The organism is Acinetobacter sp. SwsAc4 (genome assembly GCF_013391535.1).
In the GTDB taxonomy this organism is placed as follows: Bacteria; Pseudomonadota; Gammaproteobacteria; order Pseudomonadales; family Moraxellaceae; genus Acinetobacter.
The window spans coordinates 1-51,330 of the sequence record NZ_JACAXC010000022.1 but is presented as its reverse complement, the minus strand read 5'-3'; the positions used below and the strand labels follow the sequence as shown (position 1 = coordinate 51,330).

The 51,330-nt window shown below is 39.0% G+C and carries 47 protein-coding genes and 5 pseudogenes; 34 read left to right on the top strand and 18 right to left on the bottom strand.

Annotated elements, in window-relative coordinates; genetic code table 11:
- The first annotated feature begins 542 nt into the window (after nucleotides 1–542).
- From HYG88_RS11065 to HYG88_RS11050, 4 genes are all read left to right on the top strand, one after another.
- Complete coding sequence (locus HYG88_RS11065; RefSeq protein WP_005162602.1) at nucleotides 543–2,270, top strand: acetolactate synthase 3 large subunit; 1,728 nt, start codon at nucleotides 543–545, stop codon at nucleotides 2,268–2,270.
- The gene (gene ilvN / locus HYG88_RS11060; protein WP_005162601.1) at nucleotides 2,267–2,758 is read left to right on the top strand and encodes an acetolactate synthase small subunit; all 492 of its coding nucleotides are present in this window, start codon (nucleotides 2,267–2,269) and stop codon (nucleotides 2,756–2,758) included. Before HYG88_RS11065 ends, ilvN begins: the two co-directional genes overlap by 4 nt.
- 104 nt (nucleotides 2,759–2,862) lie before the next feature.
- Entirely contained in the window at nucleotides 2,863–3,879 is a 1,017-nt protein-coding gene (ilvC, locus tag HYG88_RS11055; protein WP_005162600.1) for a ketol-acid reductoisomerase, read from the top strand.
- Nucleotides 3,880–4,563: 684 nt separating this feature from the next.
- A complete protein-coding gene (locus HYG88_RS11050; protein WP_005162599.1) occupies nucleotides 4,564–6,624 on the top strand; it encodes a bifunctional diguanylate cyclase/phosphodiesterase in 2,061 nt (686 codons plus the stop codon).
- Between the two features lie 109 nt (nucleotides 6,625–6,733).
- Here HYG88_RS11050 and HYG88_RS11045 read toward each other — a convergent pair whose 3' ends face one another.
- Nucleotides 6,734–7,882: an alpha/beta fold hydrolase gene (locus tag HYG88_RS11045; protein WP_005162598.1), complete on the bottom strand. Its 1,149-nt coding sequence runs from the start codon at nucleotides 7,880–7,882 to the stop codon at nucleotides 6,734–6,736.
- Nucleotides 7,883–8,143: 261 nt separating this feature from the next.
- Between HYG88_RS11045 and arsC the strand changes: the two genes are divergently transcribed.
- The 5 genes from arsC to arsH are packed head-to-tail and all read left to right on the top strand — an operon-like array spanning nucleotide 8,144 to nucleotide 11,164.
- Nucleotides 8,144–8,578, top strand: coding sequence for an arsenate reductase (glutaredoxin) (gene arsC, locus HYG88_RS11040; RefSeq protein ID WP_034602872.1), 435 nt, complete (start codon nucleotides 8,144–8,146; stop codon nucleotides 8,576–8,578).
- Nucleotides 8,579–8,605: 27 nt separating this feature from the next.
- Complete coding sequence (locus tag HYG88_RS11035; protein WP_005162593.1) at nucleotides 8,606–8,926, top strand: metalloregulator ArsR/SmtB family transcription factor; 321 nt, start codon at nucleotides 8,606–8,608, stop codon at nucleotides 8,924–8,926.
- A gap of 6 nt (nucleotides 8,927–8,932) precedes the next feature.
- The gene (locus HYG88_RS11030) at nucleotides 8,933–9,406 is read left to right on the top strand and encodes an arsenate reductase ArsC (RefSeq protein WP_005162582.1); all 474 of its coding nucleotides are present in this window, start codon (nucleotides 8,933–8,935) and stop codon (nucleotides 9,404–9,406) included.
- Nucleotides 9,407–9,413: 7 nt separating this feature from the next.
- Nucleotides 9,414–10,454 carry an ACR3 family arsenite efflux transporter gene (arsB, locus tag HYG88_RS11025; protein WP_005162578.1) on the top strand — a complete coding sequence of 347 codons (1,041 nt, stop codon included), beginning with the start codon at nucleotides 9,414–9,416 and terminating at the stop codon, nucleotides 10,452–10,454.
- A 5-nt stretch (nucleotides 10,455–10,459) separates the two neighbouring features.
- Nucleotides 10,460–11,164 (top strand): arsenical resistance protein ArsH, encoded by a 705-nt coding sequence (gene arsH, locus HYG88_RS11020; protein WP_005162572.1) that lies wholly within the window; start codon nucleotides 10,460–10,462, stop codon nucleotides 11,162–11,164.
- 94 nt (nucleotides 11,165–11,258) lie between these two features.
- Here arsH and HYG88_RS11015 read toward each other — a convergent pair whose 3' ends face one another.
- Together HYG88_RS11015 and HYG88_RS11010 are read right to left on the bottom strand one after the other, a co-directional pair.
- The gene (locus HYG88_RS11015) at nucleotides 11,259–13,598 is read right to left on the bottom strand and encodes a TonB-dependent siderophore receptor (RefSeq protein ID WP_005162569.1); all 2,340 of its coding nucleotides are present in this window, start codon (nucleotides 13,596–13,598) and stop codon (nucleotides 11,259–11,261) included.
- A 143-nt stretch (nucleotides 13,599–13,741) separates the two neighbouring features.
- Nucleotides 13,742–14,086, bottom strand: a pseudogene (locus HYG88_RS11010) (transposase); the annotation flags it as partial.
- A 192-nt stretch (nucleotides 14,087–14,278) separates the two neighbouring features.
- Between HYG88_RS11010 and HYG88_RS11005 the strand changes: the two are divergent.
- From HYG88_RS11005 to HYG88_RS10975, 7 genes are all read left to right on the top strand, one after another.
- Nucleotides 14,279–15,871: a peptide chain release factor 3 gene (locus HYG88_RS11005; RefSeq protein ID WP_005162566.1), complete on the top strand. Its 1,593-nt coding sequence runs from the start codon at nucleotides 14,279–14,281 to the stop codon at nucleotides 15,869–15,871.
- A 67-nt stretch (nucleotides 15,872–15,938) separates the two neighbouring features.
- A complete protein-coding gene (locus HYG88_RS11000) occupies nucleotides 15,939–16,766 on the top strand; it encodes a hypothetical protein (RefSeq protein ID WP_178883094.1) in 828 nt (275 codons plus the stop codon).
- 108 nt (nucleotides 16,767–16,874) lie between these two features.
- Entirely contained in the window at nucleotides 16,875–17,789 is a 915-nt protein-coding gene (locus HYG88_RS10995) for an RsiV family protein (RefSeq protein ID WP_178883093.1), read from the top strand.
- On the top strand, nucleotides 17,789–18,604 hold the full coding sequence (locus HYG88_RS10990) for a TatD family hydrolase (protein WP_178883092.1): 816 nt from the start codon (nucleotides 17,789–17,791) through the stop codon (nucleotides 18,602–18,604). The genes HYG88_RS10995 and HYG88_RS10990 overlap by 1 nt, the downstream gene beginning before the upstream one ends.
- 127 nt (nucleotides 18,605–18,731) lie before the next feature.
- A complete protein-coding gene (acnA, locus tag HYG88_RS10985; protein ID WP_178883091.1) occupies nucleotides 18,732–21,488 on the top strand; it encodes an aconitate hydratase AcnA in 2,757 nt (918 codons plus the stop codon).
- A gap of 110 nt (nucleotides 21,489–21,598) precedes the next feature.
- Complete coding sequence (locus HYG88_RS10980; protein WP_005162549.1) at nucleotides 21,599–22,786, top strand: MFS transporter; 1,188 nt, start codon at nucleotides 21,599–21,601, stop codon at nucleotides 22,784–22,786.
- A 61-nt stretch (nucleotides 22,787–22,847) separates the two neighbouring features.
- Nucleotides 22,848–23,618 carry a ThiF family adenylyltransferase gene (locus HYG88_RS10975; RefSeq protein ID WP_178883090.1) on the top strand — a complete coding sequence of 257 codons (771 nt, stop codon included), beginning with the start codon at nucleotides 22,848–22,850 and terminating at the stop codon, nucleotides 23,616–23,618.
- Nucleotides 23,619–23,648: 30 nt separating this feature from the next.
- Here HYG88_RS10975 and HYG88_RS10970 read toward each other — a convergent pair whose 3' ends face one another.
- Nucleotides 23,649–24,131 (bottom strand): CHAP domain-containing protein, encoded by a 483-nt coding sequence (locus HYG88_RS10970; protein ID WP_178883089.1) that lies wholly within the window; start codon nucleotides 24,129–24,131, stop codon nucleotides 23,649–23,651.
- Nucleotides 24,132–24,466: 335 nt separating this feature from the next.
- Here HYG88_RS10970 and HYG88_RS10965 point away from each other — a divergent pair, with 335 nt between their 5' ends.
- On the top strand, nucleotides 24,467–24,898 hold the full coding sequence (locus HYG88_RS10965; protein WP_178883088.1) for a GNAT family N-acetyltransferase: 432 nt from the start codon (nucleotides 24,467–24,469) through the stop codon (nucleotides 24,896–24,898).
- A 9-nt stretch (nucleotides 24,899–24,907) separates the two neighbouring features.
- Here HYG88_RS10965 and dusA read toward each other — a convergent pair whose 3' ends face one another.
- Nucleotides 24,908–25,912, bottom strand: coding sequence for a tRNA dihydrouridine(20/20a) synthase DusA (dusA, locus tag HYG88_RS10960; protein ID WP_178883087.1), 1,005 nt, complete (start codon nucleotides 25,910–25,912; stop codon nucleotides 24,908–24,910).
- Between the two features lie 503 nt (nucleotides 25,913–26,415).
- Here dusA and HYG88_RS10955 point away from each other — a divergent pair.
- Together HYG88_RS10955 and posA are read left to right on the top strand one after the other, a co-directional pair.
- Nucleotides 26,416–26,979 carry a phosphatase PAP2 family protein gene (locus HYG88_RS10955; protein WP_178883086.1) on the top strand — a complete coding sequence of 188 codons (564 nt, stop codon included), beginning with the start codon at nucleotides 26,416–26,418 and terminating at the stop codon, nucleotides 26,977–26,979.
- A 372-nt stretch (nucleotides 26,980–27,351) separates the two neighbouring features.
- The gene (posA, locus tag HYG88_RS10950; protein ID WP_178883085.1) at nucleotides 27,352–31,350 is read left to right on the top strand and encodes a delta-poly-L-ornithine synthetase PosA; all 3,999 of its coding nucleotides are present in this window, start codon (nucleotides 27,352–27,354) and stop codon (nucleotides 31,348–31,350) included.
- A gap of 64 nt (nucleotides 31,351–31,414) precedes the next feature.
- On the opposite strand, the gene HYG88_RS10945 is transcribed toward posA, so the two are convergent.
- A complete protein-coding gene (locus tag HYG88_RS10945) occupies nucleotides 31,415–32,026 on the bottom strand; it encodes a DoxX family protein (protein ID WP_178883084.1) in 612 nt (203 codons plus the stop codon).
- A gap of 160 nt (nucleotides 32,027–32,186) precedes the next feature.
- On the opposite strand from HYG88_RS10945, the gene HYG88_RS10940 reads away from it, so the two are divergent.
- The 5 genes from HYG88_RS10940 to HYG88_RS10920 all read left to right on the top strand — a co-directional run bounded on the left by HYG88_RS10940 (nucleotide 32,187) and on the right by HYG88_RS10920 (nucleotide 34,924).
- A complete protein-coding gene (locus tag HYG88_RS10940; RefSeq protein WP_005162471.1) occupies nucleotides 32,187–32,495 on the top strand; it encodes a hypothetical protein in 309 nt (102 codons plus the stop codon).
- Nucleotides 32,496–32,561: 66 nt separating this feature from the next.
- Nucleotides 32,562–33,425, top strand: a complete 864-nt coding sequence (locus HYG88_RS10935) for a DUF692 domain-containing protein (RefSeq protein WP_178883083.1) — start codon at nucleotides 32,562–32,564, stop codon at nucleotides 33,423–33,425.
- Nucleotides 33,376–34,128, top strand: coding sequence for a DUF2063 domain-containing protein (locus HYG88_RS10930; protein ID WP_178883082.1), 753 nt, complete (start codon nucleotides 33,376–33,378; stop codon nucleotides 34,126–34,128). The genes HYG88_RS10935 and HYG88_RS10930 overlap by 50 nt, the downstream gene beginning before the upstream one ends.
- Nucleotides 34,129–34,130: 2 nt before the next feature.
- On the top strand, nucleotides 34,131–34,751 hold the full coding sequence (locus tag HYG88_RS10925; RefSeq protein ID WP_178883081.1) for an RNA polymerase factor sigma-70: 621 nt from the start codon (nucleotides 34,131–34,133) through the stop codon (nucleotides 34,749–34,751).
- The gene (locus HYG88_RS10920; protein WP_178883080.1) at nucleotides 34,745–34,924 is read left to right on the top strand and encodes a zf-HC2 domain-containing protein; all 180 of its coding nucleotides are present in this window, start codon (nucleotides 34,745–34,747) and stop codon (nucleotides 34,922–34,924) included. Before HYG88_RS10925 ends, HYG88_RS10920 begins: the two co-directional genes overlap by 7 nt.
- Nucleotides 34,925–35,038: 114 nt before the next feature.
- Here HYG88_RS10920 and HYG88_RS10915 read toward each other — a convergent pair whose 3' ends face one another.
- From HYG88_RS10915 to HYG88_RS10900, 4 genes are all read right to left on the bottom strand, one after another.
- Nucleotides 35,039–36,754 (bottom strand): cation:proton antiporter, encoded by a 1,716-nt coding sequence (locus HYG88_RS10915; RefSeq protein WP_005162456.1) that lies wholly within the window; start codon nucleotides 36,752–36,754, stop codon nucleotides 35,039–35,041.
- A gap of 222 nt (nucleotides 36,755–36,976) precedes the next feature.
- Nucleotides 36,977–37,132 (bottom strand): 50S ribosomal protein L33, encoded by a 156-nt coding sequence (gene rpmG / locus HYG88_RS10910; RefSeq protein ID WP_003654787.1) that lies wholly within the window; start codon nucleotides 37,130–37,132, stop codon nucleotides 36,977–36,979.
- 12 nt (nucleotides 37,133–37,144) lie between these two features.
- Nucleotides 37,145–37,381, bottom strand: a complete 237-nt coding sequence (rpmB, locus tag HYG88_RS10905) for a 50S ribosomal protein L28 (RefSeq protein WP_004649871.1) — start codon at nucleotides 37,379–37,381, stop codon at nucleotides 37,145–37,147.
- A gap of 168 nt (nucleotides 37,382–37,549) precedes the next feature.
- A complete protein-coding gene (locus tag HYG88_RS10900; protein WP_178883079.1) occupies nucleotides 37,550–39,004 on the bottom strand; it encodes a coniferyl aldehyde dehydrogenase in 1,455 nt (484 codons plus the stop codon).
- A 121-nt stretch (nucleotides 39,005–39,125) separates the two neighbouring features.
- Between HYG88_RS10900 and HYG88_RS10895 the strand changes: the two genes are divergently transcribed.
- The 5 genes from HYG88_RS10895 (at nucleotide 39,126) to HYG88_RS10875 (ending at nucleotide 42,839) form a co-directional block, all read left to right on the top strand.
- Nucleotides 39,126–39,827, top strand: a complete 702-nt coding sequence (locus tag HYG88_RS10895) for a TetR/AcrR family transcriptional regulator (protein WP_178883078.1) — start codon at nucleotides 39,126–39,128, stop codon at nucleotides 39,825–39,827.
- An 83-nt stretch (nucleotides 39,828–39,910) separates the two neighbouring features.
- Nucleotides 39,911–40,774, top strand: coding sequence for a formyltetrahydrofolate deformylase (purU, locus tag HYG88_RS10890; protein WP_004674600.1), 864 nt, complete (start codon nucleotides 39,911–39,913; stop codon nucleotides 40,772–40,774).
- A 245-nt stretch (nucleotides 40,775–41,019) separates the two neighbouring features.
- On the top strand, nucleotides 41,020–41,772 hold the full coding sequence (locus tag HYG88_RS10885; protein WP_178883076.1) for an energy transducer TonB: 753 nt from the start codon (nucleotides 41,020–41,022) through the stop codon (nucleotides 41,770–41,772).
- Nucleotides 41,773–41,814: 42 nt separating this feature from the next.
- Nucleotides 41,815–42,435 carry a MotA/TolQ/ExbB proton channel family protein gene (locus tag HYG88_RS10880; RefSeq protein ID WP_004674604.1) on the top strand — a complete coding sequence of 207 codons (621 nt, stop codon included), beginning with the start codon at nucleotides 41,815–41,817 and terminating at the stop codon, nucleotides 42,433–42,435.
- A complete protein-coding gene (locus tag HYG88_RS10875; RefSeq protein WP_178883075.1) occupies nucleotides 42,435–42,839 on the top strand; it encodes a biopolymer transporter ExbD in 405 nt (134 codons plus the stop codon). Before HYG88_RS10880 ends, HYG88_RS10875 begins: the two co-directional genes overlap by 1 nt.
- 47 nt (nucleotides 42,840–42,886) lie before the next feature.
- Here HYG88_RS10875 and msrA read toward each other — a convergent pair whose 3' ends face one another.
- From msrA to thyA, 4 genes and pseudogenes are all read right to left on the bottom strand, one after another.
- A complete protein-coding gene (gene msrA / locus HYG88_RS10870) occupies nucleotides 42,887–43,411 on the bottom strand; it encodes a peptide-methionine (S)-S-oxide reductase MsrA (RefSeq protein ID WP_178883074.1) in 525 nt (174 codons plus the stop codon).
- A gap of 339 nt (nucleotides 43,412–43,750) precedes the next feature.
- Nucleotides 43,751–44,806 carry a DUF4105 domain-containing protein gene (locus HYG88_RS10865; protein WP_178883073.1) on the bottom strand — a complete coding sequence of 352 codons (1,056 nt, stop codon included), beginning with the start codon at nucleotides 44,804–44,806 and terminating at the stop codon, nucleotides 43,751–43,753.
- 20 nt (nucleotides 44,807–44,826) lie between these two features.
- The gene (locus HYG88_RS10860) at nucleotides 44,827–45,336 is read right to left on the bottom strand and encodes a dihydrofolate reductase (protein WP_178883072.1); all 510 of its coding nucleotides are present in this window, start codon (nucleotides 45,334–45,336) and stop codon (nucleotides 44,827–44,829) included.
- A gap of 21 nt (nucleotides 45,337–45,357) precedes the next feature.
- Nucleotides 45,358–45,642 (bottom strand): annotated as a pseudogene (thyA, locus tag HYG88_RS10855) (thymidylate synthase); the annotation flags it as partial.
- A 332-nt stretch (nucleotides 45,643–45,974) separates the two neighbouring features.
- On the opposite strand from thyA, the pseudogene HYG88_RS10850 reads away from it, so the two are divergent.
- Nucleotides 45,975–46,907 (top strand): annotated as a pseudogene (locus HYG88_RS10850) (IS5 family transposase).
- 125 nt (nucleotides 46,908–47,032) lie between these two features.
- On the opposite strand, the gene HYG88_RS10845 reads toward HYG88_RS10850, so the two are convergent.
- Nucleotides 47,033–47,260, bottom strand: coding sequence for a helix-turn-helix domain-containing protein (locus HYG88_RS10845; protein WP_025467336.1), 228 nt, complete (start codon nucleotides 47,258–47,260; stop codon nucleotides 47,033–47,035).
- Nucleotides 47,261–47,337: 77 nt separating this feature from the next.
- On the opposite strand from HYG88_RS10845, the gene HYG88_RS10840 reads away from it, so the two are divergent.
- On the top strand, nucleotides 47,338–47,826 hold the full coding sequence (locus tag HYG88_RS10840; RefSeq protein ID WP_004668582.1) for a hypothetical protein: 489 nt from the start codon (nucleotides 47,338–47,340) through the stop codon (nucleotides 47,824–47,826).
- A 113-nt stretch (nucleotides 47,827–47,939) separates the two neighbouring features.
- A pseudogene (locus tag HYG88_RS15445) lies at nucleotides 47,940–48,216 on the top strand (transposase); the annotation flags it as partial.
- A gap of 9 nt (nucleotides 48,217–48,225) precedes the next feature.
- On the opposite strand, the gene HYG88_RS10830 reads toward HYG88_RS15445, so the two are convergent.
- The 3 genes from HYG88_RS10830 to HYG88_RS10820 form a co-directional block, all read right to left on the bottom strand.
- Nucleotides 48,226–48,417, bottom strand: a complete 192-nt coding sequence (locus HYG88_RS10830) for a hypothetical protein (RefSeq protein WP_228201689.1) — start codon at nucleotides 48,415–48,417, stop codon at nucleotides 48,226–48,228.
- Nucleotides 48,418–48,676: 259 nt separating this feature from the next.
- Entirely contained in the window at nucleotides 48,677–49,051 is a 375-nt protein-coding gene (locus tag HYG88_RS10825; protein WP_178883071.1) for an antitoxin Xre/MbcA/ParS toxin-binding domain-containing protein, read from the bottom strand.
- Entirely contained in the window at nucleotides 49,026–49,184 is a 159-nt protein-coding gene (locus tag HYG88_RS10820; protein ID WP_178883070.1) for a hypothetical protein, read from the bottom strand. The genes HYG88_RS10825 and HYG88_RS10820 overlap by 26 nt, the downstream gene beginning before the upstream one ends.
- Nucleotides 49,185–49,504: 320 nt before the next feature.
- On the opposite strand from HYG88_RS10820, the pseudogene HYG88_RS10815 reads away from it, so the two are divergent.
- Together HYG88_RS10815 and HYG88_RS10810 are read left to right on the top strand one after the other, a co-directional pair.
- Nucleotides 49,505–49,927 (top strand): annotated as a pseudogene (locus HYG88_RS10815) (type I restriction-modification system subunit M N-terminal domain-containing protein); the annotation flags it as partial.
- A gap of 62 nt (nucleotides 49,928–49,989) precedes the next feature.
- Nucleotides 49,990–51,155 (top strand): IS3-like element ISAba21 family transposase gene (locus HYG88_RS10810; RefSeq protein ID WP_085940850.1). Its coding sequence is split into 2 segments (ribosomal slippage): nucleotides 49,990–50,248 and nucleotides 50,248–51,155, totalling 1,167 coding nucleotides; the frame shifts between segments, so codons are not numbered across the junction.
- Nucleotides 51,156–51,330 lie beyond the last annotated feature (175 nt).

Sequence of the window (51,330 nt, the reverse complement as noted above, 5' to 3'; positions counted from 1 at the left end):
TGTTCCACTTTAGATATTTGTTTAAGATGAGATGTAACTCATTGAAATGTGTCATCATATTCGTCGTCAGAAAACAAGTATTATGCCATTATTTCAATGAGTTGTCTTTTTTTGTCGTGTACAAAGAGTTTTTTGATAAATGGACATTTGGATCGATAAATCACCTTGAACTGAGAGATTAAAAAAACAACAGCTAAAAATTATTCTAAAAAAAACCTTTTCTTTATTCTTGACTTTGTGTATGAAAGCAACAAAAATGCTTGCTTAGTTTTATGTGCGCTTATTTGATCACCCTTCGAATAAATGTCATGGTTTGCAATGGACATTCTTTCTAGCCGAGAGAATGATTTTTTGAAATATGTTTATCCCAACATGTTTTGATTCGAGATGTAATAACAGCTTATACGGCTGATGAGTCAGAAAATTTTTCCTATTGCAGCAAAAACGAGTAGAATACGCACACTTAGAAAAGTGCATAAGTTAATGAATGAAAATACAATTTATGTCTCCCATAAATTGTACTAACACTAGGGTGAATCACGTTGGAACTTTTATCTGGTGGTGAAATGCTCGTTCGTGCGCTTGCGGACGAAGGCGTAGAGCATGTTTTTGGTTATCCAGGCGGCGCAGTTTTACATATTTATGATGCGCTTTTTCAACAAGACAAAATTAATCATTACCTTGTACGTCATGAGCAAGCTGCTGGTCATATGGCAGATGCATACTCGCGCGTAACTGGTAAAACAGGTGTTGTTCTTGTAACTTCTGGTCCAGGTGCAACAAATACTGTTACTCCTATTGCAACTGCCTATATGGACTCAATCCCAATGGTGATTTTGTCAGGGCAAGTTGCAAGTCACCTAATTGGTGAAGATGCATTCCAAGAAACAGATATGGTTGGTATTTCTCGTCCAATCGTAAAGCACAGTTTCCAAGTGCGTCACGCCAGCGAAATTCCTGCCATTATTAAGAAAGCATTTTATATTGCCTCTTCTGGTCGTCCAGGCCCAGTGGTTGTTGATATTCCTAAGGATGCCACCAATCCAGCAGAAAAATTTGCCTACGAATATCCTGAAAAAGTGAAGATGCGTTCATATCAACCGCCTTCACGTGGACATTCAGGTCAAATTCGTAAAGCCATTGATGAACTGATCACTGCTAAACGCCCAATGATTTATACAGGTGGTGGTGTTGTTCAGGGGAATGCTTCGGCATTGTTGACTGAACTTGCACATCTATTGGGTTATCCAGTGACCAATACGTTGATGGGCTTAGGTGCTTTCCCAGGTAATGATCCACAATTTGTGGGTATGTTAGGGATGCATGGTACTTATGAAGCCAATATGGCAATGCATAATGCCGATGTGATTTTGGCGATTGGCGCACGTTTTGATGACCGTGTGACCAACAATCCAGCCAAGTTCTGTCAAAATGCCAAAGTCATTCATATTGATATTGACCCAGCGACCATTTCAAAAACCATCATGGCGCATATTCCAATTGTGGGTGCGGTTGAACCTGTCCTTCAGGAAATGTTGGTACAGTTGAAACAGATGAATGTGTCCAAGCCAAATCCGGAAGCAATTGCTGAATGGTGGTCTCAGATTAATGAGTGGCGTAAAGTTCATGGCTTACGCTATGAAGCGGCTCAAAATGGTGAAATGAAACCACAACAAGTGGTGGAAGCGCTTGATCGTGTGACCAATGGTGAAGCGATCATTACGTCTGACGTAGGTCAGCACCAGATGTTTGGTGCCTTGTACTACAAATACAAACGCCCGCGTCAATGGATTAACTCTGGTGGTCTAGGTACGATGGGTGTTGGTTTACCGTATGCAATGGCAGCGAAGCTTGCATTCCCAGATCAACAAGTCGTGTGTATTACAGGTGAAGCATCAATTCAGATGTGTATCCAAGAATTATCGACATGTAAGCAATATGGCTTAAATGTGAAAATTCTTTGCTTAAATAACCAAGCTTTAGGCATGGTGAAGCAGTGGCAAGACATGAACTATGAAGGGCGTCATTCAAGCTCTTATGTAGATTCTTTACCTGATTTTGCAAAATTGATGGAAGCTTATGGTCACGTAGGTATTCAAATCAATCATGCAGATGAATTGGAGTCTAAACTGGCTGAAGCAATGGCAATTAATGATAAATGTGTATTCATTAATGTCATGGTTGATCGTACAGAGCATGTTTATCCAATGTTGATTGCAGGTCAGTCGATGAAAGATATGTGGTTAGGTAAAGGGGAGCGCACGGCATGAGACACATTATCTCTGTACTTGTAGAAAATGAAGCAGGCGCGCTTTCTCGTTTGGTCGGTTTATTCTCTCAACGTGGTTACAACATTGAGACTTTAAACGTTGCGCCAACTGAAGATGAAACTTTATCTCGTTTGACGCTGACAACTTATGGTGATGATCACAAAATCGAGCAGATCACAAAACAACTGAATAAATTAGTTGAAGTGGTTAAGGTGGTTGATTTGTCAGAAGGTGCGCATATTGAGCGCGAGCTTATGTTAATTAAAGTGAAAGCTTTAGGTGCCGCTCGTGCGGAAATTAAGCGTACAGCTGATATTTTTCGTGCCCAAATCGTTGATGTAACACCAACCACTTATACGATTCAGATCGCAGGTACAACTGAAAAGATTGATGGTTTTATTGATGCACTTGCTGAAAACACCATTCTAGAAGTTGTACGTTCTGGTGTGTCTGGTATCGCACGTGGTGAAAAAGTTTTAAGTATTTAATCGCTTCCCCAATTCTTCATATAGAAATGCAAGAATTGGGAAGTTTCAAAGAATCTATCCTTGTATAACAAGGGAAATGACAAAAATTTTAGCGGAGAAAACAGATGCAAATTTTTTACGATAAAGACTGTGACTTATCAATCATCCAAGGCAAGAAAGTTGCAATTATTGGTTATGGTTCACAAGGTCATGCTCACGCACTTAACTTGAAAGACTCTGGCGTAGACGTAACTGTTGGTTTACGTGCTGGTTCAGCATCTTGGAAAAAAGCTGAAAATTCAGGTCTTAAAGTTTCTGAAGTGCCAGCAGCTGTTGCTCAAGCTGACTTAGTTATGATCTTGACTCCAGATGAGTTCCAAGCTCAACTTTATCGTGATGTAATTGAACCAAACATCAAAGAAGGTGCAACTTTAGCATTTGCTCATGGTTTCTCTGTTCTTTATAACCAAGTTGTTCCACGTAAAGATTTAGACGTAATCATGGTTGCTCCAAAAGCACCTGGTCACACTGTACGTTCAGAATTCCAACGTGGTTCAGGTGTTCCTGATCTTATCGCGATTCACCAAGATGCTTCTGGTAATGCTCGTAACGTTGCACTTTCTTATGCTTCAGGCGTAGGTGGTGGTCGTACAGGTATCATCGAAACTTCTTTCCGTGAAGAAACTGAAACTGATTTATTCGGTGAACAAGCAGTTCTTTGTGGTGGTGCTGTTGAATTGGTTAAAATGGGCTTCGAAACTTTAGTTGAAGCTGGTTATGCACCAGAAATGGCTTACTTCGAATGCTTACATGAGCTTAAATTGATCGTTGATTTGATGTTCGAAGGCGGTATTGCTGACATGAACTATTCAGTATCTAACAATGCTGAATACGGTGAATACGTAACTGGTGTTGAAGTAATCAACGAACAGTCACGTGAAGCAATGCGTAATGCATTGAAACGTATCCAATCTGGTGAATATGCGAAAATGTTCATCCAAGAAGGTGCGTTGAACTACCCATCTATGACTGCTCGTCGTCGTCAAAATGCAGCACATGGTATCGAAGTAACAGGTTCTAAATTACGTGCGATGATGCCTTGGATCCAAGCAAACAAAATCGTAGACAAAGAAAAGAACTAAGGTTGCGTTACGTGCCTTAAAAAATGGGAAAGCAGTGCTTTCCCATTTTTTTCGTGCCTTGGATTCAAGCGAACAAAATCGTTGATAAAGAGAAAAACTAATTTTTTAGTTTAATCTTTGAAGAGCCCTTGTTTATACAAGGGTTTTTTTATTGCATCACTTACAGTGCTGTACCTTGTGATGATAGCCTAATCTTGCCGTTTAGGTTGTTAAGTTAATTCTCACGGCTCGTATGGAAGTAAGCAGAATTTTTAAGATGTTACTGAGAGTATAAAAAATAAATTACCTGATAAGGAGTGTAGTCACTTATTTGCTTTCAATATAAAAAACTTCATATTCTTAGTCTTTTTTAATAACAGAATTATAGCAAACAGCATGATAAAAAGGCATACTATATACATGTTTAGAGTATTTATGAAAGGTAGTGCATCTTTTATAATTGTTGGTTGCTTTTAAAATTGCAGTAAAAAAACAAGAATTTTCATTGGTTTGAAATGAATATGTGTTTTTATTCTATTGATTTATAAAATGAAAAAGACTTGAACTTATACTAGATGATGTTATTGTTAAGGAAAGTTTATGAATACACCATTTGTATCTTTTTTGAGTGTTAATGATCGTTCTGATTTTGAGCAATTCGCTCAATAAATAAAAAAAAGTACTGAATAATCATGGAAGTCCTTTATGGTTCACGTTGATTACGATAGCACATGGGTCATCGTTTCCATTTTGGTTGCAGTAGCGACTTGTTATGCGGCAGTTTCAATGGAAGAACTCGTTTTTAAAGCTGCTTATAAAAAGTTGGAGAAAAGCATTTTAGTAACGAGTGGCTTGACTTTAGGCTTGGCAATATGGGTGATGCATTTTATTGGAATGCTCGCGAGCCGTTTGCCTGAAGGCTATCATTTTGATATTAGTTTGACTGTGCTTTCATATTTGATAGGCGCAACTGCTTCGGTATTTGCTGTTTGGCTAACCACTAGACCTACTTTACCTATGCCACGTCTGATCTTAGGTGCATTATTCTTAGGGCTAGGGATATCTGGAATGCATTACACGGGGATGTTGGCGCTTTCAGTTGAACACCATCAATTGAGATATGATCCATTACTCGTGATTTGTTCAGTACTCATCGCTGTATGTGGTTCTGGTTTGAGCTGTTTATTCATTTTTAAATACACAACCGCGGTTAAATATAAAACTGCACTAAAGGCTGTCGTTGCAATATTGATGGCTTTTAGTATTGTAGGTATGCATTACACGGGTATGGCAGCCACTTATTTTGATACAGGATTTGCGGAAGCACTTGGCTCAGCACATACAGAGCAACCCGTTTTATTGTTTAGTATTATTTTTATTATCAGTTTGGTATTTGTTGCTGGTTTTGCCATCGCAGTTTTAGAAGCCAGACTAGAGGAGCGTAATCAACAATTAGTTAGAATAAATAAAGAATTAGCAACTCACTCACTACATGATTCATTAACAAAGTTGCCGAATCGATTATATTTGACAGATTATGCGGAAGTAATCTTCAGCCATCATCGCTTACGAGAAGAAAAAGCAGCATTTTTATATGTAGATTTAGATCGCTTTAAATCGGTAAATGATGCTTTTGGACACCATATTGGTGATCAACTTTTAATTCAAATGGCCAATCGGTTACATGAAAAATTAAGTTCAAGCCATAAGCTATTTCGTATTGGTGGTGACGAGTTTGTATTGATCTCTGAAAATACTGATGTTAATCAAGCGATGTTGCTGGCAGAAGAAGTTCTGCATTTTATTCAAGAGGCATATCTGATCGCGACAAAAGAAATTAATATTTCTGCAAGTTTGGGAATTGCGATGTATCCTGAGCACGGTACGAATCTTCAGGATTTATTAATTAATGCAGATGTAGCAATGTTGGCATCTAAAGAGCAGGGTAGAAATACCTTTACTGTTTTCCACTCTACAACAGATCAGCAAGATGTTCGTAGCCAATCCAAATTAATTAATGACTTGTATAAAGCTGTAGATGAGCAGCAATTTGTTTTATTTTATCAACCTAAATTTACTGCGAATTATAAAGTTTGTGGTATTGAAGCGCTCATTCGTTGGAAGCATCCAAGCTTAGGTTTGTTGACTCCTCAAATGTTTATTGAGGGAGCAGAAAAAACAGGTTTGATTATTCCGATGGGATATTGGGCATTGGAGCAAGCTTGTCAGCAGATTCACAAATGGGAACGAAGTAATAGTCCTTTTTATCCAATTGCCGTCAACTTATCTGCATTACAATTTGAAAATAAAAAACTTTTTAACGTATTAGAGCAGCTCTTAGAACAATATCAAATTCAGCCCCACAATCTTATTTTAGAAATCACTGAATCAACAGCAATGCATCATATTGATTCAAGTATTCGCACTTTAGAACGCTTGCGTAAGTTGGGTATTCGGATTGCGATTGATGATTTTGGAACTGGCTATTCAAGCTTTTTATATTTAAAAGATCTGCCTGTTGATGAACTTAAAATTGATCGCGGTTTTCTCATAGATTTACAACCAAACTCGAAAGAAGAGGCAATTCTAGAAAGTATCATTCACCTTGCCGCTAGGTTAGGCTTAATCGTCACAGCTGAAGGTGTAGAAACACAGCAACAAGCTGATATTTTAACTAATTTAGGATGTAATCAATTACAAGGTTATTTATTGGGTATGCCTGTAAATGTTGAAAATTTAGTGTTGAATCATCACAACTTTGCTTAGTTTATTTGGACCTAACGATTTCTATATCATCTATTCACGAAAAAGGCTGCTCATATCTTTTCAAGTAAAAGAGATTCACAGCCTTGACTATTTTAGCAATTATAAGCACTTAATTTGAGCGCTGTTGCAACCATGCGCTAACGACAGGCCAAACTGCTTGTGGTGCTTGGCTACCTGAAACCAAACCCATATGACCACCAGAGACAATTTCAAAGGTTTTATCTTGGCTACTGATCAAATCCATTAATGGTCGTACAGCTTCTGCAGTCACAATAATGTCAGTATCCCCACCAATCGCAAGTACTGAACAATCAATATCTTTAAAATCAGCCGTTTGATCTCCGAATTTAACGAGACCTGTCGAAAGTTCATTATCAATCCAGAAGCGTAAAATAATATCGCGCATTACACCACCAGGATATGCAAGCATATTGTCAACAAATGAACTTGATGTTGCGTGATTAATGACAAACTGCCGATCGTTCAAATTTTTTAGTAATTGCCAATAATTTTTAAAATTACCCACGGGATCTGTGAGCTTAAATCCGAGCGTATTTTGCCAACCATGAATATGGAAATAGCGGCTCGGAATTTGACGGATTCGGAAATTAGTATTGGTCCGTACCCATTGTGCTGGTGTGTTTAACTTTTGATAGAGCTTACCAATATAACCTGATTGATGAGTGTTGATTGGTGATGCCAAAATCATTAGATTCTTAATATTTTTATCTTTAAATAATGAGGTATAGCAAAGCGAGATCGCTCCACCGAGACTCCAACCATACAGTGATAGTTGTTGTTGTCCGCTATGTTCACGAATTTTGTTGATAAAGTCGGGCATAAAGATTTTGATATATGTACCGAAATTATATTTAGCTTGTTTAAGGCTTGGTGTGCCCCAGTCAATCATATATACATCAAAACCTTGGCTTTGAAAGTAACGAATGAGACTACGATCAGGAAACAAATCGAACACTAAGGTGTTCGCTGCTAATGGGGGAATAATAACCAGTGGCACACGGTGTTTATTTTCACCCGATTCTACGTCTGACTTGTAAAACCGTAAGCTAATAATTTCACGTTCATAAACGACTTCAAAAGGTGTCTTTCCTGACAATGCCAGTTGATGTCCCCTCAAGAAACGATCTGCCGCATTTGAAAATACTTGTGCAGCTTGCTTACCCGCACGCGTTTTTAAGATGGATTGGGCTGTTTTAGCGTTAACAAAGGTATTTTTTAATTTAGGCAATTGAGTCATCGTCCAAGAACTCTATGGTTACAACTGTGTAGCCGCATATTAGAAGAAAAAAAGCATTTGCTCACTGACTCATCTGCTTAACTTATTTTTGAAAATGATCAATTTAGAATATTGCATGGTCGTAAATTGCTCAAAAATACTTATTTAGGCAGTTGGGGCGTATACGTAAGTGAGCTTATCAACCCTAATATGTGGTATTGCGCATATATGAATATTCATATATAAAGTCACTATCATTAATTCAAAATGTTTTTACTCATTATGTCTACTCAGCAACAAATTACGATTTATCACAACCCTGCATGTGGGACATCTCGAAATACACTCGGATTAATTCGCAATACGGGTATTGAACCTATCGTGATTGAATATTTACTGAATCCTCCTTCAAAATCTGAACTTATTCAATTGATTAGTGATGCTGGTTTGTCTGTAAGGGCTGCGATCCGTACGAATGTTGACCCTTATCGTGAACTTGATTTGGATCGTGAGACTTGGACAGATCATCAATTAATCGAATTTATGCTTGAACATCCTATTTTAATTAATCGTCCTTTTGTTGTGACGAGTCAGGGTACCCGTTTATGCAGACCATCGGAGTTGGTGCTGGATATTTTACCAGTTGCACAACAAGGTGCTTTTTCCAAAGAGGATGGTGAACAGGTGATTGATGAAAATGGTCAGCGTGTTAATTAAATAATAATTTAGTATTTGAGGTTGGAAATGGATCGAGTGAATTTCTTTAAGTGTTTGTCTGATGAAACACGTCTCAGTATTGTCACTTTAGTGGCGGAAAATAAAGAACTATGTGTTTGTGATTTGACTGAAAAATTAAACTTGAGCCAACCAAAAATTTCGAGACATTTAGCCTTATTAAGGTCATCTGGCTTACTACAAGATCGAAGACAAAGTCAGTGGGTGTATTACAGCATTCATCCAGAGTTGCCTGCTTGGTGTCATGAATTACTCAATCTCTTGGTACGTGAACAAACTTCCGCAAGTAACCAATCTCAGTCTCTCCAAATTAAAAGTTATTGTGAGTAATACCGCATGAAATTTATTTTCCTATGTACTGGAAATAGTTGTCGCAGCATTTTGTCCGAAGTACTTTTTAACAGTCGTGCACCTGAAAATTGGAAAGCATATAGCGCAGGCAGTAAGCCTTCTGGACAGGTTCATCCACTGACGATTGAAACGCTTGAAAACTTAGGCCTTTCAACTGATGGTTTGTGGAGTAAAACCATTGATGACTGCGAACAATATCAAGCGGATGTGGTGATTACGGTCTGTGATTCTGCAGCTCAGGAAGCTTGCCCACTGTATTTAGGCGGTGCAATTAAAGCACATTGGGGCTTGGCTGATCCTTCACATTTAGATTTGCCTAAATCAGAAAAATTACAAGCATTCCAAGTGACTGTAGATCATATCAACCGCCGTTTAGATGCTCTATTTGCATTAGATAGCGCAAATATGTCCCGTCCTGAATTGATTGCTGCAATCAATCACATCTCAGATATTGAATGAGAACATCATGGCTCAGCAAAGATTGTCATTTCTAGATCGTAACTTAACCCTATGGATTTTTATTGCCATGGGGTTGGGAATTGCGATCGGTGTTTTCTTACCTCAGGCTTCTGTCGCTTTAGACAAAATGAGTGTGGATTCCGTCAATATCCCAATTGCGATTGGTCTGATTTTGATGATGTATCCTCCCTTAGCAAAGGTTGATTACGCGGCATTGCCTGAAGTATTTAAAGATAAAAAAACCTTAACTTTATCTTTGGTTCAGAACTGGATTATTGCGCCTGTTCTGATGTTCGGATTAGCCATTATTTTTCTACACAGCTATCCAGAATATATGACGGGCTTAATTTTGATTGGCTTAGCACGTTGTATTGCGATGGTTTTGGTCTGGAATGGTTTAGCTTGTGGTGATAATCAATATGTTGCAGCATTAGTGGCATTTAACAGTATCTTTCAAATTCTATTCTTCAGTACCTATGCTTGGTTATTCCTGACTTTCTTGCCACCTTATTTTGGTATTGCAGGACAAGTCATTCATGTAGATTTTTGGACGATTACCCATGCGGTGTTGGTTTACTTGGGTATTCCATTTTTTCTTGGTTTCATGACACGATTGATTTTAGTGAAAGCCAAAGGTCTCGCATGGTATCAAAATGTCTTTTTGCCGAAGATCAGCCCTTTAAGTTTGTTGGCGTTGCTGTTCACCATTGTGGCGATGTTTAGCCTTAAAGGTGCTGATGTCGTGAGCTTGCCTTTCGATGTGATTCGTATAGCGATTCCACTGACGATTTACTTTGTTGTGATGTTCTTCATGAGCTTTTTTATGAGCAAGTGGATGGGGAATGACTATCCGAAAACCACTGCAATTTCCTTTACTGCTGCTGGGAATAACTTTGAATTGGCATTAGCGGTCGCTATTGCAACCTTTGGTTTAGCTTCACCTGTGGCATTTACCACAGTGATTGGTCCATTGGTTGAAGTGCCTGTGCTGATTGCTTTGGTTAGTGTGTCTTTATGGCTTAGAAAAAAGTATTTTAAATTGGTGTAATTGTGATGACTCTTCCAAATATAGATATGAATTTACTTGATCAACCCACTTTAGGAAAAGTGCAGGCGCAAGCCTTGGATCATGCACCACGTATTTTATTGTTGTATGGTTCGAATCGTGAACGTTCTTATAGTCGTTTAGCCGTGATGGAAGCAGGGCGCATCTTGGAGCAGTTTGGTGCTGAAGTAAAAATCTTTCATCCTAAAGGTTTGCCCTTACCTGAAGATGCGGATATGGAACACCCAAAAGTCAAAGAGCTACATGAATTGTTGGCATGGTCAGAGGGCATGGTGTGGTGTTCGCCTGAACGTCATGGTTCGATGAGTTCCATCTTTAAATCGCAAATTGATTGGATTCCACTGGCAGGTGGTGCGATTCGTGCAACCCAAGGTAAGACTTTGGCATTGATGCAAGTTAGTGGTGGCTCGCAGTCTTTTAATAGTGTCAATCAAATGCGTATTTTAGGACGTTGGATGCGCATGATTACCATCCCAAATCAGTCTTCAATTCCAAAAGCATTTTTAGAGTTTGAAGAAGATGGTCGTATGAAAGCATCGTCTTACTATGATCGTATCGTAGATGTGATGGAAGAATTATATAAATTCACACTGTTGACGCGAGGGCAGAGCAAGTATTTAACAGACCGTTATTCTGAACGGAAAGAGTCCGCTGAAGAACTGTCAAAGCGCGTCAATCAACGTAATCTATAGTGTTTATCGCTTTTCCTTAAGATAATAAAAAACAGCCTCGTGACGAGGCTGTTTTTTATTAAAATCCATCGTTAAACCATGGATTTTTTATATTTTAGTACTTGAAGTTCACAGACAATACTGCACTGCGACCTTCCGCTTCAGTGGCATAGTGTGATGTATAAGCTTTAGTGAAATAACGCTTATCAGATAAGTTGTTTAGATTAAGCTGTAAATCAACATTTTTATTTACGTTATAACGCGCCATTGCATCATAGCGAACATAACCTGGAACCCACTTGGTATTCGTGGCATTACCATAGACTTTATCCATTGCGACAGCACCAGCACCCAATGTTAAATCCGGTAAGACTTGGTATGTCGTCCAAAGCGTAGCGCTATTTTTTGCAACGTTTTGTACTTGATTACCATTACTTGGATTTGCTTGGTAAACAGGGGTTGTCGTACTACCTACATTGGTGTAACCACCATCGACAAGTTCGCTGTCTAAATAGGTGTAACCCGCAGAAACAGCCCATTTTTCAGTAATATTTCCGTTTACGCCAAGCTCAATACCATCAACGCGTGTTTCGCCGATATTTTGAGTGGTGCCATCTTCAGCTGTAGCACGAGTATTGGTTTTTTCAGTACGGAAAATTGCTGCTGTAAGGTTTAATTTATCATTAAGAACATCCCACTTAGTTCCTAATTCATATGTTTTAACTTCTTCAGGTTTTAGATTTTGAATCGCAGCAGTAATCCCTTCTGAACCATCACCACCATCGACACCCACAGGGTTTGCTGAAGTTGCATAGCTGACATAGATAGAACCGTTTTCCACTGGTTTAAAGGTTAAGCCAGCTTGGTAGTTAAAGAAATCTTTATTGTTCTCAACCGTAACTTGATCACCAGCTTTAGCTGTGATTTTTGTATTATTTAGACCTGTCACGGCATTATTGCGTGCACCATAAGTCATGGTTTGTTTAGTTTCAAATTTATCCCAACGAACACCTAAGTCCAAAAGCCATTGTGGGCTTAACTCGATATTATCTAGGAAATAAACAGATTGGTTTTTGCTACGAATATTGTAACGATCAGCACCATCAGTACTTATACGACCTGTCCACGGAACATTACTTGGATTCTGCACTGACGTGCACCAACCAGAAGCAATTGCAGTAGCGTTACACGTATTATTTGCGCTTCCTGTTGAATCTAAGCCGTTTAAAATATATTGAGTACGATCAGTTTTTTGATCGCTATACTCAACGCCTGTATTAAAACGGTGTTTAAATGCACCTGTATCAAACTTACCTGTTAAAGCAAGTTGATCTGTAAAGCCGTCCGTATCTGCAACACGAGAGTTCGTACGTCTCCAAACTGAGCCATCTAAAGCACCCGTAGTCTTGTTATAGAAATTACCCTTAGAATCATCTGGATTAGTCCACAGATAATCATTCTTAGATTTTGTGTAAACAGCTGTATTACTCAGCGTTAGGTTATCGGTTAAATCATGCTCTAATTTGAATGTACCAAACTGATTTTCTTGTTTTTGGAAATCACGATCTTTCCAACCATAGTAACTGCCTTGTTGAACATCAATCGGTTTGCCATTGCCATTCAAATGAGTAAAATCTTTTTTAGGATCAGCATTTGAAGAAAATGGATTGTTATATGGAATACCAGAATCTGGAATATCATCGGTTTTAAGGTAGTAATAACTCAAGGTGCCGCGAGTTGCTGTATCTAAACCAAAGGTAATACTTGGTGCAATACCTGCACGTTTATATTCAGCACCATCATGTTGACCCGCTTTTTCGTTTTGATGACCCATGACCACCACACGAGCTGCGACACCATTATTAAAATCTTTGTTTCCGTCTAAAGTGATACGTGCATAATTATCTGTACCCCCTGAGATCGAGCCTTCTAAAGCATCGCCTTTTTTAGCAACTTTAGAAATCATGTTAATGCTACCGCCAGAAGTACCTGCACCACCTAAAGCAGAGGCAGAACCCTTTGTAACTTCAACTTGTTCAACTGCAAACATCTCACGGTTTTGTGATGTTGAGTTACGAATGCCATCTACATACATTGAGCTTTCTGAGTTATAGCCACGAATGAAAGGGCGGTCGCCGTTTGGATTACCACCTTCACCAGCACCTAAAGTAATACCAGGAATCGTACGTAAAGCATCAGAAAGACTTGTAACTTGAGTATCTGCAATAAGCTGCTTTGAAATAACAGAAACAGATTTTGGCGTATCTAAAAGAGGAACGACAAATTTGCTATTTGAGGATTGGTCTACTTTAAGACCTTGTTCTTGTTCTGCTTGGGTATGAATTGTTGGGAGTTGTACTGGCTGATCTTGAGCGATGGCTGGTACTGCAATCACGGAGAGTGAAGATGCGATTGCGGAAGATACTAATTTCTTACGTGATTTGATAAAAGACATAATCGTTCACACAGATATGAGAAAAATTTTGAGAATAATAATGATTCTTAATCATAATTTCAATTTATAACTGAACTATTTGTCGGATAGGGGCTTTGTTGCACAAACATTCAAAGACTAAACTTGTCCCAAGTTATCCAAATTTAAGTGACTACTTGGGTGTGAGGTCGGTCCAACTTAGTAAATTTATTTAATACTGCCACACGTGTATGAATCTCATTGACTTTGTTATCAAAACGCCTGGCACTAAGCCTATCACCCAATAATTTGATGCAGTGCATCTTGGTTTCTACCAAACTTAGGCGATGATAGTTTGACCATTTTTTCCATAGTGTCCTGCCTAAATGTTTAACTGTTCGAAGTGATTCGTTTCGCTCTAGCGAGCTAGTCTTTGTATCTTTCTATGGTTTCGCATTTTTTCTAGCTGGAATCACCGCATGTGCTTGCCGATCTGCAATGACCTGACGGCATTGCTTGGTGTCATAAGCCTGTTTATAGCTCAATTTCAATTCGGTTGTTAACAAATAAAGCTTTGTGTGGATAACTTGGTACTTATCAACAATCAATAAACAAGTTCACTAAATCTGCTACAATTGCGCCAATTTCGAATTCTCACTTTTCAGTTATGGTACATATCGAGTCATGTGTACGTAACTGTGTACATATTGAAGATTTTTCTCATGAGTTTTAAAGACGAATTAGCGGCACAGGTTGCTCAACGACGTACCTTTGCGATCATTTCCCACCCCGATGCGGGTAAAACCACGATGACCGAAAAACTTCTGTTATGGGGTAAAGCTATTCAGGTTGCTGGAATGGTTAAAAGTCGTAAGTCGGATCGTGCAGCGACATCTGACTGGATGGAAATGGAAAAAGAGCGTGGAATCTCGATTACCACGTCTGTGATGCAGTTCCCTTATAAAAACCATACCATTAACTTACTGGACACACCAGGACATGAAGACTTCTCGGAAGATACCTATCGTACTTTGACTGCTGTTGACTCTGCATTAATGGTCATCGATGGTGCTAAGGGTGTCGAAGAACGTACGATTAAATTGATGGAAGTGTGTCGTATGCGTGACACACCAATCATTTCCTTCGTCAACAAAATGGACCGTGAAATTCGCGAGCCTCTAGAATTGCTTGACGAAATTGAAAATGTTTTAAATATTCGCTGTGTCCCAATTACATGGCCTTTAGGTATGGGGCGTGACTTTGCTGGGGTTTATAACCTACTTGAAAACAAGTTATATGTTTATAAAGCAGGTTTTGGCTCGACGATTACGGACATTGAAGTACGTGATGGTTATGATCATGCTGATATTCGTGAAAAAGTGGGTGAGTTAGCTTGGGCTTCTTTTGAGGAGTCGCTTGAGTTAGTTCAAATGGCCAATGAACCACTTGATCGTGAATTATTTTTACAAGGTAAACAAACGCCTGTACTTTTTGGTACTGCCTTAGGAAACTTTGCGGTTGACCATGTACTGGATGCCTTTATCAACTGGGCACCAGAACCGAAAGCACATCCAACACAAGAACGTACAGTAGATGCCAATGAAGAGGGTTTCACTGGTTTTGTTTTTAAAATTCAAGCCAATATGGATCCGAAACATCGTGACCGTATTGCCTTTATGCGTATTTGCTCAGGTAAATATGAAAAAGGTTTGAAAATGAATCATGTGCGTATCGGTAAAGATGTACGTATTAGCGATGCATTAACCTTCCTTGCGGGCGAACGCGAACATTTGGAAGAAGCTTGGCCTGGAGACATTATTGGTTTGCATAACCACGGTACCATCCAGATCGGTGATACATTTACCAGCGGTGAAAAACTTCATTTCACAGGTATCCCTCACTTTGCACCTGAAATGTTCCGCCGAGTTCGTTTACGTGATCCGCTCAAATCTAAGCAATTGCAAAAAGGTTTGAAAGAGTTATCTGAAGAAGGTGCAACACAGGTATTTATGCCTCAAATTAGTAATGATTTGATTGTCGGTGCAGTCGGTGTGTTACAGTTTGATGTGGTCGCTTATCGTTTGAAAGAAGAATATAAAGTTGACTGTATTTATGAGCCTGTCAGTGTGCATACGGTACGTTGGATTCATTGTGATGATGAAAAAATTCTGAATGAGTTCAAGAAAAAAGCGCATGATCAGTTATCGGTAGATGGCGGCGGTCATCTGACTTATCTTGCACCAAGCCGTGTAAACTTGCAGTTAATGCAAGAACGCTGGCCAGATATTCAGTTCCGTAACACACGAGAACACTAAAATGTACAAAAACAGCTTCTAAATTAGAGGCTGTTTTTAATTGAACGATCTAAAAAAGGAGGATGAGATGAATACTTTAAAACCACTTTTTGCTGTCAGTATAATGATTGGAATGATGGCTTTAACGGCATGCGATCATCCTAAAAAAAATGAGACGGATACAGCTCAAAACAAAAATCAAATATCAACGCATACTGAAAAAGCTGAAGTCCTACCATACCTCAATATGCAAGAAGCCAAAGCGGATTATGCCTTACCGTTCTGTGAAAAGAAGAACTGTATTGATGTCGATATTCAAACGATCAAAACCCAAGATGCGTGGCTTAACACATGGATTGCAAAAAATCAGGCCAATGTGATTCAACAACAAATTGAGCAAAACAAGAATTTAACCTTACAGCAAGCCGTGAATGCTTATGTGAAAAAGTCAGATGAATGGCAAGATAAGTATTCTAAAAATAAAGCGTATGAGCTGCGCTTAACGACACGTATTGCTTCACAGCGTAATCAGTATGTGTTGTTGCAAATTGGCGTTGATACACAGCAAGAAGATATTGCGGTTAAAGATAGATTTTACTTTTTCGTTGCTGATCGTAAGTTACAAAAAAATCTAACCGTACTCGATGTGATACAGAAAAATCAGCAAAATGAATTAAATAATATTATTCAAGCACATTATCAACAATGGATTGAAAAACAAAGTACAGAAGTGAAGAAACAAGTTCCTAGAAAACTGTATTGGGGGCAGGCAGATTGGTTCTTCGATGGGGAAGGAATTGGCTTGCATTATCGTGCCAATGAAATAAGTAAAGATGCACCGCAGTTGGATATTTATTTAAGCACTGAACAAAGCAAACAGATGCTACAACCTGAAATTTATCAGCAAATGTTTTAATCTACTTGCTTGAGTTTCGTATAGAAATTGCATGCGCTTATAGCGGTTTTGCTTTAACTTCGATAGCATTTAAAAATCTTGTGTAATAACAATACTGATAGGTTTTAAATGAAAGCATTTTATAAATATAGCATTCTTGCAGGTGCGATTTTGCTTGCTGCTTGCCAGCCGAAATCAGAGCCGAAAGAATCACAGGATAAACCGACAGATCCGCCAGTGGTACAGCAAACTGCTGAGCCAATTCTGCGTGGTGAAACCGTGAAATTGCAGGTAAATTTACCTGAATGTAAAGGCAATACCTGTCCAGATTTTACCGTTGAACGATTACAAAGTAATTTCCCGTTCATTGACCAGTTACTGGATCAACAGGTTCTCGATCAACTGAGTAAAATGCTCGATGTCGTTGATGCTGATGCTTCAGCAGCATCTACAGCAAAAACGACTGAGCAAAAAATAGGTTTAGATGCTCAGGCACAAGCGTATGCTAATGCGTTTGTGAAGATTGATGAAGAGTTAAAAGCGCTCAGTAGTAGTCATCAGATCAGTTTGATGATTAAGCCTAAAATTTTACAATCGAAAGGCAAGCTAGCAACTGTAGTGTTAAATAGCAGCAGTTATTTGGGTGGAGCACATGGTTCAACCTCTCAACGTTACTATAACTTTGATTTAGCGAACCAAAAACAGATTCAATTGCATGACCTATTATTACCGAAGCAAAAAGCAACTCTAGACAAATTGGCGCATGACGCATTTAAAGTGTGGATTGTCGATTCAAAACTCGCCACTGACCCGAAAGAATATGAACAGGCTTGGCCATTCCAAGTCACCGATAATTTCTTATTAGGTGAGCAGGGGTTAATTCTACAGTATGGTGAATATGAGATTGGTCCTTATGTCGTCGGTTTGCCGCGGTTAGTGATTCCATTTAGTGAATTGCAGGGTGTTTTAAAACCTGAATATTTACCAAAAATTGATCAGCCGGCAGCGTCTACGCCTGCTGCAAGTACACCAAGTCAAAGTTAGTGCAACTGTTCGATACCCATACCCATTTTGATGTTGCCGATTTTGATCATGATCGGCAACATTTGGCTGAGCAAGCAAAACGGGTTGGGGTCGATGCTTTGGTGTTAATCGGTTTTGTTGAGTCTAGATTTGATGAGCTGATCCATACCCATCAACAATTAAACGCTTGGGATAAGATGCCGACTTCTTATTTGGCACCTGGCTTGCATCCTTTTTATATTGAACAACATCAGCCAGAACATTTACAGCGACTTGAGCAAGTCTTACAGCAGCATGACTGTGTGGCTGTTGGTGAAATTGGTTTAGATACTTTTTTAAAACAACATAAACAACCCGAACTGCTTGCCAAGCAACAGCACTATTTTAGTGAGCAATTGGCATTGGCAACGCAGTATCAAAAACCAGTGTTATTACATATCCGTAAGGCACATGCAGAAACCCTTGCCATTTTAAAAGCACAAAAATTCAAATTGGGTGGCATTGCTCATGCGTTTAGTGGTGGAGTCGAAGAAGCCAAAGCTTTGGTGAAACTGGGCTTTAAAATTGGGGTGACAGGACAAATCACCAATCCAAATGCCAAAAAGCTGCATCAAGTAGTGCAGGCGATTGGCAGTGAAAATTTGGTGATTGAAACAGATTGTCCAGATATGACGCCGTTGTGTTGCCAAACTTCGACCGAGCATCGCACCCGTAATACCCCAGTGAACCTACCTTATATTCTAGACAGTTTGGCTCAGACCCTTGACCAGCCTGAGTTGCAGCTGGCTGCACAATTATGGCAAAACTCATTGGTTGCTTTGCATTTAAAATTTTAGAAGAATAAGACAATAATCTCGATAAAAATAAGATAACCAAAAGGGAACACACTCTTTTCTAAACAGGCTTACATTAAAGGAAGAACATCATAATAAATAAATTCGCCAATACTGGGAGGGTAACCGAATGGCCAGATATAGCACAATCAATAGCTTTAATTCATTACAAACACTCAGCGTCGGTTCGACATCCTATCAAATCTTTAGCTTGGCGCGAGCAGCTGAAACACTGGGTAATATTGATCAATTACCGAAGTCACTTAAGGTTTTGCTAGAAAATTTACTCCGTTTTGAAGATCAAAAAAGTGTAAAAGTGGAGCATATTCAGGCCTTGGTTGATTGGCAGAAAACCAAAAGTTCTGATCAGGAAATTCAATATCGCCCTGCACGGGTGTTAATGCAGGATTTCACTGGTGTTCCAGCAGTGGTCGATCTGGCTGCGATGCGTGCTGCAATGTCTCAAGCAGGCGGTGATCCTAACCTGATCAATCCTTTGTCACCCGTTGATCTGGTCATTGACCATTCAGTGATGGTCGATCATTTTGCCGATAATAATGCCTTTGCTGTGAACGTTGAAATTGAAATGCAGCGCAATGGTGAGCGTTATCAATTCCTGCGTTGGGGACAATCTGCATTTAATAACTTTAGTGTGGTGCCACCCGGCACCGGGATTTGCCACCAAGTCAATTTAGAATACTTAGCGCAAGCGGTCTGGTTGGGAGAAGATGAGGGTCAGGTTTTTGCTTTTCCAGATACTTTGGTCGGAACAGACTCACATACCACCATGATCAATGGGCTTGGCGTTCTTGGTTGGGGTGTGGGTGGTATTGAAGCCGAAGCAGCCATGCTCGGGCAGCCTGTATCGATGTTGATTCCAGAAGTGATTGGTTTCAAACTCACAGGCAAGTTGAATGAAGGGATTACTGCGACCGATTTGGTGCTCACGATTACCCAGATGCTGCGCCAAAAAGGCGTAGTGGGTAAATTTGTTGAGTTTTATGGCGATGGTTTGGCTGATTTACCATTGGCTGACCGCGCGATTATTGCCAATATGGCACCTGAATATGGAGCAACTTGTGGTTTCTTCCCGATTGATGATGTGACATTGGAGTATTTAGCTCTAACTGGCCGTAAACAGGAACGTATCGATTTAGTCGAAGCCTATAGTAAACAACAAGGATTATGGCGTAATGCAGGCGATGAACCTGTATTTACCGATACCTTGAGTCTGGATATGAGTACCGTACAAGCCAGTCTGGCTGGGCCAAAACGTCCACAAGATCGGGTTTTGTTGGGCGATGTTCCTAAAACGTTTAACGCCTTGATGGAGCTGAATTTAAAACCTGCGAAAGACGCCAAAGAACGTTTAGAGAATGAAGGCGGCGGCGGTACGGCTGTTGAAGCCAAGAAAGCGAATTTAGCGCATGAAGAACCTGCTTGTACTATTGATGGAAAATCGTATCCATTGAAGGATGGTGATGTGGTGATTTCCGCGATTACCTCATGTACCAATACCTCCAATCCAAGTGTGATGTTGGCAGCAGGTTTGCTGGCGAAAAAAGCCATTGAAAAAGGTTTACAACGTAAACCGTGGGTGAAAAGTTCATTGGCACCGGGTTCTAAAGTGGTGACCGATTATTTGGCTGCGGCAGGCTTAACGCCGTACTTGGATGAGTTGGGCTATAACTTGGTGGGTTATGGTTGTACTACCTGTATTGGTAACTCAGGGCCTTTGCCTGAACCGATTGAAGAAGCAATTCAGTGCCATGATCTGAATGTGGCTTCGGTACTTTCAGGTAACCGTAACTTTGAAGGGCGTGTTCATCCTTTAGTGAAAACCAATTGGCTGGCGTCACCACCACTTGTTGTAGCCTATGGTTTGGCGGGGAATATTCGGACTGATTTAACCACTCAGCCGATTGGACAAGATCAAAATGGTCAAGATGTCTATTTGAAAGACATTTGGCCAAGTCAGTTTGAAATTGATCAAGTACTGCAAAAAGTGAATACCGACATGTTCCATAAGGAATATGCAGCAGTATTTGATGGTGATGCAACTTGGCAGGCGATTCAGATTCCACAAAGCCAAACTTATGCGTGGCAAGATAACTCGACTTATATTCGCCATCCGCCATTTTTTGAGGAAATTAATCAGCCTCCGAAAGCCATTTGCAATATTGAACAGGCACGCATCTTGGCGGTATTGGGCGATTCAGTCACCACCGATCATATTTCTCCCGCAGGAAATATCAAGAAAGACAGCCCAGCAGGACGCTATTTACAGCAGCAGGGGATTGAGCCGAAAGACTTCAACTCCTACGGTTCTCGACGCGGTAATCATGAAGTGATGATGCGCGGGACCTTTGCCAATATCCGAATCAAGAATGAAATGCTGGGTGGTGAAGAAGGGGGCAATACCATTTTTATTCCAACGGGTGAAAAGCTGGCGATCTATGATGCATCCATGCTGTACCAGCAACAGAAAACACCGTTGGTGATTATTGCAGGTAAGGAGTATGGAACGGGTTCGTCACGAGACTGGGCTGCAAAAGGGACCAATCTCTTAGGCATTAAAGCGGTCATTGCTGAAAGTTTTGAACGGATTCACCGCTCTAATTTGGTCGGCATGGGCGTATTTCCATTGCAGTTTATAGGTGGACAGACCCGTCAATCCTTGAACCTCACTGGCCGTGAAGTACTGTCGATTCATGGATTATCTGATGATATCCAACCGCATCAAACTTTGGATATTCAGGTACAACGAGAAGATGGCAGTCAAGACCAATTCAAAGTGTTATGCCGTATTGATACCTTGAATGAGGTGGAATATTTTAAAGCAGGTGGTATCTTGCATTATGTATTACGCAATCTGATTGCTGCATAACGAAACACACTCTTAAATCAAAGATGAAAGCTAGTCTTTCATCTTTTTTTGTTTGAATTTCAAGCATTCAGCGTTAAGGTAATCAGGCCAGATTAAATTGGATAAAGGCTTTGAATCAGTTACCACGCTATGTTTATTATCTCTTGGCTGCGCAGGCATTTAATTTAATTGCTGCTGTTCTGTCTGTTACTGTAGCGGCAATTGTGGGGTTGAAATTAGCGCCGACACAGGCTTTGGCTACGGTTCCGTATGGTTTGCAGTTTTTAGCGATGTTACTGACCACCTTTATTTTTTCTTTTCTAATGAAAAAGCTTGGGCGGCATTTGGTTTTCCAGTTTGGTTGCGTCTGCTTGTTCTTGGCAGGTGTTCTCGGTTATTTGGCCCTACAGCAGCAACAATTCTATTTATTGTGCCTCAGTCATTTTTCACTGGGGTTATTTATCTCCACTGCGAATTTTTATCGCTTTGCTGCCTCTGATCGTTTGGCGACAGATTTAATTCCAAAAGCTACTGCGATGGTGATTTCGGGTGGGGTGATTGCAGCAATTATTGCACCGATGTTGGCAATTCAGTTTCAACAGGTAGCAGGCTTACCCGATTTCACTGCGATCTATTTCATTTTCAGTGTCTTAGCCTTGTTGCTCTCTCCGATCTTGTATCTATGGAACAAAAAATTCCAACGCCAACAGATACAGCAGGTGCTGATTGAACCAACTCAACGTCGCAAACTGCCAAGCACTTTGATTATCGCTGCTGTCATCAGCGGTGCTTTTGCTTACTATATTATGAATGTGATGATGATTATGTCCTCCTTACATCTCAAGGAGCATCATTCATTTCATTATGCTTCGATCTCGATTCAGCTACATGTATTGGCGATGTTTATCCCGTCCTTCTTTGTCTCTAAACTGATTCAACGATGGGGAACGCATACTACGATTTATGTTGGTTTTGCTTTGCTGATGCTATCTTCCTTAATTCCAATGTTTGGACAGGTCGGTATCTATATTAATGCTGCCTTGATCGTGTTGGGCGTGGGTTGGAATTTTGCTTATTCAGGCGCATCAACCTTGTTAGCAGGTCTTAACGAACAGCAAAAACATCGTGTCCAAGGAATTAATGAAACAGGAATTGCTTTGTTTGCGACTTTGGGAGCATTTTTACCTGCACCGATTTTGAGTAGCCTCGGATGGATCAATGCAAACCTTTTGGCTTTATGCATGAGCCTAATCGTTTTTATCCTGTTGGTTATTTTAATTCGTCGAGATCAACCATCAAGTAAAGTTTCACTGGGCTAACCTAAAACCAGTTAAACACGGTAAAATACTACTTTGACTGAAAAGATAGATCACGACTGTTATGACCGATGTTCCTGTAAATGACGAATATGACCGCCGTTTTGCTGGTGTCGCCAAAATTTATGGAGAAAATGCATTTTCGCATTATGAACACAGTCATGTCATGGTGATTGGGATTGGTGGTGTTGGCAGTTGGGCGGTTGAGGCACTGGCACGTACAGGGATTGGTGAATTGACTTTGGTCGATATGGATGTGGTCGCAGCATCAAATATTAACCGTCAATTGCCAGCGATGAGCTCGACACTTGGACAGGAAAAGATTGAGATAATGGCCGAACGTTGCCGTCAAATCAATCCACGAATGAAGGTCAATCTGATTGATGACTATCTCACACCTGAGAATGTCAAGGAAATCCTGAACCCTGTCCCAACCATCGTTTTAGACTGTATTGATGATGTTAAGGCCAAGTTGGCTTTGATGCTGCACTGCCGTTTTAACAAAATCCCGTTGATTGTTTCGGGAGGAGCGGGTGGTAAACTTGATCCACTGAAGATTCGTGTGGCAGATTTGTCCAAGACTGAACAAGACCCAATGTTGGCAAAGTTACGTACTCAGCTGCGTTCAAAAGGGATTTGTAAAAAACCAAAAGAGAAATTCGGAATCACTTGCGTGTATTCGATTGATAATCCATTTTCCAGTGCAGATGTATGTCCAAGCGCAGGTTTACGTTGTGGCGGCTATGGTTCTGCGGTGGTGGTGACTTCAAGCTTTGCGATGGTGGCGGTGGCTGAAGTGCTGAAAAAATTAGATGCTAAAAAGCCTAAAACATAATCTTCGTTTAGGCTTTGATTCAGTCTTTTATTAACCAAGACGGTAATAAGTATAAGTGACGTTTTTGTCTTTATAAACGTCATAGCTAGTTTGCTTAAAATCAGAAACCCATTGTGAGCCTGTAAAACCGGCAATATGACCATACACATGTTTTTTGGTGCGATGAATAATATAAATATCACCTGGCATTGGGTTATCAAAAGCAGGCTCAATTTGCTTATAGCCAATCTTTTGTAGCGTTCCACCCCAATCTGAGGCGGCTATAGGATGTTGTGCAATTTTTGCACCCGCTGTTTGTAATGCGATGCGAATTGATTTGGTGCACTGTGCTGAACTATGAAATGAGGAAACACGAGAAAGTTTATCTGAAAACTTCTGTAAGTTAATTTGCTGCGAATTCTTGGATAATGCGTATGGTGGTGTAATATCTGCGGGAGTTTCTCTGAGCATAATGACTGCATTTTGAGTCTGTGCATGCATCATCGAATCTAATGAGGGTGCATCATAAATCATAGTTCAATCTCAACCAATCCTAAAACAACTTTGAAACGGTCGCCAAATTCCGTGGCTCGCAGATATTAAGCGATAAATCTTAAAAAAACTTATTTGCAATGTAATAACGTAACTTTTTGAGGGTGTTGTGAGGAACTTAGCGTAAAAATCACATAAATAATCTTTTTATTATCATGAATTTAGTTGTTAATTAGTTTGAATAAAATGATTTGTAAGATTATATTTCTTTTTTGATTGGAAAATATACGCAAGCACTGATTCAAAGAAACAAAGCTTTGTGATTTTCAAAATAATAAACTATTGTTTATTAAAGTGAAAAATCGAAAAAATAACAAGTGATACGTCCAGCAAAAGCAACAGATATCAAGCAAATAGTAGAGTTAATTCAGCCATATATAAAAGATTTTGCACTGAATGTAGAGGGTGAAGCAAAACTCAGTCAGGATATGATTAAGAAATTACTTGAAATGCAAAGCGTTGAATATTTTGTTTTCGAGGAGGAGTTGTCCATTATTGGTGTGATTGCTTATAAACAACCTTCTCATTTGATTCATTTTTTTGTTAATCAGAATTCACAACAGCAAGGAATCGGTCGTCAGCTTTGGATGTTTTTAGAAGATAAACTTTCTCAGCAACATTCAAAAAGTACTGTGAATTCTAGTTGTTATGCGCAGCCCATTTATGAAAATTTCGGATTTACAGTCACTTCAACAGTGATTGAAAATGGCGGATTACGCTATATTCCGATGTGTAAACGTTATGCGTAGAACATCAAATTAACTTTGATGTTCTCGAACGTAATCTTCAGTACGTTGCATCGCTGTTTGGATATTGATGATTGCATTTTCAATATCAGCAATCGTTTTGGCATTTCCACCACTGAGCGCCTGACGCCATTTACGTGCGCCTGGTAGATTTTGAAATAAACCTAGAATATGGCGAGTGATAACCGAAAGTGGAGCACCTTCAGCAACGCGTTGATGAATATAAGGCATCATGTGCTGCATGATCTCAAAACGATTAGGTGCTTCCAAATTCCAAAGTTCACCCATCTCCGCCAATAAGTACGGATTATGATATGCCTCACGACCAATCATGACGCCATCAACATGCTGTAAATGTTGTTGTGTTTCTTCAAAGGTCTTGATACCGCCATTAATCTCAATCTTTAGATGTGGGCGTTCTTGCTTTAAACGATAGACATCTTCATAGCGTAATGGTGGAACTTCGCGATTCTCTTTCGGCGATAAGCCCTGCAAGATCGCAATACGTGCATGTACAATAAAATGTGTGCAGCCTGTTGATGCCACCGTATCAACAAAATGCAGCATTTCTTCGTAAGATTGCATGTCATCAATCCCGATACGATGCTTTACAGTTACAGGAATCGATACTGCTTTTTGCATACTATGAATACATTCTGCAACTAAATTGGGTTCAGCCATTAAGCAAGCCCCAATTTTATTGTTTTGCACGCGATCACTTGGACAGCCGACATTGAGATTAACTTCGTTATAACCCCAGTCTTCGGCCATTTTGGTGCAGGTAGCAAGTTCTTGTGGATTTGAGCCGCCGAGTTGTAGCACAATCGGATGCTCTTGCTGATTGAAATCGAGATGCCGATTAGCACCACCGTAAATAATCGCGCCTGTAGTGACCATCTCGGTATACAGCACGACATTGGGATTAAATAAGCGAGCAAAGAAACGATAGTCTTTTGTGGTCCAATCCATCATCGGGGCAACACTGATTCGTGGTGTCTGAGTTTTTTCAATATTCATAAAAAATCATGCCTTTATTCAGTGTTAAACAACCTAATAAAATGATTGAGCGGATTAGAAAATAGACTATTTATGACAAATAGTGGGAAATAAACTTAAAGTAAGAATTCATCACTGATGTATGTCCAAAGATTTTTAGGCAAAGCGCAACCGATTGATCTGATCGAACAGATGCTATGACTAAATATTTGGATACATTGAGCGTGAGCATCAAAGAACGAAACTCTTCTAGCTTGGTTAAGAGATTTCCAATTGCGCGCAATACTACCACAAATATTTAATCTATACATTTCGGACGGTATTGATGCTGCACACTCGTTGGGGTTTTCTTTAAATGCTATTTAGCATCGTTCAGGTGTTAACTGATTGGAATGACTTTAATTCTGTTAATTGTGTCTACAGTGGGCGTAGTCTCTATTTTCATCTATTTAATAAGAGTTAATTTTGGTTTAAGTTCGTGTTTTTAGTCTATCTCGCATAAAGCCCTTATGGATTGATAGGCAATGTCTATTGAAGAGATCAATATTCGTATATTTAACTGGATTAATTCTGGTGCTACAGAAAACTCATTTTTTGCGAAAGCCGCTATGTTCTCATCATATAATCTGATAGGAGTTTTTCTGATTTTTCTAACGATTTTATTGCTATTTAAGGATAAAAAATATCAATTTCAGTATCTTAAAACTGTGGTGATGGTCGTTATATCTTCATTTGTTGTGAAGTTATTACACGCATTTTATCATCATCCTAGACCTTTCGATCTTGGATTAGGACACACCTTGATTCACCACAGTTCCAGTTCGTCTATGCCTAGCCAACATACACTCACAGTTGCAATTATCGCATTTTCATTTCTGATGTCTGATTATCGTCAAATTGGTGTTTTCGGATTATTTGTAAGTTTGATTGTAGGATGGTCAAGGATTTACATGGGAGTTCATTTTCCTTTTGATGTATTAGGTTCTTTTGTTATGGCTTTTGTAATTGTATTCAGCGTCAATATTTTGATTAAACGATTTATTTCAAAATCAAAGCAATCAATTACTGTGCAAGCTGTAGATGTATAAATTGATAGTGAAAAACAAGCGATACATGATGATTGCTTCTTTAAATCATGACTGTGTTTAAACCATAAGAAATTTACCATAGCATTTTGTGGATTTAGAAATCATTGCATAATCTATTTTCTGTGAAGAGTATTTGTTTAAATGTTGTTCAGTTTTTTCATTTTTAATATTTTGATTTAATTATATTTCCATATTTTAAAATCTCTTTTTGTCCACTTGGTTACTTATATTCACTATTCTAAAGAGTTCAATTTAATCTCTTTTTAAGTTCAGCTCTTTAACTTACAGCATAACGACTAAATTTGATTCGTAAGCAGAAAGTAAGATAGGTCTAAATTCTAGCGAAATCAGAACATTAAAGAGAGTATAAAAATGAACCAATGTGTGATGAACGCAAAAAATATTATTCGTGGTAAACACCACCCTGAGTTTTTGCAGAATGAAGTTTTAACCGATATTTTTATCCAGACAGCACAACGCCTACCAGAAAAAATAGCTTTAATCGAAGCAGATCAAACGATTAGCTATGGTGAGTTATATCAACAAGCTCAACTTATGGCCAAACATTTAACCCTCAAAGGCGTTAAAGCTGGCGACATCGTTGGATTGTGGTTGCCACGTGGTATTGAATTATTAAAGTCTCAATTAGCAATCTGCTTAAGTGGTGCTGCTTGGCTACCATTTGACATGGATACCCCTGCAGATCGAATCGCAGTTTGTCTTGAAGATGCAGCGGCTGTAGGAATGATTACCACTGATGAGTGGTATGAGCATGTGTTAGAAGTGCCACAAAGCAAATGGACCAATACTGAACTACAAAAAACGCTGCATGAAACTATAGAATTGGCAAAATCGACCCCTGAGCAACCTGCTTATATTATTTATACTTCAGGCTCAACAGGAAAACCCAAAGGTATTGTCATTACTCAGAAGAACATTTGTCATTTTCTGCGCAGTGAAAACAGTATTTTAGGTATCCAAGAACAAGACAAAGTTTATCAAGGCTTCTCAGTTGCATTTGATATGTCTTTCGAGGAAATCTGGTTGTCTTATTTGGTTGGAGCGGCTTTGTGGATTGCACCAAAATCTTTGGTCAGTGATCCAGAACGATTATGTAAAACCTTGCAACAAGAGCAAATTAGCGTTTTGCATGCTGTACCAACCTTGCTCGCTTTGTTCCCTGAAGATGTTGCTAATTTACGCATCATCAATTTAGGAGGGGAAATGTGTCCAGACTCATTGGTTGAGCGTTGGGCATTGCCACACCATCAAATGTTTAATACCTATGGACCGACAGAAACCACAGTCTCTGCGAGTCTTGAGTTATTACAGCAGGGTAAGCCTGTCACGATTGGCAAACCATTACCTAACTACGGTATGTTGGTGATTAATGCTGATCGAGAGCTATTGGCACAAGGGGAAACGGGCGAATTGTGTATCTTTGGGCCAAGCGTGGCACAAGGTTATTTAGGTCGCCCAGATTTAACCGCGGATAAGTTTATTCAGAATCCATGGGCAACGAGTCCTGATGAAGAAAGTTTATATCGGACGGGTGACTTAGCTAAAATCGATGAATTTGGTCAAGTGCATTGTTTAGGACGTGCGGATGATCAAATAAAAATTCGTGGTTTCCGCGTAGAACTTGGCGAAATCGAAGCTGCATTATGTGATCTCGATGGTATTGGCACAGCTGCTGTCATTTTACGTAATGAAGATGGTATTGATCAGTTGATCGCCTTTATAGCCGCAGAAATTGATGCAAAACAATCCATAGAAATTAAACAGCTTCGACATCATCTTGGTCAGCGCTTACCGCCATACATGGTACCTAATCGTTTTGAAATTATTGAAGAAGTACCGCGACTACTTTCTGGGAAAATTGATCGAAAAGTACTAAAAGCGAGACCTTTAACAAGTGTGGTCGATCGGAGTGAATCAGATCAACCTCAAAATGAAGCTGAAGAAATTTTATTTGAAATCTTAAATCGACTGTTTCCGAATATTCCGATTAAATTGGATGCCGATTTCTTTGATGATTTGGGTGGACATTCTTTATTAGCTGCAGTTTTAATTTCAAATTTACGTGAACATCCTGAATATAGTCACCTCACGATTCAAAGTTTATACCAAGCACGAAGAGTGGGAGCAATTGCAGCTTTGATGCTTGAGCAACCAGAGCCATCAATATTTGATAGCCAAATTGGTCAAGACAATCCAAGGAATCAAACCTATAAATGGCTCTGCGGTATTGCACAGGTAGTCACAATTCCAGTGTTAATTTCAATTAACATCATGCAATGGCTCGCTCCATTCTTTACCTATCATTATTTTACTGGTGGCGCACGAGACAGTATTCCTTCTGCAATTTTGCTTTCTTTATTGGTTTATGTCAGTGTCATTGTTGCTAGTTTTGCCCTTTCTATCACGGTTAAACGTGCGCTAATGGTTGGCGTGGGGGCGGGTCGTTATCCGTTATGGGGAATGACTTATTTCCGTTGGTGGTTGGCAGATCGGATTAGTAGTATTTCACCTGTTTATCTCTTATCAGGTTCAACTTTACTGAATTTATATCTCAAAGCGCTTGGAGCGAAAATTGGACATGATGTTTCCATCAGTTCAGTGCATATTCGTATGCCATCTTTATTGACGATTGAGGATGGTGTCAGTCTCGGTTCTCAGGTGAATTTAGAGAATGCTAAAGTTGAACATGGGCATTTGGTCTTAGGTTCAATTCATTTGAAACGTGATAGTTATGTGGGTTCTTATGCGGTATTAGAAGAAAATACAGTGTTAGAAGAAACAGCTCATGTCAATGCTTTGACTGCGATTGAATATGATACGACTGTGCCTGCTGGTGAAATTTGGGATGGTACGCCTGCGAAGAAGATTGGTCATGTGGATCAGTTAGAACAATTGGCAACGCGCCCAAAACTTTCTTTAATGCGTAAAGTTTCAGAATATGTTTACTATGGAGTGAGTGCATTAATTATCGCTTGTATTTTCTTTATTCCAATCTTTCCGAGTTTCTTATTGGTTGATTGGTTAGATGTGAATGTTTTCAATATTGACCCGAATAACCATATTCAAACAGCGCTTTATTATTTCCTATTGGCCATTCCTGCGAGTGCGATGATGATGATCATTACCGCCTTGATTTCTTCAGCTTTACGTAAAATAGTATTACCTCGTTTAGAGGTGGGTACTTATGCGATTCACGGTGCAACGTATTATCGGAAGTGGTTCGCAGCCCAAATTTTAGAAACCAGTTTACAAACGTTACATGGTCTATTTGCAACAATTTATGCACCAACTTGGTTTCGTATGTTAGGCGCAAAGGTTGGTAAAAATACTGAAATATCAACTGCAACAGGCGTTATTCCTGAAATGCTCACCTTGGGTGAAGAAAGTTTTATTGCTGATGCGGTAATGTTGGGTGATGAGGAGATCAAAGGCGGTTGGATGTCATTAAAATCAACAAAAATTGGTCATCGTAGTTTTGTTGGGAACAGTGCTTATATCGCAGATGGTACGGTATTACCTGATAATATTTTAATCGGTGTGCAGTCTAAAACGCCAGATAATCGAGAAATGTATTCAGGACAAACTTGGTTTGGTTCTCCAGCGTTACTTCTCCCAGCACGAGAAGCCGCAGAGAAATATCCTGATCATCTTACTTTCAAACCGAGTCTCAAACGCCGTTTCATGCGTGCTTTTATTGAGGGTCTACGGATTGTATTACCCGCAGCGCTTGCGATTGGTGTGGGGTATATGATTGTGCTAGAAGTGATAGATGTCATTAATAACTATACGATTCCAATGGGATTGTTGGCCTTAACTCTCGCAGGATTATTGTATGGTGTGGGTTGTTTTATCATCGTGGCTTTATTGAAGTGGATTTTAATTGGACGCTACCAACCTCGTTCAGCGCCAATGTGGACCATGTTTGTTTGGTTAAGTGAAGGAATTACAAGTTTATATGAATCAGTCGCGATTCCAAATTTCCTGAATTATTTAAGAGGAACACCCATGCTGCCATTCTTCTTGCGTATTTTGGGGGTTCGAATAGGGAAAGACGTTTATATGGATACTGCGGATATTACAGAGTTCGACTGTGTTGATATTGGAGATCGCGCTGAATTTAATAGTTTTTCAGGTCCACAGACACATTTATTTGAAGATCGTATTATGAAGATCGGTCAAGTAAATGTTGGAAGTGATGTGGTCGTGAATGCGAGAAGTATCATTTTATATAATGCTAATGTCAGTCATCATGCTGTGTTAGGACCATTAACTTTAGTAATGAAAGGTGAGAATATTCCTGCCAAATCAGCATGGATTGGCTCACCAGCAGTACCTTGGAAACATAAATAAGCTCTGTGGCTTAGAATATTCGAATACATGAAATCAATTGAATATTCTAAGCCTTTCATAGGGCTTATAAGCGTTTGGTTAAATGATATTTCATCCAGAAATCTAAACTGATATAACGTCCACCACCGATAAAGATTAAAGCGAGTAACATCACTAAATAGGTCACTGCGAATTCAACACCATTATTTAAAATGACAAATGATCCGCTGGCAGTGAGCCAATCATAGTTACCATAGTTTTGTAAAATCTCATGGGCTTTTTCTAACTTCTCAGCGGAGGCGAGAACTTGAGCGTTTGCAAATGGTGCATTTGGATCTGCAATGGCCTGCCAACCGTTCGGTAAGTGGACTGTTACAATTGCTACCAACATTGTGATGATGAGTGGAATACTGATAAAGCGAGTGAATAAACCTAATCCTAACAATACTGCACCAGCCAACTCTGTTGAGGTTGCTAGAGCTGCCATCAATGTAGGGAATGGTAGACCGAGCCCCCAATCAGGATTACCAAACCATTCAATTATGTCTTGGAAATGCATGAGTTTATTGCTTCCTGCCATCCAAAAAATGGGGACTAAATATAATCTGAGTGCTAGCGCCGCAATTCCATCGAAATGTTTTATACAGTGAGAAATTTTTTGATAATGTTGTGTTAAAGAATAAATAAAGTTTTTCATGAGAATTTCACATTGAGTACTGTTGAATAGTTATTAGTCGGATGAACATGGAACTTCTTACATATTTTTTTCATTTGATCTGTAATAAATCGTCTTTTACTCCGTCTAACTTAATGTACCTCCGTACAAACCGAGCAATTACCTTACAAGGAATACAAAAATGAATAAATTAAACTCAATCACATCAGTCGCTGCATTATTGGCTTTATCAGCTGTAGGCATCACTCACGTATCTGCTGCACCAACCACGACTACAACTGAGTCTCATGCATCGAAAGCTGCTGATGGGAAATGTGGCGAAGCCAAATGTGGTGCAAATAAGGCAAAACAACAACAAAAGTCTGCTGATGCAAAATGTGGGGCAAATAAAAAATCAGCAGAAGGGAAGTGTGGGACAGCTAAGAAAACTGCTGATGCAAAATGTGGCGCTGATAAAAAAGTTGCAGATGGCAAGTGTGGTGCTAAATAGTTTAGATAAGCTGAATGATACCGATACATTTCAAATTGTCGGTATCAGTTCAAAAAGGAAAACAGCATGGATGTATTGAATGGTGTTGGTTTAGGCTTAAGGCGTGATTTTATTGATACGTTTTTGAATGCGGAATCTCATCCAGACTTTATTGAAGTTGCACCAGAAAATTGGATGGGTTTTGGTGGACGACACGCCAAGTTATTGGCTCAATGTACTGAAAAATCACCTTTGGTGTGTCATGGTCTGTCCCTTTCTATTGGGGGACCTCATTCTTTAAATATTGAATTTATTCAACAGCTTAAGGATTTTTTAAAGCAGTATCAAGTTTCCATCTATTCTGAGCATCTCAGTTATACCTCTGATGGGGGGTATTTATATGATCTATTACCGATACCGATGACTGAAGCTGCGGTCAAATATGTCGCTGAGCGTATCTTACGTGTTCAAGACATTTTAGCGCAGCGCCTCGTTATTGAAAATGTATCTACCTATTTAATGCCAAATGCAGAAATGAGTGAGGCTGAGTTTGTTTGTGAAGTACTTGAGCAAGCAGATTGTGAATTATTACTTGATGTTAATAATGTCTATGTGAATAGTATCAATCATGGCAGTGATGCACATGGCTTTATCCAAGCGATGCCTAAAGAACGCATACGTTATATGCATATTGCTGGGCATGAACAAATGAATGAAAGCTTATTTATTGATACGCATGGTGCCGAAATTTGCGATCCTGTATGGCAGCTATTGCAATTTAGTTATCAACATTGTGGCGTTAAACCAACCCTGTTGGAAAGAGATTTTAATATTCCATCATGGCAACAATTACATCAGGAATTGACAACAATTAAAACGATGCAGCAACAGGAGAACGGTTATGGTGCTCAAAGTAAGCACTTTCCAATCCACTCAGCAGCAATTCTGTAATTGGATTCGTGAACCAAATGCTGAACACATTAAAATATGCGATCTTGAGCGAATGCAGATTTATCGAGATTTATTGTTCAACAATATGTGTTCATTTATAAATTTGGTTTATCCCATAGCTCGCTCTATTCTACCTGCGGCTCAATGGCAGTTTTTATTGGAAGAATTTTTTCAAAAAGCTAAATGCCAGTCACCTATCTATAATGATATTTCGTTGCAATTTAGAGAATATTTGACTGAAAACCGACATCCAATTTTAAGCCAATATCCTTGGCTAGAAGAGTTGTTGCAGTTTGAGTGGTTGGAGTTATATCTAGATACGCTTGAAATTGAAGACATTAACATTATTGAAAAGATAAGTTGGCAACTCAGACATAAAGTGTGGGTCTTGGCCTATCAATATCCTATTTATGATTGGACGGTTGATACAACGTTGACAGATATTGAAGTAATGCCAAGTGCAATTATGGTTTGGCGAGACCATCAGGATAAGGTTCGCTTGGAAAGATTGTCCCCCTTATTTGCGATGTTGATTGAGCAAATGAACCTAAAGATATACTCAGAGCTTGAGCTTCATGACTTAATTAAATTAATTGCACCAACTTTTTCTGAGCAAGAGATTACAATACAACTGAATCAGCTGGCAGCAACACTCACGAATCTAGGTTTGTTAAATCATCCTCAGAACAGTAATAGGAAGTGATCATGTCTGAGGCTGAATTGAATAATAATCAAGAGATATTGCATCAGCTTGAAAATCCTGAATTTCTAATGGATTTAAGACAACAGATGCTGAAGTTTACTGTTTTACAACTGTCCTCATTTCAGCAAGCTGAAGATGTGGTTCAAGAAGCATTAGTGAGTGCTTTGCAACATCTAGACTCTTTTTCAGGAAGAGCGGCGTTTAAAACGTGGGTTTTTGCGATTTTAAAAAATAAGATCATTGATCTGATCCGACAAAAGTCTCGATTGGTGACTATGACTGAATTATTTGATGAACAAGATAATGAGTTGAGTATCGACGAATTATTTGATGCCTCGGGGCACTGGTATAAATATCAAGCGCCTAAAGCGTGGCAAAGCCCTGAAGAAATGATGGAACAGCAAGATTTTTGGATTGTTTTTGATGCTTGTTTGAATCATTTGCCTGCTAAATATGCGCAGGTGTTTATGTTGCGAGAAGTAATTGAACTCAGTTCTGATGAAATTTGCGAAAGGTTAGAGATTACTGTCTCAAATTTTAATGTCTTGATGTATAGAAGCCGAACTAGATTACGTGAATGTCTAGAAAATAAATGGTTACTTAAGGAGGATTGCTCATGCTAACTTGCCGACAAGCAACACAGTTGATTTCCGAGAAACAGGATAGACCACTTCAGTTTATAGAGCAGAGCAATCTACAATTACATTTATTTGCTTGTCGTTCTTGTCGCCGTTATGGAAAACAAATCAAAACACTGCGTCAGCTTTCAAAAGCATTTAGCGAATACGAGGGTTAAATGTTATTAAGTATTTGGATTTTAGCTTTAAATCATAAGACTGAAATTTAAAAGATAAAAAATACCAACTATCTGAATAATTGGTATTAGATGCTTTAATTTTAAAATAGAGTGTTAATGTAACGTACTTTGATGAGCAAGCTCAATTTGGTTCAGGATATGATGGCTCATATTCTTCGCCATTTCTTCTTTCGCATAGAAAACTTCACCAATATTTTCATCGCGAATAACAGCAGCCTCTTCCTTGCTTTCAGCACAGATCAAGACCTGAATCTCAGGATTCAATTGCTGTGCAATATCGACAATACGATGAATATCTAAAATATCCATAGGGGAAATAACCAATAAGCGAGCATGCTGAATATGGGCTTGTATGAGTACATAAGGTTCAGTCGCTTCACCGCTTACGGCAGCCATTCCTTGGGCACGCAGTTTTTCAACAATCTCACGATTTTCTTCAGCAATCACGACCTTGATATTCTGTTGCATCAGGTTTTCACTAATGCGGCGTCCTACGCCACCATAGCCAATGATCACCACCTGATCACGTAAATAAGCTTGATCAACTTCATCTGGAAGCATGGCAAGCGGGTCGCCACTGCGTTCTAATAAGCGAGCTAAATGTGAGCGTTCTCGTATCCAGCGTTGAGCGGGTTCAATCGCTGAAAATACAAATGAATTTAAAGTTATTGAAAATAACGCACCAGCAAGAATCAAGTTTTGTGCATCTGGGGTGAGTAGACCAAGTGACAAGCCCAATGTTGCTAAAATGAATGAAAACTCACCAATTTGTGCCAAACTAGCGCCTACAGTGAGAGCTGTATTAATTGGGTAGCGGAAGAATAAAACTAAAGCCATCGCTGCTAAAGTCTTACCAATCATGATAATGGCGATGACCGCCATAATACGCAAAGGCTCTTCAATCAGGATACTTGGGTCGAACAACATCCCGACAGAGACAAAAAATAAAATTGAGAAGATTTCACGTAGTGGCAGGGTTTCTTCTTCTGCACGATGGCTAAAGTCAGACTCTTTCACCACCATACCCGCGAAGAAAGCGCCAAGTGCCATGGAAACGCCAAAAACTGCGTAGGAACCGTAGGCAATTGAAACTGCGGCAGCAACCACTGTGAGCGTAAAGAGCTCACGGGAACCTAAACGGGCAACAAACTGCATGATCATTGGCACAAGGCGTTTACCAATAATCAGCATGAATGCGATGAATCCTGTCACTTTGAGCAGGGTAATGCCAATCGTCAGCCAGATACTTTGTGAGGTGTCTGTACCAGGTAAGGCGTGTCCGCCCAGTAACATGGCGGTTGCAGGTAAAAGAACCAGCGCTAAAACCATGACAAGGTCTTCAACCAACAGCCAGCCTACTGCGATTTTCCCATTGACTGAGTCGAGTAAACCACGATCACTCAGTGCTTTGAGTAGTACTACGGTACTTGCACACGATAAACTTAAACCAAAAATCAGTGCAGAACCGAAACTCCAGCCCCAAAACATAGATACAGCGACACCTAAGAGTGTTGCTACAGCGATTTGTAAAATCGCACCGGGTAGGGCGATACGACGAACGAGTAATAAATCATTGAGGGAAAAATGCATCCCTACGCCAAACATTAAGAACATTACCCCGAGTTCGGCAAGTTGATTGGCGAGATGTATATCTGCCACGATACCTGGGGTGTTAGGGCTTATAATAATACCTGCTACCAAATAACCAATTAGTGGTGGTAGACGTAAACGTGCGGCAATATAGCCAAAAATAAGTGCTATACCGAAACCGACGGCAAGTAATATAATTAAATCAACATCATGAGGCATTGAAACTCCTTAATCATTGCGGTTAAGGTACAAATAATTCAGCATAAAACATGCCAAGAAAACAGCGAATAAATTGTAACAAGTAAAATCGGATTTGTTGATGACAATTTTTTTATTTATCAAAAAAAATTATGAAATAGTGATTCATTTTATTTTAGCCAAAACATTTTTTTAGCAAAAAAAACGACTTCAGTTGAAGTCGTTTTTTTAAGAAAACTAAAATTATTTAATTTTAGCTTCTTTGAAGATTACGTGTTGACGGATTTTTGGATCAAATTTTTTGATTTCCATTTTTTCCGGCATAGTACGTTTGTTCTTAGTAGTGGTATAGAAATAACCTGTACCAGCTGTAGAAACGAGGCGGATTTTATCACGCATTGTTCAGACTCCTTAGATCTTTTGACCTTGAGCACGGAGATCAGCAACAACTTTCTCAATACCCAATTTATCAATAATACGCATACCTTTAGTGGTTAAACGAAGACGTACAAAACGCTTTTCGCTTTCTAACCAAAAACGGTGGTGGTGCAGGTTCGGCTCGAACCGGCGTTTGGTTTTGTTGTTTGCGTGCGATACGTTGTTACCAACGATAGGACGCTTGCCGGTAACTTGGCAAACCTTAGACATGGTGAACTCCATTGCTAGTTTATATAGCACCGTTTCGTGCAACTAGCCATTCAAGTAAACGGATGAAATCATTCAAGGGGCGTTTTATACCAAAAATACGATTAAAAGACAAGCGAATTTGGTAAAAACAGGGCATGATCTCGTGTGATAGATCATGCCTTGATCAGCTTAACGGAATAGTGTTTTCAAAAGCAGTTTATGCGTTGGTTTGTTGTACGGCGGCAGAATGAATTTTAAACTATAAAGTTTAGGGTTAACAGGGTTAGACATCACTGAACGTTCGTTAGAGAAGCTGAAGAAGCCTTCTTTACCATGATATTTGCCCATACCCGATGCACCTATACCACCAAATGGTAGATCATCTTGCGCTACATGAGTGAGGGTTTGGTTAATACCAAAATGTCCAGAATGGGTACGTCCTGCAACATAATCAGCACGAGCCATATCAATATCAAAATAGTAGAATGCGAGTGGACGTGGTCGACTATTGATAAATTGAAGTGCATCTTCAATATGTTCATATTCTAGAATAGGAAGAATTGGACCAAAGATCTCATTCTTCATAATTTCCATTTCTGTGGTTACACCTGTGAGTAACGTTGGTGCAATTTTACGAACTTCAGTTAAAGATTCTTTCTTGCTGTTTAACTCGACGATTGTCGCACCTTGATCACGTGCATCTTCTAAATAGCCTTGAAGACGATTGTATTGTTTGTCATTTACAATTGACGTGTAATCTTTATTGTCACGTAGCGTTGGGTACATCGTATTCACAAAGTCGTTATAGTGCTTGGTGAATTCTGCCGTTTTGCCTTTAGGTAGGAACATGTAATCAGGTGCAACGCAAGTTTGACCTGCATTCCAAAGTTTACCTACCGCAATACGTTGTGCCACATCACGAATATTCATTGCCGAATGTACAAGAGCAGGCGATTTTCCACCTAGCTCTAAAATCACAGGGACTAAGTTCTGTGATGCTGCTGCCATCACGGTTTTACCGACAGACGTTGAACCTGTGAAAATTAATTTATCAAATGCTAAATGACTAAAGGCATCTGAAATCGCGCCACCACCATTGATAACACTCACAAGTTCCTGAGGAAATACTTCTGCAAGTGCATTTTCTAATACAGCACCAAACTGAGAAGATGCACTCGAAATCTTGATCATGGCATGATTGCCTGCAGCGATTGCGCAGATCAATGGGCCAACTGAAAGTAATAATGGATAGTTCCATGGTGCAATAATACCAATCACACCTAATGGTTGATATTGTACCCAGCCTTTTGCAGGTTGGTGTAACATACTGATATGGCGCTTAGAGGGCTTCATCCACTCAGTTAAGTTCTTGCTATAGTATTTGATATGTTCTAAACATGTTAGAACTTCGCCAATTTTGGTTTCCATAATGGCACGATTGCCATAATCTTGACTAATTGCGTTAGCAAATTGATCTTGATATTTTACCAAGATATTTTTAAGTCGAGCTAAGCGTTCAATACGTTCTTTGGCGCTTGGCACAGGATGGCGTTGGTAAGCTGCTTTTTGCTGTTCAAGCAAATCATGTAGCCGTTTCACATCAACATGAGGTGTCATAGCGGTTGTTTTTGTTTGACTGTTCATAGGAGTGGACCAAAGGAAAGCTTATTATTTTTTAATTTTTAGAGTAAATACTCTAAAGTGTCAAGTCGCTTTATAGGTTTGTTTTATAACCTATTGATAATGTTATAGATGGTTAAACTCAATGTCGCACGCTAAACCGAATAAAACAAAAGATAGAATTCTGCATATCAGTTTGCAGTTGTTTAATGAGCGTGGAGAACGTTCGGTCACAACCAATCATATTGCTGCTGAACTCGGAATTAGCCCAGGCAATCTGTACTATCACTTCCGTAATAAACAGGAAATTATTAAAGAATTAGCGCAGCAATATCAGGCTGAAACCTTGGAGATGTTGGCCTTGCCAACGGATCGACCTTTAAATGCCAATGATAAAATTAGTTATTTCCAAGTTTTGAGTAATCAGTTGTGGGCTTATCGCTTTATTCACCGTGATGTCTATCATCTTGTTGAAAATAATGAAGACTTCAGAAAAATATATCCTCGTTTTGCAGGGCAGGTGATGCAGCAAGGGCAAAAAATTTATCGTGCCTTTGTGGATGCCGGTTTGATGAAGATGACTGATTCAGAAATTGAAGCTTTGATTATCAACTTGTGGATTGTACTGACCAACTGGACTAACTTTTTGTATATGTCTGGTCATATCAGTGACAATAACCATTTGGAAGAAAAATGGGTATGGCAAGCTTTACGACAAATGGTATTTTTGGAAGGCCCTTATTTAATGGGCGAAAGTCGTCAAACGTATGAACAATTATTGAAATCTTTGGGGCCGTCAGACTTATTTGCTAGTTTATCTAATTTTAAAAATGACGATGATGAATAAGTAGGTATTTAGTCATAAGCAAAAAAGAGCTAGAATGCTCGGCTTGATTTTTAATTTTGATTCCAATAAGTGATATTAACCACATGAACACGACTACTGCCCATACGGCACGACTACTGATTACTTGCGAAGATAAGCCAGGGATCGTGCAAGCTGTATCGAGCTTTTTGTATCATCAGGGAGCAAACATTACCGCACTTGATCAGTACGCAACAGAAGCTCAAGGCGGACGTTACTTTATGCGTGTTGAGTTTGAGCTGGATCATTTACAGTCCCGTAAAGAAGCCCTGATGCAAACCTTTGCGGCCAATGTTGCAGATCGCTATGAAATGCAATGGAAACTGACTTTCGTGGGTGAATTGAAGAAAGTCGGGATTCTGGTTTCCAAAGTGGACCATGCCTTGCTGGAGCTGTTATGGCGCCATGCACGTGGCTCATTGCCTTGTGAAATCACCCAGGTGGTTTCCAACCATCCAGACTTACGCGAAGCGGTTGAAAACTTTGGCATCCCGTTCCATGTGGTGCCTGTCAACAAGGACAATAAGGTGGAAGCCTACGCCCAGATCAATGAGATGATGCAAGGCAATGACCTATTGGTTCTGGCGCGTTATATGCAAATCCTGAGCGAAGAGTTTGTTTCGCAATGGGAAATGAAGATCATCAACATTCACCATTCATTCCTGCCTGCTTTTGTTGGTGCAAACCCGTACAAACAGGCCTATGAGAAAGGGGTGAAGCTGATTGGTGCAACAGCACATTACGTGACTGCTGATCTCGATCAAGGTCCAATTATTGAACAAGATGTTGAACGTGTTAGCCACGATTACAATGTAGAACAGTTACGTGAGTTAGGCGAAGACGTTGAGCGTAATGTATTGGCTCGCGCTGTAAAATGGCATTTAGAAGATCGTATTATTGTAGATGGTAATAAAACAGTTGTTTTCTAAACCAAATAGATTTTTAAAAAAGCATGCTTTAAAGCATGCTTTTTTTATATCAATAATGCTATGTTGTAACATTTTATTTTAATAAGTGTAAATTGATCAATCAATTAAAAGATGTTCACAAAAAAATAGTTGCAAATGAAAACACTTCTCATTTATTATTGCGCCACTTTAATTGTTCTATCCGATGACTGAAATCGTTTTTCACTTTGTAAAGATTTCACCATCTATTAGGTACTTAGATTCTTATGAGTCAATCTCCTGCGATATTGAATATGCCACACTCGATGAAAAAGAAGATCATCACTGCACTTGTTGCGGTTGTGATTGGACATGCAGGAGTTCTGTGGGCAGTTAGCCACATGAAGCCAATTGAGTTAAAACCAATTGAGAAAAAGCCACTCAAGGTTAAGTTTGTTAAAATTACGGAACCACCTAAACCAGAACCACCTAAGCCGAAAGAAAAGCCCAAACCACCAGAACCTAAAAAAGAAGTGAAACAGGTCAAGGTGGTTGAAAAGGCATTACCACCACCTAAGAAAATAGAAAAAATTCAGCAGGTTAAAAAAGCCGAGGCACCGAAACCTGTGGTTGAAAAAGTTGAGCCAAAGGTTGAGTCGGTTGTGGTGAGCACGACTGTCACAGAAAAAGTGATTGAGAAACCTCAGCCTGTTGTTGAAGTGCCTAAAGCCGCAGCGCCGCCAGCCGATCCATCGCCAAAACGTGTTTCAATTGGTGGTTCAGGCGTGCAGTGGAGCCGTTCACCAAAACTGTCAGTGTCCGCAAAAGATCTGGAAAACCAGCCGCGTTCGGCAATGGTACTCATCGAAGCAGATGAGAAAGGTAAAATTACCAATGCCCGTATTACGCGTAGTAGTGGTTTGCCAGGTCTGGATGAAAAGATTTTACGTGCCGTTAAAAGTGCGAAATTTAAACCCTATATGGAAAATGGTGTTGCGTACCCAATTCGAGCAGAACAACCGTTTGATCTTAGTCCTTAACCAATTTGAGTCCTCGCGACAGATAAAATCAGGAGTTCGTGTATGAACTTTTCAGTTTATTGGCAACATGCAGATGCAGTAAGTAAAACACTGTATTTCATCCTATTAGCAATGTCGATTGCGACATGGACTATTTTCATTCTACGCCTATTGGGAACACGCCAGTTGAAGCAACAGGCCTATGCCCAGCTTGCTCAGGCTCTGGCAACCTTGAAATCTAAACTACAGCCTTTAACCTTTGAACAGCGCAAGGCGGTTGCGGAGCAGGCATTGCTTCGCCAGATCTCTGCCGAAAAGTCACAGGCGGAAAAAGGTGTCTCTGTTCTTGGGACGATTGCCTCACTTGCACCATTTGTGGGTTTGTTTGGTACGGTGTGGGGAATTTTCCATGCACTGGTCGCTGTAGGTACGAGCGGTCAGGCAGGCTTAGCGCAAGTCGCAACACCTGTTGGTGAAGCGTTGATCATGACTGGTTTGGGATTATCTGTAGCGATTCCTGCGGTATTGGCTTACAACATTTGTGTACGTTTCAATCGTGGCTTGGCACATGATTTACAAGATCAAGCGCATAGCCTGTTAATCGATACGATGTTGCAGCAAGAAACAACTATAAAAACAGAAACTAAAGCGACTCAACAAAGCTTAGTTGGAGGTCAGGCTTAATGGGTTTTCAATTGGGTGAAGACCACGATAGTGGCATGAATGAGATGAACCTCATTCCTCTGATCGACATTATGTTGGTATTGATGATTATCTTTTTAGTCACGGCAACGGTTGCGAACCCATCAGTTCCATTAAATCTACCAGAAACGCAGGCTGAAATTCAGCCACCACCACCTAAAGCGATGATGATTAATATTAAAGTCAATGGTGATATTTTTCTGGATGGACAGAATGTGAGTCTACAGGAACTGGAAACTAAACTTCAGGATGCTGCTCAGGCTTCACAAAAACCGACGGTTCAATTGGAAGCGGATGAAGAATCTAAGTATAATATGGTTGCTAAAGTCATGGCACTTGCCAGTAGTGCAGGTTTAAGTGATATTGCATTTGTGAGTGAAAACTAAAATTTGTTTCATAAAAAAAGCAACTCAGTGAGTTGCTTTTTTTATGCTTACTCTGTTTTGAGTAGTTCGAGATATTTTGAACGCAATTTTGACAGTTTTGGTGGGATGCTAAAATTGCAGTAACCTTGTGATGGATTACGGGCATAAAAATTTTGATGGTATTCTTCAGCAGGGTAAAATGTTGGTGCTGGGCTAAGTTCAGTTACGATATTGAGACCATCATTTTCTAAATTTTGAATAATTTTCTCCGCTTGCTGCATTTGTTCATCATTAAAATAATAGACAACAGAACGGTATTGGGTGCCAACATCATTACCTTGACGATTTAAAGTAGTTGGATCATGGGTGGTAAAGAAAACATTTAGGAGTTGAGTATAATTGATTTGCTGTTCATCAAAGTCAATCAGTACAACTTCTGCATGTTGAGTATTACCTTGGCAAACTTGATCATAACTTGGGTTGTGAACGACACCACCAGCATAACCACTCACAACTTTTTCGACGCCTTTTAGTTGTAGAAAAACAGCTTCTACACACCAAAAGCAACCTCCACCGAATAATGCTTGTTGCATAAATTTTCCCAATTTTTAATTCTAAGAATACTAATAAAGTATACGAAGTCAATGAAAAGTAAAAGCCCATCATCAATCAGAGATTTAGCTTTTTAGGTCACAAAATCAAATAACTGATTCAGTATCCCTTATAAATTTCATAAAAATTCACCTAAGCCCGAGCATATTTTTCCTATGTATTCATGATGTGGCATTTCTATCCACGATCTTGCAATAATTTCCGAGGATGATTGTGGATTCGCGATCATCAAGTGAATGCATATATCTTGATTGATTTAAATCAATCAAGATGGATTATAGAAGGAGATTCAGTATTGTTTTGTTAAAAAGCGAAATGGACTAATTTGCTTTTGGTAATCCATGTCGAATGATTTTCGAAAAATATTCACTGGATTGATCTAGTTGTTGTTCATATTTTTCAGCACGTGTATTGATCCATGCCAATTGATACCATTCTTTCATAGTATAATTTTGATTAAGTGCTTGTAGATCAAAAAGATAATTGGGTAAATAGCCTGAAGCCAGTAAACGATAATCTTTAGGTAAAGTTTGTGGGTTGATCGCTTGGATCATGTCAAAAACGAGTGTTGTACAGTTGCTTGTGAGCGTGTTGTACCATTTTGCTTCAGCACGCAACTCATCTGCTTTATGTAGATATTCGATAAATAGCGCTTTACGTTCAGTCTGAGGCATTCTTATTGGAAATAAATAAACTTGTTCATGACGAATATTACTTCGCGTATAAATCAGATCTTTTTCATCAGAAGCCACTAAACTGAGTTCATATTTACGGAAGAAGCCACCAATTGCGGAAAATTCTTCTCCTTTTTCTTTGCGAATCTCGATAGAAAAAACCAAAGGTTTTTGATCTGAGAAATCGAAACTCACTAGCGTATGCGCGATTTGAGGTCCCATCCAGTAGGATGTGATGACATTGACGCCTGTAATTTTATCTAGGTCAATTGTACGCTTTTCCCAGCGAATGTCATAAGTGCCGTCTTTATGCCAATTAAAATTACGCACATTATGCAGCTGTACTAGATTGCCTTGCTTATGGTAAGTAAGCTGCTCAGCGACTTCAGGATTCCAGTCACGATCTTGTCGAGCCTCTAATGAAAAATACCAGACCAGTGAACAGGCGAAGGCAACACAGTAAATTAAAAGATCAGTACGGCGACTAAAAATATGTCCACTGACATAAACACCAAGTAGACTAAGTGCAAACAGTGCCCAAAGAATGATAATGATTCGGCTAAAAATTGTTCCAAAAGGATGTTGAATCCAGAATGCCAGACATAACCAGATACTTGAGAGGATCACAAATAAGGCAAAAAAACTGTGTAATAGCCCAATGCCTAGCGCCAGTAAAAACTCACGTGATCCAATATTATGCATGATGACGCGCGATCCATTTTTTATTTTTGGTAGGTCGCAAACTCGAAAGCAATATTTGATTTTTCATCAATGTGTTGTTCTGAGTTTATTTTGCGAAAATCCTCAGAGATTTTTGGGTAATGTGCATCACCTTGTACATCTAAATCAACATGGGTTAATTCAAGACGATCAGCAATTGCGAGGGTTTGAGTAAAAATCTCTCCACCCCCAATAATAAATAAAGATGCTTTTTCAGCGTGTTGTACGTCTGTAAGTGCATGTGTCAAAGCATCTTCAATGCTATGTGCTACTTTAACGCCCTCAAATTGCCATTCAACATCACGCGTGATGACCCAATTCACACGATTTGGAAGTGCGCGTCCCATTGACTCTAAGGTTTTACGCCCCATCAGGACAACACCGCCTTGGGTAATCGCTTTAAAGTGTTTAAGATCAGCTGAGATATGCCACGGTAAAGCATTGCCCTTGCCAATACAGTTGTTTTTATCCATTGCGACTACGTGGACAACTTCTATACCTTGCCATGCCATTTTATATTCTCTCTGATCGATTTAAACTGCGACGGGTGCTTTAATAGCAGGGTGTGACTCATAGCCAATAATTTCGATATCCTCAAATTTGAAGTCAAAAATATCAGTAATCTCGGGATTGAGTTTTAATTGACACAACGGTAGCGGCTCACGCGTAAGCTGCAATTGTGCTTGCTCAAAGTGATTAGCATATAAATGAGTATCACCGCCTGTCCAAACAAAGTCACCTACACCTAAGCCACAAACTTGAGCAATCATATGTGTAAGAAGGGCATAGCTGGCAATATTAAATGGCACACCTATGAATTTTATGCCCCTGAATTTTTGCACAATATGCTTTCCAATAAGGGTTTTACCATCAAATTATAACTGTGCATTATTTATTTTGCACATTTGGTAAGCCCAAGTATATTCTAGAACGGTTAATTAGAACCAACTACTCATCTAAGTGTAATTAAATAAGTTTTTCCTAGAAAATTAATTATAGATATAGTTAATGCTTTTAGCCATCCTTTAATTCAAAAAATTGAATCTCATAGCCAAGTTGTCACTTAAACTTGAGTAACCAAGAAATGCTCTATCTTGACTTTGTTGCACAAACCTATGTCTAAAGGCTGATTCCACAATATAATTTTCAAATGAAGAAGCCTACACCTAAAATTTATCGTACAACCAATTGGTCTTCATATAACCGAGCACTCATTAATCGTGGAAATATTTCCATTTGGTTTGATCCTGCTACGCAATGGTATGCTCCATCAAAAGGCAAACAAGGACGAAATCAAACCTACTCCGACGTAGCCATCCAATGCTGCTTAATGATTAAATCCTTATTCCGCCTGTCTTTACGTATGGTCACTGGCTTTGTGCAAAGTCTGATTAAACTTTGCGGATGACATTGGACAGCGCCAGATTACACCACGCTTTGTAGAAGACAAAAACATATTGATATTACAATTAGCTACCAAAAAAGTAGCGATGGACTGCATCTACTCGTGGACTCTACAGGCTTGAAATTTCTAGGTGAAGGTGAATGGAAACGCAAGAAACATGGATCTGAATATCGTCGCCAATGGCGTAAGCTCCATATTGCTATAGATGCTGAAACCCTTCAAATACGTGCAGTACAACTTACCACAAATAATGTCAGTGATTCACAAGTACTCGAAGATTTACTTGATCAAATCCCACCTGATGAACGAATTGATTCAGTCTATACAGATGGTGCTTATGACACAAAGCACTGCCGACAAGTCATTTTAGATCGAGATGCACATGCAGTCATTCCACCTAGGAAGAATGCAAAGCCTTGGAAAGATAAGAAATTGAGATCTTTAGAGAGGAATGAATTATTAAAAACAGTCAAACGACTAGGTAGATCTCTTTGGAAAAAATGGTCTGGTTATCATCGTCGAAGTGTAGTGGAAACCAAAATGCATTGCATCAAATTATTAGGCGATAAATTAACAGCAAGGAGTTTTCCTAGTCAAGTCAATGAAATCCATGCACGTATAGCCGTGCTAAATAAATTTACAGAATTAGGCCGACCTCATACCCAAGTTGTCACTTGAATTTTAGCTCAATTAGGGGAGCTCTATTTTTCAAACCTTTGTGCAATAAAGCCCTCTATCTTTAGAATTTTATGTAACAATGCCTCATGTAATTATAACTTCCCGTACATTACTATGTAAAAAATCTATAATTTATGAGTTAGAAAAGTTGTAATATTTTCATCTAAATGCATTAACCAATCATGTAGCTCAATAAAGTCTAATCTTCTCTCACAGTTTTCAACTTTAGCAATATAGGACTGTGGCTTGTTTAAGGACAAGGCTAGTTGTACCTGCGTCATATTTTTATATTCACGCAGTTTAATCAATTCTGTAATAATTTTCCTATACCTAGGATCGTGTATTGAGCTCATAGCTCAAAATGGTGTACTATTTCAATAAATATACCAAAATGGGATATTTTATTTGTAAGTAAGACGCTGAGTTTTTTATGCCTAAAAATCATAAACTTAATTATTGTTTAATCAAGTTTTTATCAAGTCACAATTTTTTAAATAGTGAGTTTAAAACAATATTTGATGGTTTTACGAGTGAGTATCCTGAATTTTGTGGCTATCACGGTTACCAGAGAACCTATAATATAATCAGAAGCTTAGCTAAAATTAATTTGATTACAATTATTCGTCGTAAAAATCAAAGTTATGAATATTCATCAAATTATACAACGTCAGAACTTAACGCATATTTATTGAATAAGGGTATAAAATTTGATTTTCAAATTGAATTTGAGAAAAAGCTCAACATTTTGAAAGTAACGATGGAGAAGACACAGTTAGAAATTCAGTTTTTTGATCAATATATAAAAGAATTTCCACTGTTAAGAGATACTCTTATTGTATTTAAAAAAAATAGTGAACAACAGCTTAAGAAGCTAGAGTCTGAAATCAGTGTTCTTAATAAGATAAGTGCTCATATATAACATGAGTGCTTATTTGAAATCACATCCAAATTCAGTAGGGTCTGTTTGCAAATACTCTGCAAAAAATAGCGAGAAATTAGAATTCAATTGACAAACTAGATTCACTCCACGCTATACCTCGTACAATTCTCAAAGATCAAAAATTGTCTAAGTTGAAATCGATTCTCTCCAATTTCGGTATTTATCTCAAATATAATTTATGGTTGTTTATCGAAGCTATCCTTTATCGGATTAGAACTGGATGTCCTTGACATGATTTACCTTATTTTTTGGTTAGCCGCACTCTATTTTTAAGAAATTTAGTCGATGGATTTTAGGTTGTAAGTATTTGAAATGTTTAGGTTGTTTTGTGGTGGTGAATATTTGAAGTTGATCTTTATTGATGCGAGTTAATTTAACTCATTTGTAGACAAGTTTAATAAGTTCATCTTTGTGCTGACTTATTACATGATTAACGGCATGCATCACAACACACTTTGAGGCTTCATCATCTCCGAATTGCATTGGCACAACTCGACTCATTGAAGGTGAACGAGGTTTACGATTTTCAGTCGTAAAGTATTTAAGACGTTCAACCGTACTGCATCTCACAGAGTTTCTTAACATTCACTACATAACATATAATTTAGATTGGTCAAAAATCATAAAAAGAGTTTTTAATTATCCTGTTTTGTTGCTTAGAGATAAGATTAAATTTTTTTAATCGTTATGGTATTAAATTTGAAAAAGGAAGAACTAGTACTGTTATCGTGCAAACAAGAATATGCAATTAGCGTAACCTCCATTTTTCAGTACTAAAACTTATTACAAATAGAACTAAATTCTAATACACATAATCTCTTTGCAAAAATCACATTTTCGCTCGAACTGAGTCAACAAAATTTAGTACTTTGTTCAAACCACTGATGGTCTGAATCTGCTCAATTGGAACTCCTTTAGTCGCATCATTATAGGAATTCATGAAGTAATGAATCCATTCTGAATCTCTACCACTAAGGACATATACTGCACGATAAATTTCAATGAGCAATATTGCTAGTTCTCCTTGTTTAGTTGCAGGGTCTAGTTCAGGATTGGCTTTTAAATTACTGATAAAGTCACAATTCACCCCAATGATAGATGCAAGCTGTGCCTCTTTCAGGCCGAGCTGATCCGCAGTGTTAGGCAATGATTTTGCTAACACCACCTTAGGCTCTACATTAGATTGGGAAATATCTGTCTTCATAAGCTTCAATAAGATTAACTAAAATTTCCATTTCCTCAGCTTCAGGCGTACCTTCATCTGCCTGAAAGATGCTTTCTAAGCGAATAAAAACATTCGTAAGATCATCATCATTTCTAATTGGTTTAATATCCATAGATATTTCCTCACTCTCATCGTGTCCTCCACTTCCTAATACCCAGAAACAGGAGAGTAGACATCAATCTAGCCACATTATTTTAAAATTCGTATTTTTGTTTTGTATAATAATCTTCATCATAAAGCTATTTTTAATTTTAAACGTTAAATGTCAACAGCCCTTAATTAAATTATTCCTACATCTAAACAAACGGTCTAAAAATTAAACAGTTCTTACAGTAGTTGCTACGACATAAGATGACGTTGTGCTTTTGGTCTTATAGCTTTTCCCCTGCAAATCCACCACAATACTCTCAAAGAAATTTGAGAGTCATCTACGTGATTACAGGCGAAATTAAAAGCAAAATTGACCAGATTTGGAACGCATTTTGGAGTGGTGGTATTTCCAATCCTTTAGAAGTCATGGAGCAAATGACTTATTTGCTGTTTATTCGCCGACTCGATGAAATTCAGATCACCAAAGAAAAGAAAGCTAACCGCTTAAAAACTGCTGTAGAACATCCAATTTTTACGCCTGAACAAGATCATCTTCGTTGGTCGAAGTTTGTGACTTTGGGTGATGCTGCAACTTTATATAACACCGTTGCCAATGAAGTCTTTCCTTTCATTAAAAACTTAGGTGCAGAAGACGAAACCACCTACAGCCATCACATGAAGGATGCTCGTTTTACCATTCCTACACCTGCCCTTTTAACCAAAGTTGTAGATTTGGTTGCTGATGTGCCAATGGATGACAATGATGTGTGCTGAGAAAACAGGAGGTTTTAACTTGGTAAACTATAGACACTCATCAGGAGTTTACCATGAGCAAGAAACAGAAGACTTACACCGCAGAATTTAAAGTTGAAGCAATAAAATTGATTGAAGCCAATCAAGGCAATGTATCGGAAACAGCCAGACAACTTGGCATTTCAATGCAAACTCTTTCAAATTGGAATAATAAAGCAAAGACTGGCACCTTAGCAGGCACTAAACAATATTCACCTGATCTAAATGCCTTACTCGAAGAAAATAAAAAGCTCAAACAACAGCTCAAAACAGCTGAAATGGAACGTGAATTTCTAAAAAAGGCAGCAGCGTACTTTGCGAAAGAAAGTCAGTAAGGTACGCCTATATGAAACAGCAAAGACATTTATTCCCGATTAGCTTTATGGCTAGATTACTTCACGTTTCAGTGTCACGATTTTATGATTGGCTAAAACGAGGCATGAATAAAAGATTGGTTCAGCGAAATCAACAGACAATTTTGGTCAAAATAGCTCATGAGGAAACTAAACAAAGCTATGGCTATATTCGATTAACTAAGCATTTACAAGCGCAAGGTATCAAAATCAGTACGTATGCTGTACGTCAAATAAAAAAGCTCAACCAGCTGTATTGTAAGCGTCATAAGCGTTTCAAAAGAACTACGAAGAGTGATCATAATCGAGCGATCTACGCAAATTTACTAGAGCAACAGTTTTCAATGACTAAGCCCAATCTTGCATGGTCAAGCGATATTACATACATTTGGACTGCTGAAGGTTGGTTATACTTGGCAGCAGTAAAAGACCTGTACACGAAACAAGTGGTTGGCTATAGCTTAAATGAGCGTATGACCGCACAACTTGTTTGCAATGCACTGACTATGGCGATTCGTAATCAAAAACCAACGAAAGGCTTAATTGTTCATTCGGACAGAGGCAGCCAATATTGCAGCCATGAATATCGAAAGATACTGGAAAAATGTGATTTTCAAGGTTCAATGAGCAAACGTGGGGACTGTTACGATAATGCACCGATTGAAAGTTTCTGGGGCATACTCAAGAATGAATTAGTGCATCATTGCAACTATAAAACCAGAGATGAAGCTAAAGCAGATATTACAAAATACATTGTGTTATTTTATAATCAGCGAAGAATTCAAAAGAGTTTGGATTTTAAAACGCCAAATCAAATAGCAGAGAACTTTTATCGGTTAGCTGCCTAGCATATCCCAAGTGAAAGTCTCCTGCTAATTCAGCACATATCAAAAGGAAAGAAGATGAAAATTAAGTTTTTAACAGTTTCATTGATGCTTATTCTGCCATTTTCTGTTTTTGCAGCAAATACTGTAGTAGAAAAAGCGGTCATTGAATCAAATAATACATATAAGGCGAAGTATA

Bases quoted from the DNA above. Each gene is read 5' to 3' on its own strand.
- ilvC (WP_005162600.1), top strand. From the start codon at position 2,863: ATGCAAATTTTTTACGATAAAGACTGTGACTTATCAATCATCCAAGGC.
- HYG88_RS11015 (WP_005162569.1), bottom strand. From the start codon at position 13,598: ATGTCTTTTATCAAATCACGTAAGAAATTAGTATCTTCCGCAATCGCA.
- HYG88_RS10975 (WP_178883090.1), top strand. From the start codon at position 22,848: ATGACCGATGTTCCTGTAAATGACGAATATGACCGCCGTTTTGCTGGT.
- posA (WP_178883085.1), top strand. From the start codon at position 27,352: ATGAACCAATGTGTGATGAACGCAAAAAATATTATTCGTGGTAAACAC.
- ilvN (WP_005162601.1), top strand. From the start codon at position 2,267: ATGAGACACATTATCTCTGTACTTGTAGAAAATGAAGCAGGCGCGCTT.
- HYG88_RS10840 (WP_004668582.1), top strand. From the start codon at position 47,338: ATGCCTAAAAATCATAAACTTAATTATTGTTTAATCAAGTTTTTATCA.
- HYG88_RS10820 (WP_178883070.1), bottom strand. From the start codon at position 49,184: ATGGATATTAAACCAATTAGAAATGATGATGATCTTACGAATGTTTTT.
- HYG88_RS11030 (WP_005162582.1), top strand. From the start codon at position 8,933: ATGAAATTTATTTTCCTATGTACTGGAAATAGTTGTCGCAGCATTTTG.
- HYG88_RS11050 (WP_005162599.1), top strand. From the start codon at position 4,564: ATGGTTCACGTTGATTACGATAGCACATGGGTCATCGTTTCCATTTTG.
- HYG88_RS10995 (WP_178883093.1), top strand. From the start codon at position 16,875: ATGAAAGCATTTTATAAATATAGCATTCTTGCAGGTGCGATTTTGCTT.
- HYG88_RS11000 (WP_178883094.1), top strand. From the start codon at position 15,939: ATGAATACTTTAAAACCACTTTTTGCTGTCAGTATAATGATTGGAATG.
- HYG88_RS10845 (WP_025467336.1), bottom strand. From the start codon at position 47,260: ATGAGCTCAATACACGATCCTAGGTATAGGAAAATTATTACAGAATTG.
- HYG88_RS10940 (WP_005162471.1), top strand. From the start codon at position 32,187: ATGAATAAATTAAACTCAATCACATCAGTCGCTGCATTATTGGCTTTA.
- HYG88_RS10885 (WP_178883076.1), top strand. From the start codon at position 41,020: ATGAGTCAATCTCCTGCGATATTGAATATGCCACACTCGATGAAAAAG.
- arsH (WP_005162572.1), top strand. From the start codon at position 10,460: ATGACTCTTCCAAATATAGATATGAATTTACTTGATCAACCCACTTTA.
- purU (WP_004674600.1), top strand. From the start codon at position 39,911: ATGAACACGACTACTGCCCATACGGCACGACTACTGATTACTTGCGAA.
- HYG88_RS11045 (WP_005162598.1), bottom strand. From the start codon at position 7,882: ATGACTCAATTGCCTAAATTAAAAAATACCTTTGTTAACGCTAAAACA.
- HYG88_RS10875 (WP_178883075.1), top strand. From the start codon at position 42,435: ATGGGTTTTCAATTGGGTGAAGACCACGATAGTGGCATGAATGAGATG.
- dusA (WP_178883087.1), bottom strand. From the start codon at position 25,912: ATGAATATTGAAAAAACTCAGACACCACGAATCAGTGTTGCCCCGATG.
- HYG88_RS10930 (WP_178883082.1), top strand. From the start codon at position 33,376: ATGGTGCTCAAAGTAAGCACTTTCCAATCCACTCAGCAGCAATTCTGT.
- HYG88_RS11035 (WP_005162593.1), top strand. From the start codon at position 8,606: ATGGATCGAGTGAATTTCTTTAAGTGTTTGTCTGATGAAACACGTCTC.
- HYG88_RS11005 (WP_005162566.1), top strand. From the start codon at position 14,279: ATGAGTTTTAAAGACGAATTAGCGGCACAGGTTGCTCAACGACGTACC.
- HYG88_RS10955 (WP_178883086.1), top strand. From the start codon at position 26,416: ATGTCTATTGAAGAGATCAATATTCGTATATTTAACTGGATTAATTCT.
- acnA (WP_178883091.1), top strand. From the start codon at position 18,732: ATGGCCAGATATAGCACAATCAATAGCTTTAATTCATTACAAACACTC.
- HYG88_RS10915 (WP_005162456.1), bottom strand. From the start codon at position 36,754: ATGCCTCATGATGTTGATTTAATTATATTACTTGCCGTCGGTTTCGGT.
- HYG88_RS10925 (WP_178883081.1), top strand. From the start codon at position 34,131: ATGTCTGAGGCTGAATTGAATAATAATCAAGAGATATTGCATCAGCTT.
- HYG88_RS10895 (WP_178883078.1), top strand. From the start codon at position 39,126: ATGTCGCACGCTAAACCGAATAAAACAAAAGATAGAATTCTGCATATC.
- HYG88_RS10970 (WP_178883089.1), bottom strand. From the start codon at position 24,131: ATGATTTATGATGCACCCTCATTAGATTCGATGATGCATGCACAGACT.
- HYG88_RS10865 (WP_178883073.1), bottom strand. From the start codon at position 44,806: ATGCATAATATTGGATCACGTGAGTTTTTACTGGCGCTAGGCATTGGG.
- rpmB (WP_004649871.1), bottom strand. From the start codon at position 37,381: ATGTCTAAGGTTTGCCAAGTTACCGGCAAGCGTCCTATCGTTGGTAAC.
- HYG88_RS10825 (WP_178883071.1), bottom strand. From the start codon at position 49,051: ATGAAGACAGATATTTCCCAATCTAATGTAGAGCCTAAGGTGGTGTTA.
- HYG88_RS10900 (WP_178883079.1), bottom strand. From the start codon at position 39,004: ATGAACAGTCAAACAAAAACAACCGCTATGACACCTCATGTTGATGTG.
- HYG88_RS10935 (WP_178883083.1), top strand. From the start codon at position 32,562: ATGGATGTATTGAATGGTGTTGGTTTAGGCTTAAGGCGTGATTTTATT.
- rpmG (WP_003654787.1), bottom strand. From the start codon at position 37,132: ATGCGTGATAAAATCCGCCTCGTTTCTACAGCTGGTACAGGTTATTTC.
- arsB (WP_005162578.1), top strand. From the start codon at position 9,414: ATGGCTCAGCAAAGATTGTCATTTCTAGATCGTAACTTAACCCTATGG.
- arsC (WP_034602872.1), top strand. From the start codon at position 8,144: ATGTCTACTCAGCAACAAATTACGATTTATCACAACCCTGCATGTGGG.
- HYG88_RS10860 (WP_178883072.1), bottom strand. From the start codon at position 45,336: ATGGCATGGCAAGGTATAGAAGTTGTCCACGTAGTCGCAATGGATAAA.
- HYG88_RS10880 (WP_004674604.1), top strand. From the start codon at position 41,815: ATGAACTTTTCAGTTTATTGGCAACATGCAGATGCAGTAAGTAAAACA.
- msrA (WP_178883074.1), bottom strand. From the start codon at position 43,411: ATGCAACAAGCATTATTCGGTGGAGGTTGCTTTTGGTGTGTAGAAGCT.
- HYG88_RS10945 (WP_178883084.1), bottom strand. From the start codon at position 32,026: ATGAAAAACTTTATTTATTCTTTAACACAACATTATCAAAAAATTTCT.
- HYG88_RS10920 (WP_178883080.1), top strand. From the start codon at position 34,745: ATGCTAACTTGCCGACAAGCAACACAGTTGATTTCCGAGAAACAGGAT.